Annotated in this window: 52 protein-coding genes and 1 tRNA gene (2 of these 53 running past the window's edge); 37 read left to right on the top strand and 16 right to left on the bottom strand. The window is 72.3% G+C overall.

The window, feature by feature from the left end; all coding sequences use genetic code 11:
- The 7 genes from AC07D6_RS22460 to hisF form a co-directional block, all read left to right on the top strand.
- Window positions 1–705, top strand: partial view of a histidinol-phosphate transaminase gene (locus AC07D6_RS22460; RefSeq protein ID WP_315876527.1) — the 3' portion only. Its footprint begins 408 nt before the window's first position; 705 of the gene's 1113 nt are visible here — the last part of the coding sequence; its start codon lies off the left edge, out of view; it ends in the stop codon at window positions 703–705.
- Entirely contained in the window at window positions 702–1295 is a 594-nt protein-coding gene (gene hisB / locus AC07D6_RS22455) for an imidazoleglycerol-phosphate dehydratase HisB (RefSeq protein WP_479046908.1), read from the top strand. Before AC07D6_RS22460 ends, hisB begins: the two co-directional genes overlap by 4 nt.
- Window positions 1296–1383: 88 nt before the next feature.
- Window positions 1384–1551 carry a hypothetical protein gene (locus AC07D6_RS22450; protein ID WP_315876525.1) on the top strand — a complete coding sequence of 56 codons (168 nt, stop codon included), beginning with the start codon at window positions 1384–1386 and terminating at the stop codon, window positions 1549–1551.
- Between the two features lie 5 nt (window positions 1552–1556).
- On the top strand, window positions 1557–2201 hold the full coding sequence (gene hisH, locus AC07D6_RS22445; RefSeq protein ID WP_479046951.1) for an imidazole glycerol phosphate synthase subunit HisH: 645 nt from the start codon (window positions 1557–1559) through the stop codon (window positions 2199–2201).
- A gap of 41 nt (window positions 2202–2242) precedes the next feature.
- On the top strand, window positions 2243–2968 hold the full coding sequence (priA, locus tag AC07D6_RS22440; RefSeq protein ID WP_315876524.1) for a bifunctional 1-(5-phosphoribosyl)-5-((5-phosphoribosylamino)methylideneamino)imidazole-4-carboxamide isomerase/phosphoribosylanthranilate isomerase PriA: 726 nt from the start codon (window positions 2243–2245) through the stop codon (window positions 2966–2968).
- Entirely contained in the window at window positions 2965–3372 is a 408-nt protein-coding gene (locus tag AC07D6_RS22435; RefSeq protein WP_315876523.1) for a RidA family protein, read from the top strand. Before priA ends, AC07D6_RS22435 begins: the two co-directional genes overlap by 4 nt.
- The gene (gene hisF, locus AC07D6_RS22430; RefSeq protein ID WP_479046904.1) at window positions 3369–4139 is read left to right on the top strand and encodes an imidazole glycerol phosphate synthase subunit HisF; all 771 of its coding nucleotides are present in this window, start codon (window positions 3369–3371) and stop codon (window positions 4137–4139) included. Before AC07D6_RS22435 ends, hisF begins: the two co-directional genes overlap by 4 nt.
- 438 nt (window positions 4140–4577) lie before the next feature.
- On the opposite strand, the gene AC07D6_RS22425 is transcribed toward hisF, so the two are convergent.
- A complete protein-coding gene (locus AC07D6_RS22425) occupies window positions 4578–5210 on the bottom strand; it encodes a TIGR03085 family metal-binding protein (protein ID WP_315876521.1) in 633 nt (210 codons plus the stop codon).
- An 83-nt stretch (window positions 5211–5293) separates the two neighbouring features.
- On the opposite strand from AC07D6_RS22425, the gene hisI reads away from it, so the two are divergent.
- The 11 genes from hisI (at window position 5294) to lgt (ending at window position 14265) form a co-directional block, all read left to right on the top strand.
- Window positions 5294–5641, top strand: coding sequence for a phosphoribosyl-AMP cyclohydrolase (hisI, locus tag AC07D6_RS22420; protein ID WP_479046902.1), 348 nt, complete (start codon window positions 5294–5296; stop codon window positions 5639–5641).
- A 14-nt stretch (window positions 5642–5655) separates the two neighbouring features.
- Window positions 5656–7158, top strand: a complete 1503-nt coding sequence (locus AC07D6_RS22415) for an anthranilate synthase component I (protein ID WP_315876519.1) — start codon at window positions 5656–5658, stop codon at window positions 7156–7158.
- Complete coding sequence (locus tag AC07D6_RS22410; RefSeq protein ID WP_315876518.1) at window positions 7158–7817, top strand: TIGR02234 family membrane protein; 660 nt, start codon at window positions 7158–7160, stop codon at window positions 7815–7817. Before AC07D6_RS22415 ends, AC07D6_RS22410 begins: the two co-directional genes overlap by 1 nt.
- Before the next feature lie 126 nt (window positions 7818–7943).
- Complete coding sequence (locus tag AC07D6_RS22405; protein ID WP_479046898.1) at window positions 7944–8195, top strand: HGxxPAAW family protein; 252 nt, start codon at window positions 7944–7946, stop codon at window positions 8193–8195.
- Between the two features lie 90 nt (window positions 8196–8285).
- Window positions 8286–8786, top strand: a complete 501-nt coding sequence (locus AC07D6_RS22400; RefSeq protein ID WP_479046895.1) for a DUF2752 domain-containing protein — start codon at window positions 8286–8288, stop codon at window positions 8784–8786.
- Between the two features lie 115 nt (window positions 8787–8901).
- Complete coding sequence (gene trpC / locus AC07D6_RS22395) at window positions 8902–9711, top strand: indole-3-glycerol phosphate synthase TrpC (protein WP_479046893.1); 810 nt, start codon at window positions 8902–8904, stop codon at window positions 9709–9711.
- Window positions 9712–9720: 9 nt separating this feature from the next.
- Window positions 9721–9975, top strand: a complete 255-nt coding sequence (gene trpM / locus AC07D6_RS22390; protein ID WP_479046890.1) for a tryptophan biosynthesis modulator TrpM — start codon at window positions 9721–9723, stop codon at window positions 9973–9975.
- A 55-nt stretch (window positions 9976–10030) separates the two neighbouring features.
- Complete coding sequence (gene trpB, locus AC07D6_RS22385) at window positions 10031–11317, top strand: tryptophan synthase subunit beta (RefSeq protein WP_479046888.1); 1287 nt, start codon at window positions 10031–10033, stop codon at window positions 11315–11317.
- A complete protein-coding gene (trpA, locus tag AC07D6_RS22380; RefSeq protein ID WP_315876513.1) occupies window positions 11314–12129 on the top strand; it encodes a tryptophan synthase subunit alpha in 816 nt (271 codons plus the stop codon). The genes trpB and trpA overlap by 4 nt, the downstream gene beginning before the upstream one ends.
- Before the next feature lie 63 nt (window positions 12130–12192).
- A complete protein-coding gene (locus AC07D6_RS22375) occupies window positions 12193–13122 on the top strand; it encodes a DsbA family protein (RefSeq protein ID WP_479046886.1) in 930 nt (309 codons plus the stop codon).
- 177 nt (window positions 13123–13299) lie between these two features.
- Window positions 13300–14265, top strand: a complete 966-nt coding sequence (gene lgt, locus AC07D6_RS22370; protein ID WP_479046884.1) for a prolipoprotein diacylglyceryl transferase — start codon at window positions 13300–13302, stop codon at window positions 14263–14265.
- Between the two features lie 64 nt (window positions 14266–14329).
- Here lgt and rbsK read toward each other — a convergent pair whose 3' ends face one another.
- The gene (gene rbsK, locus AC07D6_RS22365) at window positions 14330–15232 is read right to left on the bottom strand and encodes a ribokinase (RefSeq protein ID WP_479046883.1); all 903 of its coding nucleotides are present in this window, start codon (window positions 15230–15232) and stop codon (window positions 14330–14332) included.
- 174 nt (window positions 15233–15406) lie between these two features.
- Here rbsK and AC07D6_RS22360 point away from each other — a divergent pair, with 174 nt between their 5' ends.
- The 5 genes from AC07D6_RS22360 to AC07D6_RS22340 all read left to right on the top strand — a co-directional run bounded on the left by AC07D6_RS22360 (window position 15407) and on the right by AC07D6_RS22340 (window position 24080).
- Window positions 15407–16135, top strand: a complete 729-nt coding sequence (locus tag AC07D6_RS22360; RefSeq protein ID WP_315876509.1) for a VIT1/CCC1 transporter family protein — start codon at window positions 15407–15409, stop codon at window positions 16133–16135.
- Between the two features lie 432 nt (window positions 16136–16567).
- Entirely contained in the window at window positions 16568–21130 is a 4563-nt protein-coding gene (gltB, locus tag AC07D6_RS22355) for a glutamate synthase large subunit (RefSeq protein WP_479046881.1), read from the top strand.
- On the top strand, window positions 21123–22583 hold the full coding sequence (locus AC07D6_RS22350; protein ID WP_315876507.1) for a glutamate synthase subunit beta: 1461 nt from the start codon (window positions 21123–21125) through the stop codon (window positions 22581–22583). The genes gltB and AC07D6_RS22350 overlap by 8 nt, the downstream gene beginning before the upstream one ends.
- A 373-nt stretch (window positions 22584–22956) precedes the next feature.
- Window positions 22957–23709: a VWA domain-containing protein gene (locus AC07D6_RS22345; RefSeq protein WP_479046879.1), complete on the top strand. Its 753-nt coding sequence runs from the start codon at window positions 22957–22959 to the stop codon at window positions 23707–23709.
- Window positions 23706–24080, top strand: a complete 375-nt coding sequence (locus AC07D6_RS22340; RefSeq protein WP_479046877.1) for a VOC family protein — start codon at window positions 23706–23708, stop codon at window positions 24078–24080. The genes AC07D6_RS22345 and AC07D6_RS22340 overlap by 4 nt, the downstream gene beginning before the upstream one ends.
- Before the next feature lie 206 nt (window positions 24081–24286).
- Here AC07D6_RS22340 and AC07D6_RS22335 read toward each other — a convergent pair whose 3' ends face one another.
- Both AC07D6_RS22335 and AC07D6_RS22330 read right to left on the bottom strand, forming a co-directional pair.
- A complete protein-coding gene (locus AC07D6_RS22335) occupies window positions 24287–24703 on the bottom strand; it encodes a hypothetical protein (protein WP_479046875.1) in 417 nt (138 codons plus the stop codon).
- A gap of 64 nt (window positions 24704–24767) precedes the next feature.
- Window positions 24768–24920, bottom strand: a complete 153-nt coding sequence (locus tag AC07D6_RS22330; protein ID WP_479046956.1) for a hypothetical protein — start codon at window positions 24918–24920, stop codon at window positions 24768–24770.
- Between the two features lie 462 nt (window positions 24921–25382).
- On the opposite strand from AC07D6_RS22330, the gene AC07D6_RS22325 reads away from it, so the two are divergent.
- Window positions 25383–26042: a DUF4328 domain-containing protein gene (locus tag AC07D6_RS22325; RefSeq protein ID WP_479046872.1), complete on the top strand. Its 660-nt coding sequence runs from the start codon at window positions 25383–25385 to the stop codon at window positions 26040–26042.
- Between the two features lie 455 nt (window positions 26043–26497).
- Entirely contained in the window at window positions 26498–26827 is a 330-nt protein-coding gene (cutA, locus tag AC07D6_RS22320; protein WP_479046869.1) for a divalent-cation tolerance protein CutA, read from the top strand.
- Here cutA and AC07D6_RS22315 read toward each other — a convergent pair.
- Together AC07D6_RS22315 and AC07D6_RS22310 are read right to left on the bottom strand one after the other, a co-directional pair.
- Complete coding sequence (locus AC07D6_RS22315) at window positions 26824–27168, bottom strand: hypothetical protein (RefSeq protein ID WP_479046866.1); 345 nt, start codon at window positions 27166–27168, stop codon at window positions 26824–26826. The genes cutA and AC07D6_RS22315 overlap by 4 nt on opposite strands.
- Window positions 27169–27826: 658 nt before the next feature.
- The gene (locus AC07D6_RS22310; protein ID WP_479046863.1) at window positions 27827–28333 is read right to left on the bottom strand and encodes a hypothetical protein; all 507 of its coding nucleotides are present in this window, start codon (window positions 28331–28333) and stop codon (window positions 27827–27829) included.
- A gap of 674 nt (window positions 28334–29007) precedes the next feature.
- On the opposite strand from AC07D6_RS22310, the gene AC07D6_RS22305 reads away from it, so the two are divergent.
- The 3 genes from AC07D6_RS22305 to AC07D6_RS22295 all read left to right on the top strand — a co-directional run bounded on the left by AC07D6_RS22305 (window position 29008) and on the right by AC07D6_RS22295 (window position 30559).
- A complete protein-coding gene (locus AC07D6_RS22305; RefSeq protein ID WP_479046861.1) occupies window positions 29008–29835 on the top strand; it encodes a helix-turn-helix domain-containing protein in 828 nt (275 codons plus the stop codon).
- Window positions 29832–30041 carry a DUF397 domain-containing protein gene (locus AC07D6_RS22300; protein ID WP_479046859.1) on the top strand — a complete coding sequence of 70 codons (210 nt, stop codon included), beginning with the start codon at window positions 29832–29834 and terminating at the stop codon, window positions 30039–30041. Before AC07D6_RS22305 ends, AC07D6_RS22300 begins: the two co-directional genes overlap by 4 nt.
- Window positions 30042–30349: 308 nt before the next feature.
- Window positions 30350–30559 (top strand): DUF397 domain-containing protein, encoded by a 210-nt coding sequence (locus AC07D6_RS22295; RefSeq protein WP_479046857.1) that lies wholly within the window; start codon window positions 30350–30352, stop codon window positions 30557–30559.
- Window positions 30560–30787: 228 nt separating this feature from the next.
- Here AC07D6_RS22295 and AC07D6_RS22290 read toward each other — a convergent pair whose 3' ends face one another.
- Window positions 30788–32299, bottom strand: a complete 1512-nt coding sequence (locus tag AC07D6_RS22290; protein ID WP_479046854.1) for an ankyrin repeat domain-containing protein — start codon at window positions 32297–32299, stop codon at window positions 30788–30790.
- A 60-nt stretch (window positions 32300–32359) separates the two neighbouring features.
- Window positions 32360–33277 (bottom strand): hypothetical protein, encoded by a 918-nt coding sequence (locus tag AC07D6_RS22285; protein WP_479046852.1) that lies wholly within the window; start codon window positions 33275–33277, stop codon window positions 32360–32362.
- A 221-nt stretch (window positions 33278–33498) separates the two neighbouring features.
- Between AC07D6_RS22285 and AC07D6_RS22280 the strand changes: the two genes are divergently transcribed.
- The 5 genes from AC07D6_RS22280 (at window position 33499) to pyk (ending at window position 40166) form a co-directional block, all read left to right on the top strand.
- Window positions 33499–34272: a S1 family peptidase gene (locus AC07D6_RS22280; protein WP_479046849.1), complete on the top strand. Its 774-nt coding sequence runs from the start codon at window positions 33499–33501 to the stop codon at window positions 34270–34272.
- 399 nt (window positions 34273–34671) lie between these two features.
- Window positions 34672–35073: a chorismate mutase gene (locus AC07D6_RS22275; protein ID WP_315876482.1), complete on the top strand. Its 402-nt coding sequence runs from the start codon at window positions 34672–34674 to the stop codon at window positions 35071–35073.
- Window positions 35074–35143: 70 nt separating this feature from the next.
- Window positions 35144–37636: an aminopeptidase N gene (pepN, locus tag AC07D6_RS22270; protein ID WP_479046846.1), complete on the top strand. Its 2493-nt coding sequence runs from the start codon at window positions 35144–35146 to the stop codon at window positions 37634–37636.
- A gap of 287 nt (window positions 37637–37923) precedes the next feature.
- Window positions 37924–38583, top strand: a complete 660-nt coding sequence (locus AC07D6_RS22265; protein ID WP_479046844.1) for an SIMPL domain-containing protein — start codon at window positions 37924–37926, stop codon at window positions 38581–38583.
- Window positions 38584–38738: 155 nt separating this feature from the next.
- Entirely contained in the window at window positions 38739–40166 is a 1428-nt protein-coding gene (gene pyk, locus AC07D6_RS22260) for a pyruvate kinase (RefSeq protein WP_479046842.1), read from the top strand.
- 4 nt (window positions 40167–40170) lie between these two features.
- Here the strand turns inward: pyk and AC07D6_RS22255 are convergent, their stop codons facing one another.
- Complete coding sequence (locus tag AC07D6_RS22255; protein ID WP_479046840.1) at window positions 40171–40947, bottom strand: helix-turn-helix domain-containing protein; 777 nt, start codon at window positions 40945–40947, stop codon at window positions 40171–40173.
- 111 nt (window positions 40948–41058) lie between these two features.
- Window positions 41059–41133, bottom strand: a tRNA-Leu gene (locus AC07D6_RS22250).
- Window positions 41134–41230: 97 nt separating this feature from the next.
- On the opposite strand from AC07D6_RS22250, the gene AC07D6_RS22245 reads away from it, so the two are divergent.
- Window positions 41231–41884 (top strand): ANTAR domain-containing response regulator, encoded by a 654-nt coding sequence (locus AC07D6_RS22245; RefSeq protein WP_479046838.1) that lies wholly within the window; start codon window positions 41231–41233, stop codon window positions 41882–41884.
- Between the two features lie 152 nt (window positions 41885–42036).
- On the opposite strand, the gene AC07D6_RS22240 is transcribed toward AC07D6_RS22245, so the two are convergent.
- Both AC07D6_RS22240 and AC07D6_RS22235 read right to left on the bottom strand, forming a co-directional pair.
- Complete coding sequence (locus AC07D6_RS22240; protein WP_315876477.1) at window positions 42037–42525, bottom strand: PaaI family thioesterase; 489 nt, start codon at window positions 42523–42525, stop codon at window positions 42037–42039.
- Window positions 42526–42584: 59 nt separating this feature from the next.
- A complete protein-coding gene (locus AC07D6_RS22235) occupies window positions 42585–44867 on the bottom strand; it encodes an FdhF/YdeP family oxidoreductase (protein WP_479046834.1) in 2283 nt (760 codons plus the stop codon).
- A 123-nt stretch (window positions 44868–44990) separates the two neighbouring features.
- On the opposite strand from AC07D6_RS22235, the gene polA reads away from it, so the two are divergent.
- Window positions 44991–47702 (top strand): DNA polymerase I, encoded by a 2712-nt coding sequence (gene polA / locus AC07D6_RS22230; RefSeq protein ID WP_479046831.1) that lies wholly within the window; start codon window positions 44991–44993, stop codon window positions 47700–47702.
- 64 nt (window positions 47703–47766) lie between these two features.
- Here the strand turns inward: polA and AC07D6_RS22225 are convergent, their stop codons facing one another.
- Window positions 47767–48588, bottom strand: a complete 822-nt coding sequence (locus tag AC07D6_RS22225; RefSeq protein ID WP_315876473.1) for a DUF4184 family protein — start codon at window positions 48586–48588, stop codon at window positions 47767–47769.
- A 245-nt stretch (window positions 48589–48833) separates the two neighbouring features.
- Between AC07D6_RS22225 and AC07D6_RS22220 the strand changes: the two genes are divergently transcribed.
- Window positions 48834–50597, top strand: coding sequence for a lytic transglycosylase domain-containing protein (locus AC07D6_RS22220; protein WP_479046829.1), 1764 nt, complete (start codon window positions 48834–48836; stop codon window positions 50595–50597).
- Window positions 50598–50651: 54 nt separating this feature from the next.
- Here the strand turns inward: AC07D6_RS22220 and AC07D6_RS22215 are convergent, their stop codons facing one another.
- Both AC07D6_RS22215 and AC07D6_RS22210 read right to left on the bottom strand, forming a co-directional pair.
- Window positions 50652–53399: an ATP-dependent RNA helicase gene (locus tag AC07D6_RS22215; RefSeq protein WP_479046827.1), complete on the bottom strand. Its 2748-nt coding sequence runs from the start codon at window positions 53397–53399 to the stop codon at window positions 50652–50654.
- A 4-nt stretch (window positions 53400–53403) separates the two neighbouring features.
- Window positions 53404–54222 (bottom strand): class I SAM-dependent methyltransferase, encoded by an 819-nt coding sequence (locus tag AC07D6_RS22210; RefSeq protein ID WP_479046825.1) that lies wholly within the window; start codon window positions 54220–54222, stop codon window positions 53404–53406.
- 407 nt (window positions 54223–54629) lie between these two features.
- Between AC07D6_RS22210 and rpsA the strand changes: the two genes are divergently transcribed.
- A complete protein-coding gene (gene rpsA / locus AC07D6_RS22205) occupies window positions 54630–56129 on the top strand; it encodes a 30S ribosomal protein S1 (protein ID WP_315876469.1) in 1500 nt (499 codons plus the stop codon).
- Between the two features lie 132 nt (window positions 56130–56261).
- Here the strand turns inward: rpsA and AC07D6_RS22200 are convergent, their stop codons facing one another.
- A protein-coding gene (locus tag AC07D6_RS22200) for a right-handed parallel beta-helix repeat-containing protein (RefSeq protein ID WP_479046823.1) crosses the window boundary here: on the bottom strand, window positions 56262–56925 show its 3' portion. Its footprint extends 338 nt past the window's final position; 664 of the gene's 1002 nt are visible here — the last part of the coding sequence; its start codon lies beyond the right edge, outside the window; its stop codon occupies window positions 56262–56264.

The raw sequence follows: 56925 nt of genomic DNA, 5'->3' as shown, positions 1-56925 counted from the left end.
TGGATCTCCGGCCCCCGCCGCGACGACTTCGGCATCGACGTGGCGGCCGCCTCGGCGGCCATCGCCGAGCACCGCCCCGACGTGGTGTTCATCACCTCCCCCAACAACCCCACCGGCACCGCCGTCGACGCCGACACGGTGCTGGCCCTCCACGACGCCGCCCAGGCCGCCAAGCCGTCCCTGGTCGTCGTCGACGAGGCGTACGTCGAGTTCAGCCACCGCCCGTCGCTGCTGCCGCTCATCGAGGGCCGCCCGCACCTGGTGGTCTCCCGCACCATGTCGAAGGCGTTCGGCGCCGCCGGGCTCCGCCTCGGCTACCTCGCCGCCCACCCGGCCGTCGTCGACGCCGTCCAGCTGGTCCGCCTGCCGTACCACCTGTCCGCCGTCACCCAGGCCACCGCGCTCGCCGCGCTCGAACACACCGATACGCTGCTGGGGTACGTCGAACACCTCAAGGCCGAACGGGACCGGCTCGTCACCGAGCTGCGCGCCCTCGGGTACGAGGTCACCGACTCCGACGCCAACTTCGTCCAGTTCGGCCGCTTCGAGGACGCCCACGCCGCGTGGCGCGGGATCCTCGACCGCGGCGTCCTGGTCCGCGACAACGGCGTACCGGGTTGGCTTCGGGTCACGGCCGGCACGCCGCAGGAGAACGACGCGTTCCTGGATGCGGTTCGCGCACTGAGGAAGGAGCAGAGCTCATGAGCCGCGTAGGACGGGTCGAGCGCACCACCAAGGAAACCTCCGTCGTCGTCGAGATCGACCTCGACGGCACCGGGAAGGTCGACGTCGCCACCGGCGTCGGCTTCTACGACCACATGCTCGACCAGCTCGGCCGCCACGGGCTGTTCGACCTCACGGTCAAGACCGAGGGCGACCTGCACATCGACTCGCACCACACGATCGAGGACACCGCCCTCGCCCTCGGCGCCGCCTTCAAGCAGGCCCTCGGCGACAAGGTCGGCATCTACCGCTTCGGCAACTGCACGGTCCCGCTGGACGAGTCCCTCGCCCAGGTCACCGTCGACCTCTCCGGCCGCCCGTACCTCGTGCACACCGAGCCCGAGAACATGGCGCCGATGATCGGCGCGTACGACACGACGATGACCCGGCACATCCTGGAGTCGTTCGTCGCCCAGGCCCAGATCGCCCTGCACGTCCACGTCCCGTACGGGCGCAACGCCCACCACATCGTGGAGTGCCAGTTCAAGGCCCTCGCCCGCGCCCTGCGGTACGCCTCCGAGCGCGACCCGCGCGCCGCCGGCATCCTGCCGTCGACGAAGGGCGCCCTGTGAGCGGCGCCCGCGCGACCGCCGGGCCGCGGACGCGCACGACGGCGGCGCCTTCGCGCCGCGCGGGCGGAGAAGGGAACGAGGGCACGCGGTGACCGGACTGTCGACCGTCCTGATCGTCGTCGGCCTGTTCCTGGCCGGCGGCGTCTACTCCTTCGCCCGGCAGAAGATGCCCAAGGGCGTCGTCGTCCTGCTCGCCGTCGCCTCCGGCATGTGCCTCCTCGCCGGCGTCCTGAGGATCCAGGGAATCTGGGAATGACCCGAATGAACAGCACCGCGAAGAAAGTCGTCGTCTTCGACTACGGGTTCGGCAACGTCCGCTCCGCCGAACGCGCCCTCGCGCGCGTGGGCGCCGACGTCGAGATCACCCGCGACTACGACAAGGCCATGAACGCCGACGGGCTCCTCGTCCCCGGCGTCGGCGCCTTCTCCGCCTGCATGGCCGGGCTGAAGGAAGCCCGCGGGGACTGGATCGTCGGCCGCCGGCTGTCCGGCGGGCGGCCCGTCATGGGCATCTGCGTCGGCATGCAGATCCTGTTCGCGCGCGGCGTCGAGCACGGCGTCGAGACCGAGGGCCTCGACGAGTGGCCCGGGACGGTCGGCCCGCTCAAGGCGCCCGTCATCCCGCACATGGGGTGGAACACCGTCGAGGCGCCGGAGGACAGCGAGCTGTTCGCCGGGATCGACCCCGACGAGCGGTTCTACTTCGTGCACTCGTACGCCGTGACCGACTGGTCCCTGGAGACCGCCAACCCCGCCCTGCGCCCCCCCAGGGTCACCTGGTCCGCGCACGGCGAGAGGTTCGTCGCCGCCGTCGAGAACGGCGCCCTGTGGGCGACCCAGTTCCACCCGGAGAAGTCCGGCGACGCCGGGGCCCAGTTGCTCACCAACTGGCTCAAGACCTTCTGATCCGACCTTCCCGACCCCGCTTAGAGGCTAGGACCCCTGAGATGACCAAGCTCGAACTCCTCCCCGCCGTCGACGTCCGGGACGGCCAGGCCGTACGGCTCGTCCACGGCGAGTCCGGCACGGAGACGTCCTACGGCTCCCCGCTGGAGGCGGCCCTGGCCTGGCAGCGCGCGGGCGCCGAGTGGCTCCACCTCGTCGACCTCGACGCCGCCTTCGGCACCGGTGACAACCGCGACCTGATCGCCGAGGTCACCGGGGCCATGGACATCAAGGTCGAGCTGTCCGGCGGCATCCGCGACGACGCCTCCCTCGCCGCGGCCCTCGCCACCGGCTGCACCCGCGTCAACCTGGGCACGGCCGCCCTGGAGAGCCCCGAGTGGGTCGCCAAGGTGATCGCCGAGCACGGCGACAGGATCGCCGTCGGCCTCGACGTGCGCGGCACCACCCTGCGCGGCCGCGGCTGGACCCGCGACGGCGGCGACCTGTACGAGACGCTGGCGCGCCTCGACTCCGAGGGCTGCGCCCGGTACGTCGTCACCGACATCGCCAAGGACGGCACGCTCCAGGGCCCCAACCTGGAGCTGCTGCGCGACGTCTGCGCCGCCACCGACCGGCCCGTCGTCGCCTCCGGCGGCGTCTCCTCCCTCGACGACCTGCGCGCCATCGCCGAGCTGGTCCCGCTGGGCGTCGAGGGCGCCATCGTCGGCAAGGCGCTGTACGCCAAGTCCTTCACCCTCGAGGAAGCCCTCGCGGCGGTGTCCGCGTGACCGGGTCCGTGCGCAAGGTCGTCACCGGCGCGCCCTGGGAGGAGCAGTTCGGCTACTCCCGCGCGGTGGAGCTGCCCCACGGCCTCGTCCTGGTCTCCGGGTGCACGTCCGTCGTCGACGGCGCCATCGCCGAGGGCGGCCCGTACGAGCAGGCCGTCAACGCCTTCAACGTGGCGTTCGACGCGCTGGGGCAGCTCGGCCTCGGCCCGGCGGACGTGGTCCGCACCCGGATGTACATCACCCACGCGCGGGACGTGGAGGAGGTCGGACGCGCCCACAAGGAGCTGTTCGACGCCGTCCGCCCCGCCGCGTCGATGCTCATCGTCTCCGGCTTCGTCGACCCCCGGCTCGTCGTCGAGGTCGAGGTCGAGGCGTACCGCGCGAACGGAGGTGCCGCGTCATGAGCCTCGCGGTCCGGGTCATCCCCTGCCTCGACGTGGACAACGGCCGCGTCGTCAAGGGCGTCAACTTCCAGAACCTCCGCGACGCGGGCGACCCCGTCGAGATGGCGAAGCTGTACGACGCCGAGGGCGCCGACGAGCTGACGTTCCTCGACATCACCGCGTCGTCCGGCAACCGGGAGACCACCTACGACGTGGTGCGGCGCACCGCCGAGCAGGTGTTCATCCCGCTCACCGTGGGCGGCGGCGTGCGCAGCGCCGACGACGTGGACCGGCTGCTGCGCGCCGGCGCGGACAAGGTCGGCGTCAACACGGCCGCCATCGCCCGCCCCGAGCTGATCCGGGAGGTCTCCGAGCGGTTCGGCAGCCAGGTGCTCGTGCTGTCCGTGGACGCCCGGCGCTGCCCGGAGGGCACCGGCACGCCGTCCAGGTTCGAGGTCACCACGCACGGCGGGCGCCGGGGGACCGGCATCGACGCCGTGGAGTGGGCCCACCGGGCCGCGGAGCTGGGCGCGGGGGAGATCCTGCTGAACTCCATGGACGCGGACGGCACGAAGGACGGCTACGACACCGCGATGATCTCGGCGGTCCGCGCGCACGTCTCCGTACCGGTGATCGCTTCCGGCGGCGCCGGGGCGCTCGGCCACTTCCCGCCCGCGATCGAGGCCGGCGCGGACGCCGTCCTGGCGGCGTCCGTGTTCCACTTCGGCGACCTGCGGATCGGCGAGGTGAAGGCCACCCTCCGGGAAGCGGGCCACCCCGTCCGCTGAGGCGGGCCCCGCGCGCGGCGGCCGGGCCGGCCCTCGGCCCGGGTCGCCCACCGCGGCGGCGGGCCCGGCCGTCAGGACGGGGCCCCGCCGCGGTGGGCCCCGGGGGAAGACCCGGACCCCGGGCCGCCCGCAGGCCGTCCACGGCGGGGAGGGCGCACGGCGGCCCCGCCTCCGCGGGCCCTTCGCGCACCGGCGGGGCTGCGGCCCGGCTCCGGCAGGAGCCCCACGCCCCGGCCGGGCGCGCCGGCCGCGACGGACAGCGCCCCGCGCGGGTCGACGCGGGCCCCGAAGCCGGGGACGTCCGTGCGGGGAAGGCGCGCCTTCCCCGCCGTCCGCGTACACGCCGTGCCCGCCGGCCGCGGGGCGCGGCGGAAAGCGGCCGGTGGCCGACGACGGCCTACGCCGTACCCGCCGGTCCTCGCGGCCCTGAGCGCGGCCTCAGACCCCCAGCCTCGCTTCGAGGACGCGCGCGACCGCTTCCTTGTCGCCGTCCAACTCCACCCTGGCGGCTTCCTGCCGCCCGTACAGGAACAGCGTCAGCTCGCCCGGCTCACCGGTCACCGTCACCACGGGCGTACCGCGGTGCGCGACGGCCGTCCGGCCGTCGGGGCGGCGCACGACGAGGCCCACGGGGGAGCGCCGCCCCATCAGCCGGGCCATCCTCTCCAGCCGGGACCACAGCGCGTCCGCGAACACCGGGTCGACCTCGCGCGGCGTCCAGTCCGCCCGCGCCCGCCGCACGTCCTCGGCGTGGACGTAGAACTCCATCGTGTTCGCGCCCTCGTCGACCTGCTTGATCGAGAACGGCGACATCCGCGGCGGGCCCGTCCGGATCAGCCCGAGCAGCTCCTCGTACGGCTTCGCGGCGAACTCCGCCTGCACCCGCTCCAGCCGGTCCCGCAGCGGCCCCAGCAGGACGCCCGCCGCCGCGTCCGGGCGGCGCTCGCGCACCACCAGGTGGGCGGCCAGGTCACGGGCGGTCCAGCCGTCGCAGAGGGTCGGCGCGTCGGGACCCGCCGTCTCCAACAGATCGGCCAGGAGCAGTCGTTCACGCTTGGCATGGGTGGACATGACCGCCAGCGTACGGGGGCGCACCCCGGTCCGCCCAGTGGACACGGCCCGGTCCGCCCCGCGCCGCGCGGCACAATGGCGGCATGACCAGCAACCTTGACCCGGCCATCGCCGCCCGCCTCAAGCGCAGCCCCGACGGGCTGGTCCCGGCCATCGCCCAGCAGTACGACACCGGTGAGGTGCTGATGCTCGGCTGGATGGACGACGAGGCCCTGCACCGCACCCTCACCACCGGCCGCTGCACCTACTGGTCGCGCAGCCGCCAGGAGTACTGGGTCAAGGGCGACACGTCCGGTCACGTCCAGCACGTCAAGTCCGTCGCCCTCGACTGCGACGCCGACACGGTCCTCGTCAAGGTCGACCAGGTGGGCGCCGCCTGTCACACCGGCGCCAGGACGTGCTTCGACGCCGACGTGCTCCGGTTGGGCTAGTAGGGTCGGGCGGCATGGACCTCGAGACCTTCCGCAAGCTGGCGGCCGACCGCCGAGTGATCCCCGTCAGCCGCCGCCTCCTCGCGGACGGCGACACCCCGGTCGGCCTTTACCGCAAGCTGGCCGCAGAACGCCCCGGAACGTTCCTCCTGGAGTCCGCCGAGAACGGCCGCTCCTGGTCCCGCTACTCCTTCGTCGGCGTCCGCAGCGCCGCCACCCTGACCGTACGCGACGGGCAGGCGCACTGGCTGGGCACGCCGCCCGTCGGCGTCCCCGTCGACGGCGACCCGCTGGAGGCCCTGCGCGCCACCGTGGAGGCCCTGCACACCCCGCGCGACCTCGCCTCCGGGATGCCGCCCTTCACCGGCGGCATGGTGGGCTACCTCGGCTACGACATCGTGCGGCGCCTGGAGCGCATCGGCGACCACGGCGCGGACGAGCTGGGCCTGCCCGAGCTGACCATGCTGCTCACCTCCGACCTGGCCGTCCTCGACCACTGGGACGGCACGGTCCTGCTGATCGCCAACGCGATCAACCACAACGACCTCGACACCGGCGTCGACGAGGCCCACGCGGACGCCGTCGCCCGGCTCGACGCCATGGAGGCGGACCTCACCAGGCCCGTCGACTCCGGGCCCGCGGTCCTGCCGCCGTCCGAGCTGCCCGAGTACACCGCCCGCTGGGGCGGCGAGGCGTACCAGGAGGCCGTCGAGGACATCAAGGAGCGCATCCGCGCCGGCGAGGCCTTCCAGGTCGTCCCGTCGCAGCGCTTCCGGACGCCCTGCACGGCGAGCGCCCTGGACGTCTACCGGGTCCTGCGGGCCACCAACCCGTCCCCGTACATGTACCTGCTCCGCTTCGACGGGTTCGACGTCGTCGGCTCCAGCCCTGAGGCGCTGGTCAAGGTCGAGGCCGGGCACGCGATGCTCCACCCGATCGCCGGCACCCGGCCGCGCGGCGCCACCCCGCAGGAGGACCAGGCCCTCGCCGACGAGCTGATCGCCGACCCCAAGGAGCGCGCCGAGCACCTCATGCTCGTCGACCTCGGCCGCAACGACCTGGGCCGGGTCTGCGCGCCGGGCTCCGTCGAGGTCGTCGACTTCATGTCGATCGAGCGCTACTCCCACGTCATGCACATCGTCTCCACGGTGACCGGCCGCGTCGCGGAGGGCCGCACGGCCTTCGACGTGCTGACCGCCTGCTTCCCCGCCGGGACGCTCTCCGGAGCGCCCAAGCCGCGCGCCATGCAGATCATCGAGGAACTGGAGCCCAGCCGCCGCGGCCTGTACGGCGGCGCCGTCGGCTACCTGGACTTCGCGGGCGACTCGGACACGGCCATCGCCATCCGCACGGCCCTGCTGCGCGACGGCACGGCGTACGTCCAGGCGGGTGCCGGGGTGGTCGCGGACTCCGACCCGGTCGCCGAGGACACCGAGTGCCGCAACAAGGCGGCCGCGGTGCTCCGCGCCGTCCACACGGCCAACCGGATGAACCGCGTCCGGGCGCATGGGGGATAGTGGAACACGTGAGTGCCGCATCCGTACCCCAGCCCCGTGCCACCGGCCAGGGCGAGGCGGTGACCGCCGGAGGCGGCCGTCGCAGCCTCGCCGTGGCCCTGCTCCTCGGCGCCCTCGGCGCCGCCGTCGTCCTCCTCGCCTCCGGCCGCACCTGGACCGAGGGGCGCGTCACCGGCGTCGGCGGCAGCGTCGCCCTGGAGGCCGCCGGGGGTGACATCACCGGCGCGCCCACGGCCCTGGCCGTGGTGGGGCTCGCCGCCCTCGTCGCCGTCCTCGCCGCGCGCGGCGCCGGCCGCCGCGTCGTCGCGCTGTTCCTCGCGCTGAGCGGCGCCGGGGCGGCCACGGCCGCCCTCCTCGGCGCGAACGACAGCACCGCCCTGGACGAGCAGGCCGCCCGCACCACCGGCGACACCGCCGCGCGGGCCGCCGCCCTGACGCAGACGGCCTGGCCGTACGTGACGGCCGTCGCCGCCCTGCTGATCCTCGCCGCCGGACTGATCGCCCTGCGGTACGGCCGGACCTGGCCCGCCATGTCCGGCCGGTACGAGCGCGACGGCGCCCCCCGCGCGCGCGGCGCCCGCCGCGCCGGCGACCCCGACCGGCCCGAGGACCTGTGGAAGGCCCTGGACCGCGGCGAGGACCCCACGGACGGCACCTGACCGGGGCCTACGACGCATGCGGCGCACCCCCGGATCACCCGGTACGCGCGCGTGCGGAAGAATGGCCGTGAGCGTCCGCACTCGGCGGGGCCTCACCACAGAGCAACATTCAACGAGGAGCAACTCATGGCGGGCAGCGCCCACGGACACACCCCGGCCGCCTGGACCGGTGTCACCATCTCCTTCATCGGCTTCTGCATCGCCGGTGTCTTCATGGTGGCGGCCAACCCGCTCGGCTTCTGGGCCGGAATCGCCGTCGTCCTGCTCGGCGGTGTCGTCGGCGCCGCGATGAAGGCCGCCGGACTCGGCCAGCCGAAGGAGTCGCGGGAGCAGGCCGAGGCCCGGGCCGCCGCCAGCCGCGCGGAGGCCACCTCCTGACCCCCGCACGCCCCTGACCCCCGGTCAGGGGCGGGGCACGGTCCGGCCCGCCGGGCTGCGCCTTCCCGCGCGGGCGGCGACAATCAGCGGGTGGACGCCACGACACCGCCCCCCGCCGGGCCGCACCCCCCGCCTCCCGCCGGGCCGCACCCCGGCCCGGCCCGCGCCCCGTACGCGCCGCCCCCGGCCCCCCGCCCGCCGCACCGGCGGCTCCTGCCGCCGCTGGGCACCCTCGCGGGCGCCGCGGCGGCCTTCGCGTACGTCGGCGCCGTCGACCCGAACGAGCCCGGCCACTACCCCGTCTGCCCCCTGCTGCGCTACACGGGCCTGTACTGCCCCGGCTGCGGCGGGCTGCGCAGCGCCCACGCCTTCGTCCACGGCGACCTCGCCGCCGCCCTCGGCGCCAACGCCATGGCGGTCGCCGGATACGCCGCCTTCGCGGTGTTCATGGTGTTCTGGCTGGTCAAGGCGGCCCGAGGGCTCCCCGTACGGCTCGATCCGAGCCCGCTCGCGCTCTGGCTGCTCGGTGGGGCCTGGGCCGTCTTCACCGTCGTGCGGAACCTGCCCTTCGGTTCCGCGCTCGCCCCGTGAAGGCCCAGGTCACCGACGAGACGTCAACCGGATGCGGACGATGGCCCCACCTCCGGATACCATCGAGGGTGTCTGGCTTGATCAATCATCACCCTCCCGGAAGGGGGCCTCTCGCGTGAGTGTGCTCGACGAGATCATCGAAGGCGTGCGCGCCGACCTCGCAGAGCGACAGGCGCGGGTCTCCCTCGACGAGCTCAAGGAGCGGGCCGCCAAGGCCCCCCAAGCCCGCGACGGCGCTGCCGCCCTGCGTGGCGAGGGCGTCAAGGTGATCTGCGAAGTCAAGCGTTCCAGCCCCTCCAAGGGCGCCCTGGCCGCCATCGCCGACCCCGCGGGACTCGCCGCGGACTACGAGGCGGGCGGCGCGGCCGTGATCTCCGTCCTCACCGAGCAGCGCCGCTTCGGCGGCTCCCTCGCCGACCTGGAGGCCGTCCGCGCGCGCGTGGACGTGCCGGTCCTGCGCAAGGACTTCATCGTCACCGCGTACCAGCTCTGGGAGGCCCGCGCGTACGGCGCGGACGTCGCCCTGCTGATCGTCGCCGCCCTGGACCAGCCCGCGCTGGTCTCGCTGATCGAGCGCGCCGAGTCCATCGGCCTCACCCCGCTCGTCGAGGTCCACGACGAGGAGGAGGTCGCCCGCGCCGTCGACGCGGGCGCCCGGATCATCGGCGTCAACGCCCGCGACCTGAAGACCCTCAAGGTGGACCGCTCCACGTTCGAGCGCGTGGCCCCCGAGATCCCGTCCCACGTCGTCAAGGTCGCCGAGTCCGGCATCCGCGGCCCGCACGACCTGATCGCGTACGCCAACGCGGGCGCCGACGCGGTGCTCGTCGGCGAGTCGCTGGTGACCGGCCGCGACCCGAAGGTCGCCGTGGCGGACCTCGTCGCCGCCGGGGCGCACCCGGCGCTGCGGCACGGGCGGGACTGAGCGCCTGCCGTGCCCGTCACCCCCGTCACCCCGGCCGCGGCCCGGCCCCGCGCGGTCCTGGCCACGCCCCCGGAGGCGTACGCCCGGCTCGCCCGGGGCTGCCGCCCCCGGGGCTGCCGCGCGCCCGCGCGGCGGGTGCACGGACGGCGCGTGCGGTACGTCATCGGCTCCGAGCCCGGCCAGGTCAACGGCATGCGATGGCGCCCCCCGCGGGGCGCGGGGAACGACTGCGCGACGCGTCGCGTCCGGCTCGCGGCCGGCTGACGACCCCCGCCCCACGGCGTTCGGTGTCCACCCACACTCACCGTGAGGTTTCCGCATGTCCAGCGAGTTCTTCATTCCCGACCCGGAGGGTCGCGTTCCGAACGTCGAGGGCTACTTCGGCGCCTTCGGCGGCAAGTTCATCCCGGAGGCGCTCGTCGCCGCCGTCGACGAGGTCGCCGTCGAGTACGACAAGGCCAAGACCGACCCGGCGTTCGCCGCCGAGCTCGACGACCTGCTCGTCCACTACACCGGCCGGCCCAGCGCCCTGACCGAGGTGTCCCGGTTCGCCGAGCACGCCGGCGGCGCCCGGATCTTCCTCAAGCGCGAGGACCTGAACCACACCGGCTCCCACAAGATCAACAATGTGCTGGGCCAGGCCCTGCTCACCAGGCGGATGGGCAAGACCCGCGTCATCGCCGAGACGGGCGCCGGCCAGCACGGCGTCGCCACCGCGACCGCGTGCGCGCTGTTCGGCCTCGACTGCACCATCTACATGGGCGAGGTCGACACCCGGCGCCAGGCCCTCAACGTCGCCCGCATGCGGATGCTCGGCGCCGAGGTCATCGCCGTGAAGTCCGGCAGCCGCACGCTGAAGGACGCCATCAACGAGGCGTTCCGCGACTGGGTCGCCAACGTCGACAGCACCCACTACCTCTTCGGGACCGTCGCCGGACCGCACCCGTTCCCGGCCATGGTCCGCGACTTCCACCGGGTCATCGGCGTCGAGGCGCGCCGCCAGATCCTGGAGCGCGCCGGGCGGCTGCCCGACGCCGCCGTCGCCTGCGTCGGCGGCGGCTCCAACGCCATCGGCCTGTTCCACGCGTTCATCCCCGACGAGGGCGTCCGCCTCGTCGGCTGCGAGCCGGCCGGCCACGGCGTGGAGACCGGCGAGCACGCGGCGACCCTGACGGCCGGCGAGCCGGGCATCCTGCACGGTTCCCGCTCGTACGTCCTCCAGGACGACGAGGGCCAGATCACCGAGCCGTACTCGATCTCCGCCGGCCTGGACTACCCGGGCATCGGCCCCGAGCACGCCTACCTCAAGGACAGTGGCCGCGGCGAGTACCGCGCCGTGACCGACGACGCGGCCATGCAGGCCCTGCGCCTGCTGTCGCGCACCGAGGGCATCATCCCGGCCATCGAGTCCGCGCACGCCCTCGCCGGCGCCCTGGAGCTCGGCCGGGAGCTGGGCCCCGACGGGCTGATCCTGGTGAACCTGTCCGGCCGCGGCGACAAGGACATGGACACCGCCGCCCGCTACTTCGGGCTGTACGACACCGACGCCGAGGTCGCCTCCGACGAGGCCGGCGCCACCGCCGAGATCGAGGGGGACGCCAAGTGAGCGGGAACATCGGGCTGTTGAGCGACACCCTGGCCGCGGCCAAGGCCGAGGACCGGGCGGCGCTCATCGCGTACCTCCCGGCCGGCTTCCCGACCGTGGACGGCGGGATCGAGGCGGTCAAGGCCGTCCTGGAGGGCGGCGCCGACATCGTCGAGGTCGGCCTGCCGCACAGCGACCCCGTCCTGGACGGCCCCGTCATCCAGACCGCCGACGACATCGCCCTGCGCGGCGGCGTCCGCATCGCCGACGTGATGCGCACGGTCCGCGAGGCGTTCGAGGCCACCGGCAAGCCGGTCCTGGTCATGACGTACTGGAACCCCGTCGACCGGTACGGCGTCGAGCGGTTCACCGCGGAGCTGGCCGAGGCCGGCGGCGCCGGGTGCATCCTGCCCGACCTGCCCGTCCAGGAGTCCGGGCTGTGGCGGGAGCACGCCGAGAAGCACGGCCTGGCCACCGTGTTCGTCGTCGCGCCCAGCAGCAGGGACGAGCGGCTCGCCACGATCACCGCCGCCGGCTCCGGGTTCGTCTACGCGGCGTCCCTCATGGGCGTCACCGGCACCCGGGAGTCGGTCGGCGAGCAGGCCGCCGGACTCGTGCGGCGCACCCGCGCCACCACGGACCTGCCGGTCTGCGTCGGGCTCGGCGTGTCCGACGCCGCGCAGGCCGCGCAGGTCGCCTCCTTCGCGGACGGCGTCATCGTCGGCTCCGCCTTCGTCAAGCGGCTCCTCGACGCCGACGGCCACGCGGCCGGAGTGGCGGCCGTACGGGAACTGGCGGGCGAACTGGCCCGGGGCGTGCGGCGGGTTTCGTAGCTCGTACGGGTGGTTGTGGAACCGGGGAGGCGCGAACGTGCCTCCCCGGTTCGTTGCTTGGGCGTGAACGAGAAGAACAGGGCAGGGAAGGGGAGCGCGCGCCAGCGCCTCCAGATCGAACGCGAGCGCGAGAAGGCTCGTGAGAAGCGCCGCCGCCTGGTGCTGGTGACGGCGGCCGTCGCCGGTGTGCTCGGCCTCGCCGCCGTCGTCGGCGTCATCGCGGCGAACACCGGCGGCAAGGGCGACACGTCCGGCAAGGGCCCGGTGACCGCGCCGTCCGGCGCCACCGGCGAGGACCAGCTCGTCATCCCGGTCGGCGCGCCGGACGCCCCCGCCACGCTGACCGTGTGGGAGGACTTCCGCTGCCCGGCCTGCGCCATGTTCGAGAACAACTTCCGGGACACGATCCACGAGCTGGAGGCCGCCGGGCAGCTGCGGACCGAGTACCGGCTCGCCACGATCATCGACGGCAACATGGGCGGCAGCGGCTCGCTCAACGCGGCGAACGCCGCGGCGTGCGCACAGGACGCCGGGAAGTTCAGCGCGTACCACGACGTGCTCTTCGCGAACCAGCCGGAGGAGGCCGACGACGCCTTCGCCAAGGACGCGAAGCTGTTCGAGCTGGCGGCGAAGGTGCCGGGCCTCGACACCCCCGCCTTCCGCTCCTGCGTCGCCGAGGGCACGCACGACGGCTGGGTGAACGCGTCGAACGAGGCGTTCCGCTCGGGGGACTTCCGGGGCACGCCGACCGTCCTGCTCAACGGCGAGCCGGTCTTCCCGGCGAAGGGGAACGAGCAGATCTCCCCGGCGAACCTGAAGAAGTGGGTCGCGCAGGCCAACAAGGGCAAGAAGCCCGGCACGGCGACCCCGTCCACCGGGGCGTCCGCGACCGTGCCGGGGACAGCGTCGCCGGCGTCGCCCGCGGCGAGCGGGGCCCGCGGCGACTCGGACACCGGCTCAGGACCGGGCTCCGGCGCGGACCCCGCGTACTGACGCCGCGCCGCGGCCCCGACCGCCGTCCGGCCGGGCGGAACGCGGGACGACCCGCGACCGAGCGGTCGCCGTGCGCCCCGGCCGCCGTCCGGCCGGGCGGAACCGGCCGGGTGTTATGCAGTCTTTGCCGGGTGGGCGGCCCGGTCGCCGGTCCGGCAAGGTAGCGTCGGTGATGCCATGGACCTTGCCTACATTCCCAGCCCGTCGACCGGTGTGATCAACCTCGGACCGGTCCCGCTGCGCGGCTATGCCTTCTGCATCATCATCGGTGTCTTCGTCGCCGTCTGGTACGGCAACAGGCGCTGGATCGCCCGGGGCGGCACTGCCGGCACCGTGGCCGACATCGCCGTCTGGGCGGTCCCCTTCGGACTGGTCGGCGGCCGGCTCTACCACGTCGTCACGGACTACCAGCTCTACTTCAGCGAGGGCCGGAACTGGGTCGACGCGTTCAAGATCTGGGAAGGCGGCCTCGGCATCTGGGGCGCGATCGCGCTCGGCGCGGTGGGCGCCTGGATCGGCTGCCGCCGCCGGGGGATCCCGCTGCCCGCGTACGCCGACGCGATCGCCCCGGGCATCGCCCTCGCCCAGGCGATCGGCCGCTGGGGCAACTGGTTCAACCAGGAGCTGTACGGCCGGCCCACGGACCTGCCGTGGGCGCTGGAGATCAGCGAGGGCGCGAACCGCGAGGCCGGGCTCTACCACCCGACGTTCCTGTACGAGTCGCTGTGGTGCGTCGGCGTCGCCCTCCTGGTGGTCTGGGCCGACCGCCGGTTCACGCTGGGCCACGGCCGGGCCTTCGCCCTGTACGTCGCCGCGTACTGCGCGGGCCGCGGCTGGATCGAGTACATGCGCGTCGACGACGCCCACCACATCCTGGGGCTGCGCCTCAACGTGTGGACGGCGATCGTGGTCTTCCTGCTGGCCGTCACGTACATCGTGCTGTCGGCGCGGAAGCGGCCGGGCCGGGAGGAGGTCGTGGAGCCCTCGGCGGCCACCGCCGCGGCCGGCGTGACGGCCCCCGGCGGGAGCGAGGCCGACGAGCCCGCCGCCGACGAGACCGCTGCCGACGGGCCCGCCGCTGAAAAGACCGCCACCGGAAAGACCGCTGCCGACGCCGGGGCGAAGACGCCGCAGAAGTCGTAACCGCGTCCGCGCGCGAGGAGCGGCCGCCGGGGCCCGAGGGGGTCCGGGCGGCCGCTTCGCCGTCTCAGAGCGCGTCGATCTCCGAGCGGTACGGCATGGAGGACGACGCCCCGGCCCGCCGCACCGACAGCGACGCCGCCGCCGACGCCCACGCGAGGGCGTCCGGTACGGGCCTGCCCTCCGCGAGGGCCACCGCGAGCGCCCCGGTGAACGTGTCTCCGGCCGCGGTGGTGTCCACGGCCCGCACCCGGCGGGCGGGCACGGCCACCGGGCGGGCGCCCCGGGCCGCGTACAGGGAGCCGGCCGCGCCGAGCGTCACGACCACCTCCGGGACGTCCCGCAGCAGCTCCTCGACGGCCGCGCGCGGGTCGGCGACGCCGGTCAGGGCGCTCGCCTCGTGCTCGTTGGGCACCAGCAGGTCGACCAGGGCCAGCAGGTCGTGCGGGAGCGGCTGGACGGGGGAGGGGGTGAGGATCGTGCGGACGCCGTGGCGGCGGGCGGCCTTTGCACCGGCGGCGACCGCGTCCAGCGGCAGCTCCAGCTGGAGCAGCAGCGCGTCCGACGCCGCGATGCGGGCCTCGTCCTTTGGCGTGAGGCCGGTGACGGAGGCGTTGGCGCCGGGGACGACGACGATGGCGTTGGCGCCGTCGTCGTCGACCACGATGTGGGCGGTGCCGGACGGGCCGTCGACCGTGCGCAGCAGCCCGGTGTCGACGCCGGACTCGGCGAGGGCGGCCCGCAGCCGGGCGCCGAAGTCGTCGGAGCCCACCGCGCCGATCATCGACACCTCGGCGCCCGCCCGGGCCGCCGCGACGGCCTGGTTGGCGCCCTTGCCGCCGGGGACCGTGCGGAACTCCCGCCCCGTCACGGTCTCCCCGCGCCCGGGGGCCCGGGGGACGTAGGCGACGAGGTCCATGTTGGTGCTGCCGAGCACCGCGATGCGGGTCCGGGGCAAGGTGCGCGTCATGCCGGAATTCTCCCCCGCGAGGCGCCGCCGACGCCCGGCGCGGACACGGGGCGGTGGTGTGGCGACCCTTACTAAGTAAAGCCTGCCTTGCTGGCGCGCCCCTTACATCGAGCGTAGTTTCGAAGTTGATCGAGGAAAGCGCGGGGCCGTCCCGCGCGGAGCAAGGGGAGAGTCGTGTCCATCATCGAGACCGCCGCCGCGCCGCACGTCGCCCACCGCGACAACCACACGCACCGCGACGTGAACGGCGGCTGGCTGCGCCCGGCGGTGTTCGGCGCGATGGACGGGCTGGTCTCCAACCTGGCGCTGATGACCGGAGTGGCGGGCGGCGCGGTCTCGCAGCAGACCGTCGTCATCACGGGCCTGGCCGGCCTCGCCGCCGGAGCGTTCTCCATGGCGGCCGGCGAGTACACGTCCGTCGCCTCGCAGCGGGAGCTGGTCGAGGCCGAGCTGGACGTCGAGCGGCGGGAGCTGCGCAAGCACCCGGTGGACGAGATGGAGGAGCTGGCCGCGCTGTACGTGGCGCGCGGCGTCGAGCCCCGGCTCGCCCGCGAGGTGGCCATGCAGCTCTCCCGCGACCCGGAGCAGGCGCTGGAGATCCACGCCCGCGAGGAACTGGGCATCGACCCGGACGACCTCCCGTCGCCGCTGGTCGCCGCCGTCTCGTCGTTCGGCTCGTTCGCGCTGGGTGCGCTGCTGCCGGTCCTGCCGTACCTGCTGGGCGCGACCGCGCTGTGGCCGGCGGTGCTGCTGGCGCTGGTCGGCCTGTTCGCCTGCGGGGCGCTGGTCGCGCGGGTGACGGCGCGCGGCTGGTGGTACAGCGGCCTGCGGCAGCTCGTCCTCGGCGGCGCGGCGGCGGCCGTGACGTACGCGCTGGGCAGCGTCTTCGGCGCGGTGCTCTGAGGCGGGCGGGCGCCCGGCCGCCGGGCGCCCGTGGTGCGCAACCGCGGGGCGGCGGGTTACCTTCGTGTTGCCGGGGCGTTGTGACGAACGTCCGGTAGCCGGATCGGCCGGCAGGTGGGACACTATGCGGGGTGCCGCATAGGTAGCCGATATCCGCCGGTTTCGACTCCCTCGCCAGAGGGGATGAGTCGTGAGCACCGCGGGCAACGAGGCCCGCTTCCCCGACAGGACGCAGGACGTCCCCGTGTACCTCCTGCTCCGTCCACCCCGACGCGAAACCACAGCGGCACCACCCCTGTGGTGTCCGCATGTTGGAATGAACTATCCGGTTTCCGAGAAGCGTTCCATCATGTAACCTGCACGAAATTTCAGCGGAGGGCCAACGTCGTCCCTTCGGCACTCGCACATGCCACGACGACGACGGGAGAGCCGATGCGTTCCGACGCCTGGTCGCCCATGGACAGTCGCCCCGCTCCGCAGGGGATGTACGACCCCCGCAACGAACACGACGCGTGCGGCGTCGGGTTGGTGGCCACCCTCACCGGTGTCCCCAGCCACGAGCTGGTCGAGCAGGCGCTGACCGTACTGCGCAACCTGGAGCATCGCGGCGCGACCGGCTCCGAACCCGACTCCGGTGACGGCGCGGGCATCCTCATCCAGGTCCCGGACGCGTTCCTGCGCGAGGTCGCCGGATTCGCGCTGCCCGAGGCCGGCACGTACGCCGTCGGCGCCGCCTTCCTCCCCGAGGGCACCGCGGACGAGGCCGTCTCGCGCGTCGAGACGCTCGCCGCCGAGGAGGGCCTCACCGTCCTCGGCTGGCGCGAGGTCCCCGTCACCCCCGGCCTCCTGGGCGCCACCGCCCGCTCCACCATGCCGGTCTTCCGCCAGCTCTTCGTCACCGACGGCGGCGCCAGCTCCGGCATCGACCTGGACCGCAAGGCGTTCGTGCTGCGCAAGCGCGCCGAGCTGGAGCTGGGCGTCTACTTCGCGTCGCTGTCCTCCCGGACCCTGGTCTACAAGGGCATGCTCACCACCGGGCAGCTGGAGCCGTTCTTCCCGGACCTGTCCGACCGCCGCATCGCCAGCGCGCTCGCCCTGGTCCACTCCCGGTTCTCCACCAACACCTTCCCGAGCTGGCCGCTCGCCCACCCGTACCGCTTCGTCGCCCACAACGGCGAGATCAACACGGTCCAGGGCAACCGCAACTGGATGCGCGCCCGCGAGTCCCAGCTCGTCTCCGACCTCTTCGGCGACAAGAACCTGGAGCGGATCTTCCCGATCTGCACCCCGGACGCGTCCGACTCCGCCTCCTTCGACGAGGTCCTGGAGCTGCTGCACCTCGGCGGACGCTCCCTGCCCCACGCGGTGCTGATGATGGTCCCCGAGGCGTGGGAGAACCACGACTCCATGGACCCGGCCCGGCGCGCCTTCTACCAGTACCACTCCACGATGATGGAGCCCTGGGACGGCCCCGCCTGCGTCACCTTCACCGACGGCACCCAGATCGGCGCCGTCCTGGACCGCAACGGCCTGCGCCCCGGCCGCTACTGGGTCACCGAGGACGGCCTCGTCGTCCTCTCCTCCGAGGTCGGCGTCCTCGACGTGGAGCCCGGCAAGGTCGTCCGCAAGGGCCGCCTCCAGCCCGGCAAGATGTTCCTCGTCGACACCGCGGAGCACCGCATCATCGAGGACGACGAGATCAAGGCGAAGCTCGCCGCCGAGCACCCGTACCAGGAGTGGCTGGAGAGCGGGATCATCGAGCTGGGCGACCTGCCCGAGCGCGAGCACATCGTCCACACCCACGCCTCGGTCACCCGCCGCCAGCAGACCTTCGGCTACACCGAGGAGGAGCTGCGCGTCATCCTCGCGCCGATGGCCCGCACCGGTGCCGAGCCGATCGGCTCCATGGGCACCGACTCGCCCATCGCCGCGCTCTCCGACCGGCCGCGCCTGCTGTTCGACTACTTCACCCAGCTGTTCGCGCAGGTCACCAACCCGCCGCTGGACGCCATCCGCGAGGAGCTCGTCACCTCGCTGCTCTCCTCGCTCGGCCCCCAGGGCAACCTGCTGGAGCCGACCGCCGCGTCCTGCCGCAGCGTCACCCTGCCGTTCCCGGTCATCGACAACGACGAGCTGGCCAAGCTCATCCACGTCAACGCCGACGGCGACATGCCCGGCATGACCGCCGTCACCCTCTCCGGCCTGTACCGGGTCTCCGGCGGCGGCGACGCCCTCGCCGCCCGGATCGAGGAGATCTGCGCCGAGGCCGACGCCGCCATCGAGGACGGCGCCCGCCTCATCGTCCTGTCCGACCGGCACTCCGACGCCGAGCACGCGCCGATCCCCTCGCTGCTGCTCACCTCGGCCGTTCACCACCACCTCATCCGCACCAAGCAGCGCACCCAGGTGGGCCTGCTGGTCGAGGCCGGCGACGTCCGCGAGGTCCACCACGTCGCGCTGCTCATCGGCTACGGCGCCGCCGCGGTCAACCCGTACCTCGCCATGGAGACCGTCGAGGACCTCGTCCGCGCCGGCACGTTCATCGAGGGCGTCGAGCCCGAGCAGGCCATCCGCAACCTGATATACGCCCTCGGCAAGGGCGTGCTGAAGGTCATGTCGAAGATGGGCATCTCGACCGTCGCCTCCTACCGCGGCGCCCAGGTCTTCGAGGCCATCGGCCTCGACCAGGACTTCGTCGACGCGTACTTCAACGGCACCTCCAGCAAGATCGGCGGCGCCGGCCTCGACGTCATCGCCAAGGAGGTCGCCGCCCGCCACGCCAAGGCGTACCCGGCCAGCGGCATCGCGCCGGCCCACCGCGCCCTGGAGATCGGCGGCGAGTACCAGTGGCGCCGCGAGGGCGAGCCGCACCTGTTCGACCCCGAGACGGTCTTCCGCCTCCAGCACGCCACGCGCACCAAGCGGTACGACATCTTCAAGAAGTACACGGACCGGGTGAACGAGCAGTCCGAGCGGCTGATGACGCTGCGCGGCCTGTTCGGCTTCAAGTCCGACCGCCCCTCGATCCCCCTGGAGGAGGTCGAGCCGGTCAGCGAGATCGTCAAGCGGTTCTCCACCGGCGCCATGTCGTACGGCTCCATCTCCAAGGAGGCGCACGAGACCCTCGCCATCGCCATGAACCAGCTGGGCGCCAAGTCCAACACCGGTGAGGGCGGCGAGGACCCGGACCGCCTCTACGACCCGGCCCGCCGGTCGGCCATCAAGCAGGTCGCCTCCGGCCGCTTCGGCGTCACCAGCGAGTACCTCGTCAACGCCGACGACATCCAGATCAAGATGGCCCAGGGCGCCAAGCCCGGCGAGGGCGGCCAGCTCCCCGGCCACAAGGTGTACCCGTGGGTGGCCAAGACCCGGCACTCCACGCCCGGCGTCGGCCTGATCTCCCCGCCGCCGCACCACGACATCTACTCCATCGAGGACCTGGCCCAGCTGATCCACGACCTCAAGAACGCCAACCCGGCCGCCCGCATCCACGTGAAGCTGGTGTCCGAGGTCGGCGTCGGCACGGTCGCGGCCGGCGTGTCCAAGGCCCACGCGGACGTGGTGCTCATCTCCGGCCACGACGGCGGCACGGGCGCCTCCCCGCTCACCTCGCTGAAGCACGCGGGCGGCCCCTGGGAGCTCGGCCTCGCCGAGACCCAGCAGACCCTGCTGCTCAACGGGCTGCGCGACCGGATCGTCGTCCAGACCGACGGCCAGCTCAAGACCGGCCGCGACGTGGTCATCGCCGCGCTCCTCGGCGCCGAGGAGTTCGGCTTCGCCACCGCACCGCTCGTCGTCTCCGGCTGCGTCATGATGCGCGTCTGCCACCTGGACACCTGCCCGGTCGGCATCGCCACGCAGAACCCGGTGCTGCGCGAGCGGTTCGCCGGCAAGCCCGAATTCGTCGTGAACTTCTTCGAGTTCATCGCCGAGGAGGTCCGCGAGCTCCTCGCCGAGCTGGGCTTCCGCACGCTGGACGAGGCGGTCGGCCACGCCGAGCTCCTCGACACCACGCGCGCCGTGGACCACTGGAAGACCCAGGGACTCGACCTGTCCCCGCTGTTCCACGTCCCCGAGCTGCCCGAGGGCGCCGTCCGCCACCAGGTCGTCGGACAGGACCACGGCCTGGAGAAGGCCCTGGACAACCAGCTCATCGAGCTGGCCGCCGACGCGCTCGGCGCGGCGAGCGCCGAGGAGGCCCGGCCGGTCCGCGCCCAGCTGCCGATCCGCAACATCAACCGGACGGCCGGCACCATGCTCGGCCACGAGGTGACCAAGCGGTTCGGCGGGGCGGGCCTGCCCGACGACACGATCGACATCACCTTCACCGGCTCCGCGGGCCAGTCGTTCGGCGCGTTCGTGCCGCGCGGCGTGACCCTCCGCCTGGAGGGCGACGCCAACGACTACGTCGGCAAGGGCCTGTCCGGCGGTCGCCTCATCGTCCGCCCGGACCGCGCCGCCGACCACCTGGCCGAGTACTCGACCATCGCCGGCAACACCATCGCGTACGGCGCGACCGGCGGCGAGATCTTCCTGCGCGGCCGCACCGGCGAGCGCTTCTGCGTCCGCAACTCCGGCGCGCTGGTGGTCTCCGAGGGCGTCGGCGACCACGGCTGCGAGTACATGACCGGCGGGTACGCCGTCGTCCTCGGCGAGACGGGACGGAACTTCGCGGCCGGCATGTCCGGCGGTGTCGCCTACGTCATCGACCTCGACCCGGACAACGTCAACTCCGGCAACCTGACGGCCGTCGAGGCCCTCGACGACGCCGACAAGGCGTGGCTGCACGACGTGGTGCGCCGCCACCACGAGGAGACCGGCTCCACCGTCGCCGAGAAGCTCCTCGCCGAGTGGTCCGTCGCCGCGGACCGCTTCAGCAAGATCATCCCGTCCACGTACAAGGCAGTGCTCGCCGCCAAGGACGCCGCCGAGCGGGCCGGCCTCTCCGAGGCCGAGACCACCGAGAAGATGATGGAGGCGGCGACCAATGGCTGACCCCAAGGGCTTCCTGACCACCGGGCGCGAAGGCGCCCAGAGCCGCCCGGTGAGCGAGCGCGTCAAGGACTGGAACGAGGTCTACGTCCCCGGCTCCCTGCTGCCGATCATCAGCAAGCAGGCGTCGCGGTGCATGGACTGCGGCATCCCGTTCTGCCACAACGGCTGTCCCCTCGGAAACCTCATCCCCGAGTGGAACGACTTCGCCTACCGCGAGGACTGGGGCGCCGCGTACGAGCGGCTGCACGCCACCAACAACTTCCCGGAGTTCACCGGGCGGCTCTGCCCCGCGCCCTGCGAGGCGGCGTGCGTGCTCGGCATCAACCAGCCGGCCGTCACCATCAAGAACGTCGAGGTCTCGATCATCGACAAGGCGTGGGAGTCCGGCAACGTGACCCCGCAGCCCCCGGAGCGGCTCTCCGGCAAGACCGTCGCCGTCATCGGCTCCGGCCCGGCCGGCCTCGCCGCCGCCCAGCAGCTGACCCGCGCCGGCCACACGGTCGCCGTGTACGAGCGCGCCGACCGCATCGGCGGCCTGCTCCGGTACGGCATCCCCGAGTTCAAGATGGAGAAGCGGCACATCAACCGCCGCATCGAGCAGATGCGCGCGGAGGGCACCCGCTTCCGCACCGGCGTCGAGATCGGCCGCGACCTCAAGGCCACGGACCTGCGCAAGCGGTACGACGCGGTCGTCATCGCGGCGGGCGCCACCACCGCCCGCGACCTGCCCGTCCCGGGCCGCGAGCTCAAGGGCGTCTACCAGGCGATGGAGTACCTGCCGCTCGCCAACAAGGTGCAGGAGGGCGACTTCGTCACCCCGCCGATCACCGCCGAGGGCAAGCACGTCGTCGTCATCGGCGGTGGCGACACCGGCGCGGACTGCGTGGGCACCGCCCACCGCCAGGGCGCGCTGTCCGTCACCCAGCTGGAGATCATGCCCAAGCCGGGGGAGGAGCGGGCGCCGCACCAGCCGTGGCCGACGTTCCCCATGCTGTACAAGGTCACCTCGGCCCACGAGGAGGGCGGCGAGCGGGTCTACTCCGTCTCCACCACCCACTTCGAGGGCGACGAGGACGGCAACGTCCAGTGGCTGCACATGGTCGAGGTGGAGTTCATCGACGGTAAGCTGACGCAGAAGCCCGGCACCGAGCGGAAGATCCCCGCCCAGCTGGTCACCCTCGCCATGGGCTTCACCGGCACCGACGTCCACAACGGCATGGTCGAGCAGTTCGGCCTGGAGCTCGACGAGCGCGGCAACATCGCCCGCGACGCCGACTTCCAGACGAACGTGCCGGGGGTCTTCGTCGCCGGCGACGCGGGCCGCGGCCAGTCGCTCATCGTGTGGGCCATCGCCGAAGGCCGCTCCGCGGCCCGCGGGGTGGACCGCTACCTGACCGGTGCCAGCGACCTGCCGGCCCCGATCCGCCCGACCGACCGCGCGCTCACGGTCTGACCGTCCGCGCCCCACAACGTCCCGTACAACGGCGTGCGGAACACAGCAGCGCCTGCCACGTCCCCGACCGGACCATGGCGGGCGCTGCGCCATGTCGCGGCGCCCTTTCGCCGCGGTGGGGGACTCCGGCTGGGCCGTGGTGCGTGGTTCCGGCCCCGCCGTGGTGCGATTCGGGCTTCGCCGTGGTGCGTGGGTCCCGGCTCCGGCGCGGTGTGTGGGCCCGGCTGGGCCGTGGTGCGTGGGCCCGGCTTCGGCGCGGTGCGTGGCCCTGGTGCCGCCGTAGTGTGATTCCGGTCTCCCGTGGTGTGATTCCGGCGCGCACGGAACACGACACGGGGGCGCCGCGCACGGCCGGCGCCCGGGGGGAGCACACATGGCCATCGACCTGCGGAAGATCGAACGGACCGCGCCCGCGCTGGTCGACCTCTACAAGCGCGCGGGCGCCTCCCTGCGCAAGCACGGGCTGGAGGGGCAGCGGGCGGCGGTCTACCTGGTCGTCGACCACTCCGGCTCCATGCGCCCCTACTACCGCGACGGCAGCGTCCAGGCCCTGGCCGACCGGGTGCTCGGGCTCGCCGCCCACCTGGACGACGACGGGCGCGTCCCGGTCGTGTTCTTCTCCACCGGCGTGGACGCCGTCACCGTCGTCGAACTCGCCGACCACCGGGGCCGGGTCGACCGGATCGCGGCCGGTCTCGGCCACATGGGGAGGACCAACTACCACCTCGCCATGGACGCCGTCATCGACCACCACCTCGACAGCGGCACCACCGACCCGGCCCTCGTCGTCTTCCAGACCGACGGCGGACCCACCAGCAGACTCCTCGCCGAGAAGTACGTGTGCAAGGCGGCCCGGCTGCCGATGTTCTGGCAGTTCGTGGGCTTCGGCGACCCCGGCAGCCACCAGTTCGACTTCCTGCGCCACCTCGGCGAACTGCCCGTACCGGCCCGGCGCCCCGTCGACAACACCGGCTTCTTCCACGCCGGGCGGGACCCGCGTCGCGTCCCCGACGACGTGCTGTACGACCGTCTGGTCGGGCGGTTCCCGTCCTGGCTCGCCGCGGCCCGCGCCCAGGGCGTTATCCGGGGGACGACACCGGCCCGAAGTGACAGTCTTGGCACATGAGTTCCCTGGTGAGACACGTGACCATCGACTGCGCCGACGCCTACGCGCTGGCCTCCTTCTGGGCCGCCGTCCTCGAAGCGCCCCTCTCCGACGACGACCGGCCCGGCGACCCGGAAGCGCTGGTGCGGGCACCGGGGGTGGGCCTCCTCTTCGTGACCGTCCCCGAGGGCAAGACCGTCAAGAACCGGCTGCACCTGGACCTCCAGCCGCAGGACCGCACCCGCGACGAGGAGGTGGAGCGCCTCCTCGCCCTCGGCGCGGTCCTCGTCGCCGACCGTCGCCGACCGGACGGCACGGGCTGGGCGGTCCTGGCCGACATCGAGGGCAACGAGTTCTGCGTCGAGCGCAGCGCCGCCGAACGCGCGGACTGACCCCGAGCGACCCGGCCCGGGCGGCCCGGGCGGCCCGGGCGGCCGGGGGCGCCGGGCTCCTCCATGAGCCGGCGGACCGCCGCGTTGATCCGCGCAGCAGCAGGGCGCAGCCGGCCGTGAGGCCTGGAGGGGAGGGCATGGACGAAGCGTACGGTCCCGCACCGACAACCCACCGCCCCTCGCACCGTTGCTCGGCCAGCGGCGGTCTACTGAACTTGGACTCGTGATGTCGGTCGGCTCATGGTGGCGGCGTCAGGGTCCGAGACCGCCGACTGTAGCCAGTGCCGCGCCGCGGAGAGATTCACCTCGACGTCATCGCTCCAAGAGCAGACCTCCAGCCATGAGAGGTAACCGCCTCGTGCAAAGATCAGGACCTCGCCGGGGCACTTGCCGGTTTCGGTGAACAGCTGGACGTCGGCGGCCACGACGGTGCCGGGGCCCGTTGGCGCGGGCTCCACCGCGTCGGCGTCGAGTTCGAAGTAGGCAGTGCCGCACCCGCACTTACAGCGGGATTGCACCCTGAGTTGGGGCACCTGCCGTCGGAGGGCGACGTGAACGGGCTCGTCTGGGCTCAGGACGAGGTCAAGCACGTCGGCTACGTCCTCGGGCAGGTTGTCAGTCATGCCGCCACCGTAGCTGACCAGCAGCTTTGGGCTTCGACCAATTTCGGGTCGGCCGCCCCGACCCTCACAGGACCAGGACCAGGCCGGTGCCTGCGAGGCAACCGTCGATGACCTCCGGCCGGTACTGCAGCATCTTCAGTTTGCGCTTCACGGCGCGGGTGATCTGACCGAGGTCGGTTGCGGCGAGGTTGCCGATGTCACGCTTGATGGCGGTCACGCAAGAGCGTCGACTCCGACGCCACGTCTTCTCGTAGGACGTCCCGGAGAGGCGGGGCGGCAGGGTTTCGGGACAGACGGCCGGTGTCGACCCTTCAGCCGGCGAGCAAGCACAGGCTGGGTATGTTTCCCTCAAAGGCTCTGTGAGCTGAGGAAACGCGTTGGACGGCAATCCATGCGGAAGCGTATCTTCCGCATGCGGTCTCCAGACGGGCCGTATCCGTGCACGGCGCTTGGGGAAACGCCGGCTTCGCCGTTCCTCGTGGGGGGTACTTTCGTGTTGATCTGTTCCATCTGCCGCAGACCGACGGCGACGGCCGATGGCGGCCGCTGCGGGGACTGCGCCTCCTCGCAGACATCGACGGGGGCCGGGTCCGCAGCGTCGTCGCCGCCCCGGCCGGTGCGCGCGTCCCTTCGCTCGCCGGTCGGACTCGGGCGGGCAGTAATGATCTTGTTGGGTCTGGTGGCCCTCACCGACATCGCCGCGATCGCCGCCACGGTGAACATACGCGCTCTGTTCTCCCCCATGAGGCAGCGCCCCTTCGCCTTTCCCCCGGAAGCCGAGGGCGAGCGCGCGGACTGGTTCATGTACATCACGACATCCCTGCAGATGATGGCCTTCATTGCCACCGGGGTGGTCTTCATCATTTGGTTCCACCGAGTGCGCAAGAACGCCGACGTCTTCGCGCCCGATCTGCTCAAGCGGGGCTCGGGCTGGGCGATCGGGTCCTGGTTCATCCCCCTCGCGTTCCTGTGGCTGCCCCGAGGGATCGCCGTGCAGGTCTGGACCGCGAGCCGGCCCCGCCCGTACGCGGGCGACGAGCACGAACCTTCCACACCCGTGAACCTGTGGTGGGGAGCCTTCCTGGCGACCTGGCTGGTCACGCGCCTGGCCAACCGGCGCTACGAGGCGGCCGAAACCCCGCAGGAGATCGTGTCCGCCACCGAACTGCTCGTCGCAGCCGATCTCGTCGACATCGTCGCCGCGCTCCTTGCGATCCGCTTCGTGCACAAACTGACCGGCATGCAGCGCACCCGAGTCGCAGAACGTACGCGCCCCGCCCCAGACTCCAGCCACCTGGTGCCGACCGCTGCCGACGGCATTGCTCCGACCGCAGGGTGACACCACACCCAGAGCCCTGACCACGGTCTTCGATACCTTCATGCGGGCCCTGCCCCACACGTTCCGGCGCACGTCAACACCGATCGGGGTGCAGGTCCAGGTGATCGCCGAGGGCTCCACCGGCGGCGCTTGGACGGCGACTGCCACTGCGGACCGATGGTCGCTGGCCGAAGCGCCGAGCGGCCGACCAACCGCAGCCGTACTGCTGGACACAGAAACCGTCTGGCGATTGTCTACGCGGAACATTGATCCTGCGGAAGCCCTGTCCCGCGCCCAGGTGCAAGGAGATCGTCGGCTCGCCGAAGCCGCGTGCCAGATCGTGTCCATCATCTACTAACGATGCCGGCCTCACCGGCTTCCACCCAGTCTGATACCAACAGCCCCAGCGACGGGCACCGACATCACGCGTTCAACTTCAGTAGTGGCCGTGCGGCCCGGTGGCTACGCTCCTGATCATGACTGATCACGTACAGGTATCGACCGCCACGCCCACCGAAGAGGACGCCGTGGCCCTGGCCGGCTCGGCGGTCAAGGCCCGGCTCGCCGCCGGGGCCCAGGTGATCGGCCCCGTCACCAGCGTGTTCTGGCACCTCGGGGAGTACGGCACCGGCCAGGAGTACAAGGTCCTCCTCACGACCACCACGGAGCGGTACGCAGAGCTGGAGGCCCACCTCCTGGCGGAGCACCCGTGGGACAACCCCGAGTTGATCGCCACGCCGATCACGGCCGGCGCCGCGCGGGCCCTGGAGTGGATTCGAGAGTCCGTGAGCCCGCAGCAGGACTAGGGCCGATCCGGTCCCCGGAACAAGTCGGGGTGCTGCCGTTCGAGCTCTTGTCGCAGTGCCTCGTGAGTGGGGTCGATGACCTCCCAGGAATGGGGGGCGGGGTGTCCGGCGAACAGCGTGCACGCGTCTCCGTACGCGCCCCCGGTGACCTCGCACCAGGGCAGCAGGACGAAACGTCCGCCGAGCGCGTCCCAGCGGAACCAGACCGCACCGCCCCACGCGTCCTCCTCCCAGCAGCACTCCGCGTGTTCTCCGTCGTGCTTCTCGCCCAGTTCGCACGAGGGGTAGCCGATCTCCCCCGTCGGAGACCGGACGGCGGTAAGAGCGGTGCATTGCAGCACGGGTGTCCTTCCTGGGGGAGAGGAGAGGGGGTGCCGCGGCGGCGGCAACCGTGTTCTTGGCCCTGCCCATGGATCTGTTCTCCCGGTGGAGTGGTGAAGGGCCCGTCGGCTGCCGACCGTCAGGCAGACAGCCGACCGGGGCTTGGGACCCGCCCCACCGCAGAGCGAGTCGCGGTCCCCGCGCTGTCCGGGAACGGGGACCCATGCGGCGGGGCGGGGGTCCTACAGTGGCCGGGCTCCAGGCCGGTGCATGGACACGGCCTCGGATTGGCTACGGCGGGGCACGCCCCAGTCATCGAACCGGTACGCCACCCACCGCCGATCGACCTGGAAAGCCCGCGCGAGGGCCGCTGCGGATTCGCCTTCTTGGTACCGCCTGATCACGTCTTCCCGAGCCCGGTCGAACCTCTCGCGCGCTTTTCGTACTTCCTCGGACGTTCGGGGAGCCACGCGCCCCCGATAGATGCGTCCACCGGCCCGGATCGCGTGTACCGCCTGGTTCTGCCGGCGGGGGACGCCCCAATCGTTGAAGCGCTCCGTCAACCACCCCTGCGTCACGTTGTAGTCCGCGGCTATCTGAGGCACGGACTCGCCGGCCCGGTACCGCTCGATGATCGTTTTTCTGTCCGCGCGGGCGGCCTCCCACGCGGCGGCCTTCTCAGCTCGGGTAAGGGACACGGCCCTGTCTCCACGGATCCTCGGCGAGTACGTACAGCGGGCGCGACACCCCGCCGGTCCGGTGGCACACCGACCCGGGCCACGGCGGACCGGGGGCGCCGGCGGGAAACCGGACCGGCCAGACCGACAAGGTGTACGCACAGTCCGTGTCCCGGACGACCACGCACAGCGGATGCCCGCCCTTGACGTACTCGCGGACGGCACGCTGGTCCTCTTCGAGACCGTCGGCCCACACCCGCAGCTCGGCGGGGCAGTCGGGGACGGCGGCGGTGGCCTGGCGCATGGTCGGCCGTACCCACGCCGAACGGTTCGGGTCGGGGTCGAGACGGTCCGCGACGCGCAGCGCTTCACCGCGGAGCCACCGGAGCGCGAGCACCGGGGAAATGGTCTGGAAGGTGCCCAGGACGTACTGCACGGTTTCCCCCGTGCCGTACACGGGACCCTCGGCACGCACCTCGCACCAGTAGCCCGCCGTCTCCGGGCTCATGACCGGCTTCCCGGTTCGCGGCACGTGTCTGGGGTCTCACCCGTTGCCGTGCCGACTTCCCGGGCCGGCGCGGACACCGTGCGCCGTACCCGCGGAAGGGCGCTTCGCCACCACTCCTCCTCCGCGGCACGCCTGGCGGCCAAGGCGCCCACCTGGTGGCGAAGCTCGCGCACGAACCGCTCGTCGAAGGCGGCTTCAGCGCACGCGGCAACTCGTCTCCGTTTGGCACCGAGCAGCAGCACGGGACGCGTGGACCGTCCTTCCGGGGACCACCACATCGCCAGTGCGGCCCACCGGTCATGGGCTCGGCTCACAGCAGTTCACCTCGGCTCCGGGCGTTCTGCCGAGCGGTTATGGCGTGCAGTCGCTCGGAGGGGGAGGCCGCACGGACGTGCTGGGGGGCGGCTTCCCACGCGGGCCCACCGCTGACGGGACGCAGCGACCAGCACGGGCCGACGACTTCCCGGAACTCCCCGACGAGATCACCACGACTGGTGTCCACCACGAGCGTGCCGGGGGCCGGAGCTTGCGGGGGTTCGTACCCGTTTGCGGGGACGACAGCAGACACCTTCGCTCCTCTCCGTAGTGATTCCACTACCAGGGCGCCTCAGCGTGTCCTAGAGTCGGAGAGTCTTCAACTTGCGGGAGTTGTTCAGAGAGTTGGGCGGTAGCCGTTGAATCGAAAAGAGCTAAACCCTGAAGAATCACCACGCGCGCGGTTCGGTGAGCGTTTGCGCAGGTTACGGGAAGAACGAGGGTGGACACAGGACGAGCTAGCCGCACGCATCGGGTGCTCGGGCACGCATATTTCTGCTGTAGAAACTGGTCGTCGCCCTCCAACTCCACGGTTCTCCGCAAGCCTTGACAAGGTATTTGGCACCGGAGATTCGTTCGAGCGCCAGTGCCACGCCGTTCGACATACCGCCCTGTTGGAAGGGTTTCCCGAGTACGTCGCCCACGAGATCCGCGCGATAGAGCTACGGCTGTTCGAGCTTGGGATTGTTCCGGGCTTGCTCCAGACTCCCGAGTACGCGGCAGCTATCGCCACGGGTGCCGTGCGGCGGGGAGCGATCACGGAACAGCAGGCAGAGGAACGGCTCACCCTCCTTGCCGAGCGGCAAGCATCCCTAGAGCGGACTCCCCCGCCACTGGTCTATGCAGTGCTAGACGAAAGCTGTATCCGGCGACCCGTTGGGGGGCCTGGCGTGATGGCAGCGCAGCTTGATCGTCTCGTCGCGTTCGCCGAGCTGCCGACCACGGTGTTGCAAGTGGCTCCATACGCTCTCGGGGAGCGGAGAACCTTTGATCTGCCAGTGCGGCTGGTCACCCTCCCAGATCGGTCAGTGATCGTCTACGCGGAGTCGGCCACGCAGGGACGCCTAGACAGGGATAGCAGGGTCGTCCTGTCCATGCTGACCGCCTACCATCGACTACAGGCTGAGGCGCTCTCTCCAGCGCTATCCGTGGCCATGATCAATGAGGTACGAAAGGGCACCCCGTGACGACCGACTCCCCCCGTTGGTTCAAGTCCTCCTACAGCTCCAACGGCGGCGACTGCATCGAGGTAGCCGCCAACCTCGTCGTCTCGCGCGGCGTGGTCCCCGTCCGCGACTCCAAGAACCCGGCTGGCCCGGTACTCGATTTCCCCGCAGGGGTGTTTGCCTCCTTCGTGGCGAGCGTCAAGAGCGGAGAGGTTGGCGCCGTCTGACCACCCGGCCCAACACCTACCGGTTCAGAGCCCCACCGTGCGATGCATGGTGGGGCATCCTTGTGCCCGCAGCACGTCAGAACGGCAAAGCCCCGCCGCACCCCCGATGACGGGAGTACGGCTGGAGCCCGGCACCCGTCCAGCGAAAGGATCCGGGATGCTCCGCGGAGTCTCAGATCCGTGGGTACTTGGAACGCGAAACGGCTTCGGTCATGCCCCTGTTGACGGCCTACTATCAGCTACAGGCCGAAGCCCTCCCGCAGAGTGCATCGGTTGCCATGATCCAAGAGGTACGAAAGGGCTACCCAGTGACGACCGAAACCCCGCTGTGGTTCAAGTCCTCCTACAGCAACAACGGCGGCAACTGCGTAGAGGTCGCCGCTAACCTTGCCGTCTCGCGCGGCGTGGTCCCCGTCCGTGACTCGAAGGTTCCGGCTGGTCCGGTCCTGAGCTTCCCCGTCGACGCGTTCTCCTCCTTCGTGGAGGGCGTCAAGCGCGGAGAGGTCGACGCCGCCTGAGCACCCGCCTCAGCGCACAGCGTCAGGGGATGCCCCATCACGCGATGCGTGGTGGGGCATCCTTGTGCCCGCGGTACGTCAGAACGGCAAAGCCCCGCCGCACCCCCGATGACGGGAGTACGGCGGGAGCCCGGCACCCGTCCGCTCGCCACCCGAGCCCGCCCGCCTTCCGGGGCCGCCCGACCGCCCGTCCGTGCGGCAGCGGGGGCGGTCGCCGTCGTGGTCCGCTCAGCCGCGGTGGCGCGGGAGGGTCGACTCCAGGCGGAGGCGCGTCGCCTCGTCGGGTACGTGCTCCAGGGCGGCCAGCGCGACGGCGTACGCGCGCCCGTCCGGGTCCGCCGTCGCCAGCAGCCGCTCCAGCGCGTCCGCGGCGCGGTCGTCCCGGCGGGCCGCCAGGCCGCGCGCGGCCTCCGCGGCGACGGCCGGGTCCGGCTCCTCGTCGTCCAGCCGGGCGGCCAGGGCCCCCCGTACGGTGGGGGAGTCGTCCGGGGCCACCGCCAGGGCGTGCACCGCCGCCGCGCGCACCGCCGCGTCCCCGTCGCGGGCCAGCGCCGCCAGCGCGGCCACCCCCTCCCGGTGTCCCTCCGGGACGAGGCCGGTCACGGCCACGGCGACCCCGCGCCGTACCCGCGCGTCCGGGTGGACGGCGTGCCGCAGCACGTCGGGCAGCACCGCCGCGTCGCCCTGCGCCCCGAGCGCCCGCACCACGGCGAGGACCACGTCGGCCTCCCGGGCCTCCCGGGCCAGCTCCCGCAGCACCGGCACCGCCCGCGCGGCGAACGCCCCGGCGCGCCCGCCCGAGGTGGTGAGCCGGGCCAGCACGTCCGCGCCGAACGCCTGCCGCAGCGGGTCCCCGTCCGCGCACCACGCGGCCGCCGCCGCGAACGTCTCCTCGTCCCCGCGCCGACCCAGCGCCTCCGCGGCCTCCGTCCAGTCGTCCAACGCCGGGTCGCCGCAGCGCAGCGCCCGCCCGGCCAGCTCCTCGTACGGCGGGCGCTCGCCCAGGGCGGCCTCCAGCAGCGTGGCGATCGCGGCGTGCCCGGTCTGCAGCTCGCGCCCCGCGACCGGCCGCCCGTCCCGCAGGGCCTCCACGACGACCGTCACGCCGCCGTCCTCCGGGATGCGCCGCGTCACGGTCTCGATCCCGCCCCCGTACGCCTCCACCAGCCCGTCCCGCAGGACGCGCTCCACGTCCGCGCCCAGCCACGCCCGGGCCTCCGCCAGCGCCTCCTCCCGACCCGGCGCGCCCCGCTCCAGCAGCGCCCGCACCACCGGCACCGAACCGCGCCGCGCCGCCGCCACCAGCGGAACGGCCCCGTCCGGTCCGGCGGCGCCCGGGTCGGCACCGTACTCCAGCAGCACCCGCACCGTGCCGGCGTACCCCTGGCGCACCGCCCAGGCCAGCGCCGTGTACGCGAACTCCTCGCGCTGGTCGGGCCACGCCCCCGCCGCCAGCAGCGCCCGCACCGTCTCCGTGTGACCGTGGCACGCGGCACCGCACAGCGGCAGGTCGCCGCCGTTCTCGCCGCTGCCCCGCCCCGGGTCGGCCCCGGCGGCCAGCAGCAGCCGCACGATCCCGGTGCGGCCGCCCACCGCGGCGGTGTACAGGGCGGTCCCGCCGTCCTCGTCGGTGGCCTCGGCGGGCGCGCCCGACCTGAGCAGCCGCACCACGGCGTCGTCGTCACCTCCGTGGACGGCCTCGAACAGATCTTCGTGAACAGGGGCGGGCACCATCGTCATACCCCGACCCTCACCCGCGCGCCGCCTGCCCGCAAGCAATCGCACCCCCGAACAGGCCCCTCACGTGTCGCACTCCAGTACCGTGCGGCACAGCCCGCACCGTGCCCGCACCCGCCCCCGCACCGGGATCCGCACGCGCTGCCGGCACGTCGGGCACGGGAACGACACCCGCAGCGCGCCCCCGCCCCCGCCCTCGAAGGCGTACCCGGCCCCGGCCGGCGCGGCGGCGTCCGGGTCGCCCTGTGCGTACCGCCGCCGCTCCTTCGCGTACCGGTGCCGCCCCGCCCGGCCCGCGGCCACCAGCGGGGGCCGCCGCTCGTCGAGCAGCGCCTCCCGACGGCCGCGCCCGTACGCCTCGTACGCCTGCGGGCTGGTGAACCACGGCGAGGGGTCCTCGCCGAACACCCGCGCCCGCTTGGCCAGCACGTACCCGAACTCCTCCGGGGTCAGGTAGCCGAGCTTCTGGCTCGACACCGCGTCCTCCCGGTAGGCGTCCAGCAGCAGCCATCCGGCGCCCAGGTACGTGGTGGCGGTGTCGGTGAGGATCTCGTTGTCCCGCGTGCCGGGGAAGGCCAGGCCCAGGCGGTGCAGCAGCACGTGGGTGATCTCGTGGGCGAGGGCGGCTCCGATGTCCCGGCGGTGCGTGCGGAACCGGTCGTTCAGCTCGACGAAGTACTCCGGCCCCGCCGCCAGCTCGACGCTCGCCGCGTGCTCCATCGGCCGGAAGGTCACGATCACCCGCGCCTCCGGGAGCCGTAGCTGGCGCACCAGCGCCCGGGCCGCCCGGTGCGCGCCCAGGTGCAGGTCGTCCGTGTCGGCGAAGGCGACGTCGGCGGGGGCGACGCTGCCGGCGTACGCGTGGAGGCCGTCGGGCGTGATCCGCCGGTACAGCGCGGTGATCGCCGCCCGTACCGTGCCGAGGTGCGGGAAGCCGTGGACGACGTCGCCGCCGGCCCCGCCCGCTCTGCCGTTCGTCACGTCCCGTACCCCCAAGCACGACGCCGACCCTCCTTCCACGGTACGGCGGTGGCCGCGCCGGCGGGCCGTCCGCGCCCGGCAGTCGGTGCGTGGCCGAAAAGACGGGCTTGTGTCCTTCGCGCGGCCCTCCGGATAATCCCGTCCATGTCTTGACGGGCTCATGACACCCAAACCGTGGCCCGAGGTGCGCAAGGCATCAACCCCCCACGAAGGGAAGGCAGTTGAAGACAACACTGGTACGTGCTCTGAAGAGATTCGCCGCGGTCGGCGCGGTCGTGCTCGCCGCGGTCAGCCTCCAGCCCACCTCCGCCTCCGCCGCCCCCGCGCCCGTCGTCGGCGGCACGCGCGCGGCCCAGGGGGAGTTCCCCTGGATGGTCCGGCTCTCCATGGGCTGCGGCGGCTCCCTGCTCACCCAGCAGATCGTGCTCACCGCCGCCCACTGCGTCAGCGGCTCCGGCAACAACACCAGCATCACCGCCACCGCCGGCGTGGTCGACCTCCAGAGCACCTCCGCGATCAAGGTCCGCTCCACCAAGGTCCTCCAGGCCCCCGGCTACAACGGCTCGGGCAAGGACTGGGCCCTGATCAAGCTCGCCCAGCCGATCAACCTGCCCACCCTCGACATCGCCACCACCACCACCTACAACAGCGGCACCTTCACCATCGCCGGCTGGGGCGCCAACCGCGAGGGCGGCAGCCAGCAGCGCTACCTCCTCAAGGCCGAGGTGCCGTTCGTCTCCGACACCACCTGCCGGCAGTCCTACAGCGACCTGATCCCCTCCGAGGAACTGTGCGCCGGCTACACCAGCGGCGGCGTCGACACGTGCCAGGGCGACTCCGGCGGACCCATGTTCCGCCGCGACGCCAACGGCGCCTGGATCCAGGTCGGCATCGTCAGCTGGGGCTACGGCTGCGCCCGGCCGAACTACCCGGGCGTGTACACCGAGGTCTCCACCTTCGCCTCCGCCATCAAGTCGGCGGCCGCCACCCTGTGACCCCCTGACGCGTCCGGCGACGCGCCCGACACGAGGCAGGCCCGCCACCACCGCGGGCCTGCCTCCCACCGTACCCCCCTCACCCCGCCGTACCCCCTCACCCGCCCCCGGGTCGCGCCCCCGTCCCGCACCTTCGCGCACGCCGCCCCGCACCCTCGCGCCCCCGGCCCGCGCTTCCGGCCCGCACCCCCGCACACGCCGTCCCCGACCCCCGCATCCCCGTCCCGCACCCCCGCACCCTCGCGCCCCCGGCCCGCGCTTCCGCGCACGCCGCCCCGCACCCCCCTTGCGCCCTGGCCCACACCCCCGCACACGCCGCCCCCCACCCCCACCCGCCCCGCTGACCGCATCCCGAACACCCCCGCCCCACCCCCCGGCGACCCGTCTAAGCTCGCGGGCATGAGCACGAGCGACACGAGCGACAAGAGCGACACGCGCGACATGGACGACACCGTCACCGCCGAACTGACCCGCCTCCGCGAGAGCATCGACAACATCGACGCGGCCGTCGTCCACATGCTGGCCGAGCGGTTCAAGTGCACCCAGCAGGTCGGCCTCCTCAAGGCCCGCCACCACCTGCCCCCGGCCGACCCCGCCCGCGAAGCCCGTCAGATCGCCCGCCTCCGCCAGCTCGCCGAGACCGCCCACCTCGACCCGGCCTTCGCCGAGAAACTCCTCAACTTCATCATCGCCGAGGTCATCCGCCACCACGAACGCATCGCCGTCGAACCCCACACCGCGGACCGCACGGACGACACCGACAACGCCGACAACACCACCGGGGGCGCCCCCCGCCCCTGACGCGCCCCACGACTGACGCTTACAGCAAAACCCGCCCCCTCGCCGCCGCCCCATCGGGCAGCATGGGCCCATGCCCGTACTGACGCGCGAAGAGGCGCAGACCCGAGCCCGGATCCTGGACGTCCACCGTTACACGATCGACCTCGACCTGACCACCGGCGACGACACCTTCGACTCGACCACCGTCATCGAGTTCACCGCCCGCGCCGCCGGTGACACCTTCGTCGAGCTCAAGCCCGCCACCCTGCGCGGCGCGACCCTGGACGGGCAGCCCCTCGACCCGGCCACCCTGGACGACAACCGGCTCCCCCTCACCGGCCTCACCGAAGGCCGCCACGAACTCCGCGTCGACGCCACCATGCGGTACTCCCGCACCGGCGAGGGCATGCACCGCTTCACCGACCCCACCGACGGCGAGACGTACACCTACACACAGATGTTCCTCGACGACGTGCAACGCGTCATCGCCGCCTTCGACCAACCCGACCTCAAAGCCGCCTTCGACGTCACCGTCACCGCCCCCGACCACTGGACGGTCCTCGCCAACGGCATCACCACACGACAGGACGACGGCCGCTGGAAGGCCGCCACCACCCCCCGCATCTCCACCTACCTCGTCGCCGTCGCCGCCGGCCCCTGGCACACCGTCCGCACCGAACACGCCGGACTCCCCTTCGCCATCCACTGCCGCCGCTCCCTCGCCCCCCACCTCGACGCCGACGCCGCCGAAATCCTCGACGTCACCCGCCGGTGCTTCGACCGCTACCACGAGAAGTTCGACGAGCCCTACCCCTTCGACTCCTACGACCAGGCGTTCGTCCCCGAATTCAACGCCGGCGCCATGGAGAACCCCGGCCTCGTCACCTTCCGCGACGACTTCGTCTTCCGCTCCGCCGTCACCGTCGCCGAACGACAGACCCGCGCCATGGTCATCGCCCACGAAATGGCCCACATGTGGTTCGGCGACCTCGTCACCCTCAAGTGGTGGGACGACATCTGGCTCAACGAGTCCTTCGCCGAGTACATGGGCTACCAGACCGTCAACGAAGCCACCACCCGCTACCCCGACACCTGGATCGGCTACGGCATCGCCCGCAAATCCTGGGGCTCCGACGCCGACCAACGCCCCTCCACCCACGCCGTCGCCCCCGACCCCGACGCCGTCCCCGACACCGCCTCCGCCCTCCTCAACTTCGACGGCATCTCCTACGCCAAGGGCGCCTCCGCCCTCCGCCAGCTCGTCGCCTGGATGGGCGAAAAAGAATTCCTCGCCGGCATCAACCACCACTTCACCCGCCACAAGTACGGCAACGCCACCCTCGCCGACTTCATCGACAACCTCGCCTCGGCCACCGACCGCGACGTCCACGCCTGGGCCGACGCCTGGCTCCGCACCACCGGCATCGACACCCTCACCGCCGACGTCACCCCCGGACCCGGCCGCTGGACCCTCACCCTCCACCGCGACGGCAGCCGCCCCCACCGCGCCACCATCGGCGTCTACGACCGCGACCTCGCCGACAGCCGCACCCTGGTCCTACGCGAACGGTACGAGACGGACATCCCGCAAGACACCCCCGAAACCCGCCCCGGCACCCGCCCCGCCCTCGTCCTCCCCAACGAACACGACCTCACCTACGCCAAGATCCACCTCGACGACGTCTCCCTGGAAACCACCCTGCGCGGCATCTCCGCCGTCCCCGACCCACTCGCCCGCGCCGTCCTGTGGAACACCCTGCGCGACATGGTCCGCGACGGCCACCTCGCCCCCACCGACTACCTCACCACCGCCCACACCCACCTCCCCGAAGAAACCGACGTCTCCCTCGTCGACAGCGTCCTCGGCTTCGCCATCCACCAAATCGCCGACCGCTACGTCCCCCCCACCGACCGCACCACAGCCCGCACCACCCTCACCGACCTCACCCGCGACCTCATCCGCCGCACCGAGGACGGCGAAAACCCCGGCCTCCGCCTCACCGCCGTACGCCACTTCATCGACTGCACCGACCGCACCGGCACCCTCCACGCCTGGCTCAACGACGGCGCCGTCCCCGGCGGCCCCGACCTCGACCCCGAACTGCGCTGGCGCATCCTCAAACGCCTCGCCGTCCTCGGCGCCACCGACGAAGCCGCCATCGACGCCGAACTCGACCGCGACCCCAGCGCCACCGGCCAAGAAGGCGCCGCCCGCTGCCGCGCCGCCCTCCCCACCCCCGAAGCCAAAGACACCGCCTGGCAGCGCATGTTCCACGACGACACCCTCTCCAACTACCTCTTCAACGCCACCGCCGAAGGCTTCTGGCAACCCGAACAAGCCGACCTCCTCACCCCCTACGTCCCCCGCTACTACCCCGAAGCCACCGCCCTCGCCGCCCGCCGCGGCCCCGCCATCGCCACCGCCGCCGGCCGCCAAGCCTTCCCCGCCTACACCATCACCCACGACAACCTCCGCCTCGGCGACGAACACCTCGCCACCGCCGACCCCACCCCCGCCCTCCGCCGCCAGCTCATCGACCGCCTCGACGACCTGCGCCGCGCCCTGCGCGTCCGCGAAGGCTGACCCCACCCAACCCAGTGCCCCCGGCGGACACCACCCACCGGGGGCACTCGGCTGAGCGGACACAACGACACCCCCACCCGCATCACCCACCACACCCCCGAAACGAACCCCACCGGACCCAGCACCCCCACCCACCGCACGCCCCCGTCACGGACCCCATCCACCCCCCCGCCCCCACCACGCGGCCCGCACCACCGACATGACGCGCGTAGAACCCCGGCCCCCCACACCAACCCCGAACACACCCACCAGGTTTCGAACCCACCACCCCGTGCGAAAGACACCACATGACCACCCCCGAACCCCCCCACATCACCGTCCGCGGCGAAGCCCACATCGAAACCGACCCCGACCTCGCCCGCATCGGCATCACCCTCACCGCCCGCGGCACCGACCGCCGCACCACCCTCCACGACCTCACCCGCCGCAACACCACCACCCTCGACCTCATCCACAGCTACGGACCCGCCCTCGACACCCTCGAAACCACCGCCCTCACCCTCACCCCCGAACTCACCCGACGCGGCCGCGGCGAACACATCCACACCCACCACGCCACCACCCACCTCACCGCCACCCTCAACGACTTCACCGCACTCAACGAACTCGTCACCCGCCTCGCCGACCTCGACCTCACCCGCATCGACGGCCCCTGGTGGATCCTGCGCCCCACCTCACCCACCCACACCGAAGCCCGACACCAAGCCGTCAAAGACGCCGTCCGCCGCGCCCGCGACTACGCCCACGCCCTCGGCACCGACATCCACACCCTCCTCGCACTCGACGACACCACCCCCGACCCCATCCCCTTCGGCGCCGCCACCCCCCGCATGGCCTTCACCACCGAAAGCACCACCACCCCCCCACCCCTCGACCTCCAACCCCAACGCCAAACCGCCACCGCCCACATCACCGCCCGATTCACCCTCCACCCCCCCACCCTCTGAACCACCCCCAACCCCCCCTCCCCACCCCCGGAAAACCGCTCATCAGAGCAACCCACCGCACACTTCAACACTTGTCAAAAACCATCCACCAAAAGGCGATTGACCCGTCACCCACACCCCACCCCCTACCCACCAGTAAGCCCTAGGCTCACACCATGCGCCGAGCCAAAATCGTCTGCACCCTAGGACCCGCCACCCACTCGTACGACCAGATCAAAGCCCTCATCGAAGCCGGAATGGACGTAGCCCGACTCAACCTCAGCCACGGCACCTACACCGACCACGAAGAACGCTACGCCCGCGTCCGCAAAGCCGCCGACGAAACCGGCCGCAACATCGGAATCCTCGCCGACCTTCAAGGCCCGAAGATCCGCCTCGGCCGCTTCCACGAAGGACCCGTACTCCTTGAACGCGGCGACCACTTCACCATCACCACCGAACCCGTCCAAGGCGACCGCACACAATGCGGCACCACCTACAACAACCTCCCCACCGACGTCACCCCCGGCGAACGCATCCTCATCGACGACGGCCGCGTCACCCTCCAAGTCACCACCGTCGAAGGCCCCCGCGTCCACACCCGCGTCATCGAAGGCGGCCTGGTCTCCGACCACAAAGGACTCAACCTCCCCGGCATCGCCGTCTCCGTCCCCGCCCTCTCCGAAAAAGACATCGACGACCTCCGCTGGGCCCTCCGCACCGGCGTCGACATCATCGCCCTCTCCTTCGTCCGCACCGGCCACGACGCCCAAGACGTCCACCGCATCATGAACGAAGAAGGCCGCCACATCCCCGTCATCGCCAAAATCGAAAAACCCCAAGCCGTCGACAACATCGACGACATCGTCGCCGCCTTCGACGGCATCATGGTCGCCCGCGGCGACCTCGGCGTCGAAATGCCCCTCGAACAAGTCCCCATCGTCCAGAAACGCGCCATCAAACTCGCCAAACGCAACGCCAAACCCGTCATCGTCGCCACACAAATGCTCGACTCCATGATCGACAACTCCCGCCCCACCCGCGCCGAAGCCAGCGACGTCGCCAACGCCGTCATCGACGGCACCGACGCCGTCATGCTCTCCGGCGAAACCAGCGTCGGACGCCACCCCGTCGAAACCGTCCGCACCATGAGCCGCATCGTCACCGCCGCCGAAGAAGACGTCCTCGCCAAAGGACTCCCCCCACTCACCGAACGCAACAAACCCCGCACCCAAGGCGGCGCCGTCGCCCGCGCCGCCGCCGAGATCGGCGACTTCCTCGGCGCCAAATACCTCGTCGCCTTCACCCAGTCCGGCGACACCGTCCGCCGCCTCAGCCGCTACCGCTCACCCATCCCCCTGCTCGCCTTCACCCCCGACCCGGCGACCTGCTCCCAGCTCAACCTCACCTGGGGCGTCGAGACCTTCCTCGGCCCCCACGTCGACTCCACGGACGCGATGGTGGCGCAGGTCGACGAACACCTGCTGAAGATCGGCCGCTGCCGACCCGGCGACATCGTGATCATCACCGCCGGCTCCCCGCCCGGCGTCCCCGGCACCACCAACATGGTCCGCGTCCACCACATCGGAGAAGCGGTCCGCTGACCCCCTAGAACTTCGCTCCGACATAGGCGTCCATCAACGCGACGGACGCCTTCCGAGCCACGGAGACGGTGTACGGATCACCGTTGCGCGTACAGTGCGTCCACTCCACCCCCAGCTTGTCGAGGACACCCGTGTAGAGCTCCCGGATGTCGTCGGACTTGTTGGTGAAGAAGTACCGGGGGTACTCGTAGCGCTTCCGCTCACCACCCACGAGGCGCGTGGTCCAGTTGGTGATCCGGCACCCGTCGGAGTGGACGAGCCCCCGGACGAAGTCCCACGGACAGGCGTCCACGACGGCCTGCTGCCACTCGTCCAGCACGATCCGCCGCTCGTGCTTCTTCCCGGGCCCGTGCTGCGGGAAGAGGCAGAGCCAGTGTTTGCTGTAGGACTTCACTTCGACGCAGCCGGGCTTGTCGCGCCTCCCGATGCCGGGCAGGGCCATGACCCTTCCCATGGCCTCTTCCGCTGCGGCGATCAGGCCGACCTGCGTGGCGTCGCAGTAGATCGAAAGATGATGTTGGCTGGGCTTCGAGACGATGTGCCCGTCGCCCAGGTAGAGGCCGAGCAGATAAGCGTACGCCTCTCTGTCGAGTGGCGTGCCGTCGCAATGAGGGCAGTCCGAGACGGGCCGTCGGGGGCGCTCCCCGCGCTTCGTGCGGTCGATGTGGCGCCAGTAGCCGATCGTGCCCAGAGGTATTCCGAGCTGCCGGGCCACGTCCGTGTTGCGCGCTCCGCCGCGCAGCATCGTCAGCGCTCGATTGCGCGTATGCATGTCGTACATGCGGGCGAGGATGACGCGCATCAAGCGACGGGGTAGGGCTAAGTTGCGGCTTTACCGCGATCGAGTGACCGCCGTCACCCGAATCCGTGACCATGGAATCGAAGGTAGTTGTGCCCCAGGTGGGATTCGAACCCACACTGTCGGTGGTTTGAGCACCGTCTCTCTAACCAGTTGGAGTACTGGGGCCTTCAAATGACAGGCTGGGTGTAGCCCTGTGTGTTCATACCTTACAGGAGATAGGTAGGCTCATGGGGAGCTGTATCGCCCGTACCGAGGAGCCTCCGTGACCGCCCCCGAGTCGCCCCAGCCCGTCGCCGACGACGACAAGTCGCACGTCCCGCCGCTGACGACCCGCGTCGTCATCGCCGAGGACGAGGCCCTCATCCGCCTCGACCTCAAAGAGATGCTTGAGGAGGAGGGCTACACCGTCGTCGGCGAGGCGGGCGATGGGGCCCGGGCCGTGGAGCTGGCCCGTGAGCACCGTCCCGACCTGGTGATCCTGGATGTGAAGATGCCCGTCCTCGACGGGATCTCTGCTGCTGAGAAGATCGCTGGTGAGTCGCTCGCCCCGGTGTTGATGTTGACTGCGTTCTCGCAGCGGGAGTTGGTGGAGCGGGCGCGGGACGCGGGTGCGATGGCGTATCTGGTGAAGCCGTTCAGCAAGAGCGATGTCGTTCCGGCGATCGAGATGGCGGTGTCGCGGTTCGCGGAGTTGCGGGCGCTGGAGAAGGAGGTCGCGGACCTCGCGCAGCGGTTGGAGACGCGGAAGTTGGTGGATCGGGCGAAGAGCATTCTGCAGACGCAGTATGGGTTGTCGGAGCCGGCGGCGTTCCGGTGGATCCAGAAGACGTCGATGGATCGGCGGATGTCGATGCAGCAGGTGGCGGAGGCGGTCATCGAGGACGCTGAGGAGAAGAAGGCGGCGAAGGGTCAGTAGTTGGGGCCCTGTGCGGGGTGTGTGTGGTGTGAGGTGTGGGGTGGCCCTCGGCTCGGTGTTTGTTCCCGTGTGTGGGGGTGGCTTGTTTTTCGGGTTGGGTGGGGTGGGAGCGCCGGGTGCCTTGTGGAGGGGGTTCGGCGCTCCCGTGTCGGTCAGGACATGCCGGGTATGTTCTCGGTGTCCTTCGGGGTGGCGTCGCGGAGCATGCAGGTGAGGCGTGCCGTGCAGATGCGCTTGTTCTGGTCGTCGGTGATGACGATTTCGTACGTGGCGGTGGAGCGTCCGCGGTGTACGGGGGTGGCGGTGCCGGTGATGAGTCCGGAGCGGACGCCGCGGTGGTGGGTGCAGTTCAGGTCGACGCCTACGGCGATCTTTCGGGAGCCGCCGTGGAGCATTGCGCCTACGGAGCCGAGTGTCTCGGCGAGGACGGCGGAGGCTCCGCCGTGGAGGAGGCCGTAGGGCTGGGTGTTGCCTTCGACGGGCATGGTGCCGATGACGCGGTCGGGTGCGGCTTCGATGATCTGTAGGCCCATGCGGTTGCCGAGGTGGCCGGCGGAGAAGAGGGCGGGCAGGTCGACGCCGAGTGCGGCGTATTCGTCGATGATCTCTTGTGGGAAGGTGGCTGTGGTCTGCTCGCCCATGGGGTCCGAACTCCGTTCGTCGTCGTACGGCTGTCCTGGTGGTGCTGCTGAGCGAACGCTCAGTCGGTCGGTGATTGTTCCAGACGGACGATGACGGATTTGCTGGTGGGGGTGTTGCTGATGTCCGCGGTGGCGTCCAGGGGTACGAGGACGTTCGTTTCGGGGTAGTAGGCGGCGGCGCAGCCCCGTGCGGTCGGGTAGTGGACGACGCGGAATCCGGGGGCGCGGCGTTCGGTGCCGTCGGTCCACTCGCTGATGAGGTCGGCGTACGACCCGTCGGCGAGGCCCTGTTCGTGGGCGTCGTCGGGGTGGATGAGGACGACGCGGCGGCCGCCTTTGATGCCGCGGTAGCGGTCGTCGAGGCCGTAGATGGTGGTGTTGTACTGGTCGTGCGAGCGCAGTGTTTGTAGCAGTAGTCGGCCTTCGGGGACCTTGGGGTATTCGACGGGGGCGGCGGTGAAGTTGGCCTTGCCGGTTGTGGTGGGGAAGCGTCGTTCGTCGCGTGGGGCGTGGGGGAGGGCGAATCCGCCGGGGTTGGCGGCGAGCCGGGCGTTGAAGTCTTCGAAGCCGGGTACTACGCGCGCGATGCGGTCGCGGATGGTGGCGTAGTCCTTTTCGAACTCTTCCCAGGGGGTGGTCGAGGAGGGGCCGAGGACGGCGCGGGCCATGCGGGCGACGATGGCTGGTTCGGAGAGCAGGTGGGGGCTGGCGGGCGGCAGGTTGCCTCGGGAGGGGTGGACGAGGCCCATTGAGTCCTCGACGGTGACGAATTGTCGGCCGGATGCCTGTACGTCTCGGTCGGTGCGGCCGAGGGTGGGCAGGATCAGTGCGCGTGTGCCGGTGACGGCGTGGGACCGGTTGAGCTTGGTGGAGACGTGCACGGTGAGTCGGGCGCGGCGCATTGCGGCTTCGGTGACTTGGGTGTCGGGGGTTGCGCCGACGAAGTTGCCGCCCATCGCGAAGAAGACTTTCGCGCGGCCGTCGCGGAGCGCCTGGATGGAGCGGACCACGTCGTAGCCGTGGTGGCGGGGTGAGGTGATGCCGAATTCTTTGTCGAGGGCGTCGAGGAAGGCTTCGGAGGGCCGTTCGAAGATGCCCATGGTGCGGTCGCCCTGGACGTTGGAGTGGCCGCGGACGGGGCAGACGCCGGCGCCGGGGCGGCCGATGGCGCCGCGGAGCAGGAGGAGGTTGACGATCTCCCGGATGGTGGGCACGGAGTGTTTGTGTTGGGTGAGGCCCATTGCCCAGCAGACGATCGTGCGGCGTGAGGCGAGGATCATCCGCAGGGCGCTTTCGATTGCGTGGCGGGTCAGTCCCGTCGCGGTGAGCGTTTCGTCCCAGTCGGCGGTGCGGGCGGTGGCGGCGAATTCTTCGAAGCCGTGTGTGTGGGTCCGTACGAATTCCTCGTCGACGGCGCCTTCGGTGTCGAGGATGAGCTTGTTGAGGAGGCGGAACAGGGCTTGGTCGCCGCCGATGCGGATCTGTAGGAACAGGTCGGTGAGGGCTGTGCCGGTCAGGAGGCCCTTGGCGGTCTGCGGGTTCTTGAACCGTTCCAGGCCCGCCTCGGGTAGCGGGTTCACGGAGATGATCTTCGCGCCGGTCGCCTTGGCCTTTTCCAGCGCGGTCAGCATCCGGGGGTGGTTCGTGCCCGGGTTCTGTCCGGCGACGATGATCAGGTCGGCTTGGTGGAGGTCGTCGAGGGAGACGCTGCCCTTGCCGACGCCGAGGGTCTCGGTGAGTGCGGAGCCGGACGATTCGTGGCACATGTTGGAGCAGTCCGGCAGGTTGTTCGTGCCGAATTCGCGGGCGAAGAGCTGGAGCAGGAACGCGGCTTCGTTGCTGGTCCGGCCCGAGGTGTAGAACAGTGCTTCGTCGGGGGAGTCCAGCGCGGTCAGCTCCTCCGCGATGATCGCGAACGCCCGTTCCCAGGTGACCGGCTCGTACCGGTCGCCGCCCTCCGGCAGGTATACCGGGTGTGTGATGCGGCCCTGTTGGCCCAGCCAGTAGCCGCTGCGGTCCGCCAGGTGGGGCAGCGGGTGCGCGGCGAAGAATTCCGGGGTGACCCGGCGTAGTGTGGCCTCCTCGGCGACGGCCTTGGCGCCGTTTTCGCAGAACTCCGCGACGTGCCGCTTGTCGCCCTCGGGCCAGGCGCAGCCCGGGCAGTCGAAGCCGTCCTTCTGGTTGACCTTGAGGAGCGTGCGGGCCGTGCGGCCCAGTCCCATTTGTGCCCGGGAGGCGCGCAGGCCGTGGACGACGCCGGGCAGGCCGGCGGCGGAGTGCTGGACGGCTCCCACCTGCGGAGCGTCCTGGACGGGGTCCCCTGCGGGCGGTTTGCTGACCATGGCGCGCTCCTTCGTTTCGCCGTACGTGTGTACGCGGGTGCGTCTTTCGATCCTGTCACGTGGGGGTCGGTGGTGGGTGGTGCCCGTCGGAGGTTGTCAGTGGAGCGTGGCAGGATCGTGGACGTGGCTGAGACAGCATCGAAGAAGACTGCGCAAGACCGTCCGCGCCTGCTCCTCATGGATGGGCACTCCCTGGCGTACCGGGCGTTCTTCGCGCTGCCCGCGGAGAACTTCACGACGTCGAGCGGGCAGGTGACCAATGCCGTCTACGGCTTCGCGTCGATGCTGGCGAACACGTTGCGTGACGAGGCGCCCACGCACTTCGCGGTGGCGTTCGACGTGTCCCGCAGGACCTGGCGTTCCCGGGACTTCCCGGAGTACAAGGCGAACCGCTCCGCCACGCCCGACGAGTTCAAGGGGCAGGTCGAGCTGATCGGCGAGCTGCTGGACACGATGAACGCGGTCCGGTTCGCCGTGGAGGACTACGAGGCGGACGACATCATCGCCACGCTGGCCACGCAGGCGGAGGCCGCCGGTTTCGAGGTGCTGATCGTCACCGGCGACCGCGACTCGTTCCAGCTGGTCACGGACCGTGTCACGGTGCTGTATCCGACGAAGGGCGTGTCGGAGCTGACCCGGTTCACGCCGGAGAAGGTGCAGGAGAAGTACGGGTTGTCGCCGAGCCAGTACCCGGACTTCGCGGCGCTGCGCGGCGACCCGTCGGACAACCTGCCGGGCATTCCGGGGGTCGGTGAGAAGACGGCCACGAAGTGGATCAACCAGTTCGGTTCGTTCCAGGAGCTGGTGGAGCGGGCCGACGAGGTGAAGGGCAAGGTCGGGCAGGCCCTGCGCGACCATTTGGAGTCCGTGAAGCTGAACCGGCACCTGACGGAGCTGGTGCGGGACGTGGAGCTGCCGAAGGCGGTGGCGGACCTGGAGCGCGCCCCTTATGACCGGGCGGCGCTCAAGGGCTTCCTGGAGGTCCTGGAGATCCGCAACCCGAGCTTGCGGGAGCGGTTGCTCGCCGTGGACCCCGGCTCCGAGGAGGAGGCCGGGCCCGCCCCGGCCGCCGGCGTGGAACTGGACGGTGCGGTGCTGGGCGCCGGCGAGCTGGCGCCGTGGCTGGAGCGGCACGGGGGCGGGCCGCTGGGCATGGCGACGGCGGACAGCTGGGCGCTCGGCGTGGGCAGTGTCACCGAGGTCGCCCTCGCGGCGGCGGACGGCGCGGCGGCCTGGTTCGACCCGTCGCAGTTGGACGAGGCCGACGAGCGCGCGTTCGCCGCGTGGATCGCGGACCCGGCCCGGCCGAAGGTGCTGCACAACGCCAAGGCCGTCATGCGCGTCTTCCCGGAACAGGGCTGGAGCGTCGCCGGCGTCACGATGGACACGGCGCTCGCGGCGTACCTGGTGAAGCCGGGTCGCCGTTCCTTCGCCCTGGACGCGCTCGCCGTCGAGTACCTGGGGCGGGAGCTCGCCCCGCCGTCCGCCGCCGACGGCCAGCTTGCGTTCGGCGCGGACGACACGGCGGAGGCCGACGCGCTGATGACGCAGGCGCGGGCCGTCCTCGACCTGGGCGAGGCGTTCGCCGCGCGCCTGGAGGAGGTGGGCGCGACACGGCTGCTGCACGAGGTGGAGCTGCCCACGTCCGAGCTGCTCGCCCGGATGGAGCGGCACGGCATCGCCGCCGACCGGCCGCACCTGGAGGGGATGGAGCAGCAGTTCGCCGGCGCCGTCCAGCAGGCGGTGAAGGAGGCGCACGCCTCGGTCGGCCACGAGTTCAACCTCGGGTCGCCCAAGCAGCTCCAGGAGGTCCTCTTCGGTGAGCTGAACCTGCCGAAGACCAAGAAGACCAAGACCGGCTACACGACGGACGCGGATGCGCTGGCCTGGCTCGCCGCCCGGACCGAGCACGAACTGCCCGTGATCATGCTCCGCCACCGGGAGCAGGCGAAGCTCCGCGTCACCGTGGAGGGCCTGATCAAGACGGTCGCGGCGGACGGCCGGATCCACACCACGTTCAACCAGACGGTCGCCGCGACCGGCCGGCTGTCGTCCACGGACCCGAACCTGCAGAACATCCCGGTCCGTACGGACGAGGGCCGCGCCATCCGCCGCGGCTTCGTCGTCGGCGAGGGCTTCGAGGCCCTGATGACCGCCGACTACAGCCAGATCGAGCTGCGCGTCATGGCGCACCTGTCGGAGGACGAGGGTCTCATCGAGGCGTTCACCTCCGGCGAGGACCTCCACACCACGGTCGCCTCCCAGGTCTTCGGCGTCGACAAGTCGGCCGTCGACGCCGAGATGCGCCGCAAGATCAAGGCCATGTCGTACGGGTTGGCGTACGGCCTGTCCGCGTTCGGCCTGTCGCAGCAGCTGAACATCGAGGCCGTCGAGGCGCGCGCCCTGATGGACACGTACTTCGAGCGGTTCGGCGGGGTGCGGGACTACCTGCGCCGCGTCGTCGACGAGGCCCGCGCGACGGGCTACACGGAGACGATGCTGGGCCGTCGCCGCTACCTGCCGGACCTGAACAGCGACAACCGGCAGCGGCGCGAGATGGCCGAGCGGATGGCGCTCAACGCGCCGATCCAGGGCACGGCCGCCGACATCGTGAAGGTCGCCATGCTCAACGTCGACCGGGCGCTGACCGCGGCCGGCCTGACCTCCCGGATGTTGCTCCAGGTCCACGACGAGATCGTGCTGGAGCTCGCGCCGGGGGAGCGGGAACGCGTCGAGGAGATCGTGCGCCGCGAGATGTCATCGGCGGTCGAGCTGCGGGCGCCGCTGGACGTGTCGGTGGGCGTCGGCCCCGACTGGGAGTCGGCCGCGCACTGACCGGCCCGGACCGCGGAAGAGGGACGGCGTGACCGCGCGTCGCCCCCTCCGCCCCCGGCGCGCCTCAGGGCCGGGGCGCGGCGCCGGACCGCAGCCGCATCCCCGCGCCGTACAGGACGAGCCCCACGGCCAGCCCCGCCCCGGCGCCGAAGCACGCGGTGGGGAGGATGTCGAGCGGCGTCTCGGCGCGCCCCCCGTACGCGTACCAGCGCAGGCACCGGTGCGCGGCCCCGGCTGCCGCGCACCCCGCGAGCAGCCCGATCGCCAGCCACCGCCCCCGCCGCGTCGGCACCGGCCGCAGCGCCCCCGCCGTTTCGGCCCGATCGGCGGGGACGCGGCGCAGTGCGCCGTGCCCGAACCACGCGAGGACGGCCAGCGCCGCGGCCGACCCGCCGTACTGGGCGTACAGGTACAGGGGGAGGCCCGCCACGGACTCGCCGAGCACGGGCAGCACGCGCGTGCCCCACCGGCCGGGGTGGGTGAACAGGTCCCACACGACATGGGTCGTCGCCCCGAGGACCGCCGAGACGTAGAACCACGCCGCGAGCGCCACCGGGCGGCGCCCGCGCCACGGCCGGCCGCGCAGCACCGCGTACGCCCGGCCCCGCCACCGTCCCGGCAGCAGTGCCACCAGCGGCTCACGGACCATCAGCCACACGCCCGTCAGCAGCGCTGCCGTCAGGACGTCGACGGTCAGCACCCCCCACCCGCTGTGCGTGACCTCCCCGAACGCCATGGCGCCGGGCACGGCACTGTCCGCGAAGTACGTCATGTCGGGTGAGAACGACCCCGTGACGAGGGCCGAGGCGACCAGCGGGCCCCGCGCGGCGCCGGACCTTCGCATCGCCGGGAGGACGGCGGCGGCGTGGCTGAGTGTGAACGGCATGAGCGACGGCCCCCGGTTATCAGTCCTCCAACCCCAACCTGATCAGTATCAATCATTTCGTGATCAACATGTGATGACGTCAGGTCCGAGAGGGCTGCAAGGATGACTGATGGCGAAAGCGTGAAAAGCGGTCACCCCTCGGTGTGATGAAGCCCCGAGGTGTCGTAGGGTCACCTGAGCCGCGCATCGGGGCGCGCGGCAGAGGTCTTCGGCGCCGACGGGCGCCACCGGGGAGGGACAGACGCATGGCAGTGCACATCCGCCGTCGGCTGCGCAAGAGCGCCACCACCACCGCGGTCGCCGCCGCGGCCGTGGCCGCGCTCTCGGCCTCACAGGCACCGGGCGCCACCCCCGCCACCACCGGCGGTCAGCCGGCCGGCGACACGACACCACCGGCCTCGTCCGGCTCCACCGCCACGGGCGACTCGCCCTACTACACCGACCTGCCGCCGCTGAACAGCCCCAACCCCGTGGGGCCCGCCGACGGCGGCCCCGTGGGGACCGGCCCGGCCGAAGCGGGCATACCGGCCACCGTGCTCGCCGCGTACAAGCAGGCCGAGCAGTACCTGAAGACCGCCCGGCCCGGCTGCAACCTGCCCTGGCAACTCCTCGCGGGCATCGGCAAGGTGGAGTCCGGCCAGGCCCGCGGCGGTCGCGTCAACGCCGCCGGAACCACCTTCTCGCCGATCCTGGGTCCCGTCCTCAACGGCAACGGCTTCGCCGACATCAGCGACACCGACGACGGCGCCTACGACGGCGACACCCGCCACGACCGCGCGGTCGGCCCCATGCAGTTCATCCCGTCCACCTGGGCCTCCTGGGGCCAGGACGCCAACGGCGACGGCCGCAAGGACCCCAACAACATCTACGACGCCGCCCAGGCCGCCGGCATGTACCTGTGCGCCAACAACCGCGACCTCGCGGTCAAGGCGGACCTCGACCGGGCCATCCTCAGCTACAACCAGTCCCGCGAGTACCTGCGCACGGTCCTGTCCTGGTTCGAGTTCTACAAGCGCGGCACGCACCAGGTCCCCGACGGCACCGGCGTGCAGCCCGTCGAGCGCAGCGACTCCCGCACCCCCGGCGGATCCACGTACACCCCGACCCCGACCCCCGCCCCGGCGAAGACGCCGTCGCCCTCGGCCACCACGCCGACGCCCGGCGCCACACCCGGCACCCAGGCCCCCAAGCCCGGCACGACCACCCCGCCCGCCAAGCCGGCCCCCGTGGAGACGGTCCCCACCCGGCCCAGCCCCTCGCCGACGCCGCCCAAGCCCGTCCCGACCCCGACCCCGACTCCGACCCCGGCCCCCGCCGACCGGGTGAGCCGCCTCGACGACGCCGGCACCGGCGCGCTCACCGCCCCCGCCGGCACCGAGTTCGCCGAGCGCCCCTCCGTCGTCGCCCGCGACGCCCGGGGCGGCCTCCTCGCCCTCGTCCCGGTCCGGTTCGAGATCGCCGGCGACACCGACGCGCGCTTCGCGAACGGCGCCACCGCCGTCACCGTCACCACCGGAAGCGACGGCACCGCCACCGCGCCCGCCCTCCGGGCCGGCGAGAAGACCGGACGGTTCACCGTCCGCGCCACCGTCCCGAAGCGCCCGGCCGTCACCCCCGTCGCCTTCGCGGCGACCGTCACCGCCGGCCGGGCCGACACCCTCACCCTGACCGGCGGGGCCCCGCTCACCGCGGCCCCCGAAGGGGAGTTCGCCCAGCGGCTCACCGTGCGGGCCACCCGCGGGGGCGCCGCCGTCCCCGGCACCGAGCTGACCGCCGCGATGGTCACGGAAGGCCCCGGCGGCACGCACACGCCCAGCGACGGGGGCCCCTACTTCAAGGACGCCCAGGGCGCCCCGATCCGTACGCTCACCGGTCTCACGACCGACGCGGACGGCGTCCTCCAGCTCCCGCCGATGTACGCGGACGGCCGGACCGGCACGTTCCTGCTGCGCCTCACCGCCCAGGGCGGCGCATCGCTGACGGTGGAGCTGACGGTCACCGCCGCCTGACCCGCCCCGCGCCCGACGGCCCGCCCCCTCACCGGTACGAGGGCGGCGGGCCGTCTAGCGCCGCGGGTTCGTACGCCGCGTCGGCGGCGCCGCCGAAGGGTCCTCCGGCCACGGGTGCTTCGGGTACCGCCCGCGCAGCTCCGCCCGCACCGCCCGGTAGCCGTCCCGCCAGAACGACTCCAGGTCGGCCGTCACCGCCGCCGGCCGCCCCGCGGGCGACAGCAGGTGCACCAGTACGGGCACCCCGGCCACCCGCGGCGTCCGGGCCAGCCCGAACATCTCTTGCAGCTTCACCGCGAGGACCGGCTGCCCGTCCCCGTACTCCACCCGGACCCGCGAGCCGCTCGGGACCTCGATCCGCTCCGGCGCCAGCTCGTCCAGCCGCGCCGCGTCACCGCTCGCCCAGGGCAGCAGCCGCCGCAGCGCCTCCCCGGCGTCGATCCGCGCCAGACCCGCCCGCCGGCGCGCCGCCGACAGCTCCGGCTCCAGCCACTCCCCGGCCCGCGCCACCAGCGCCCCGTCCGACACGTCCGGCCAGGGCGCCCCCACCACCCGGTGCAGGAACGCCAGCCGCTCCCGCAGCCGGACCGCCTCCCGCGACCAGCGCAACAGCCCGGGCCCCTCCCGCCGCAGCCCCTCCAGCAGCGCCTCCCGCACGAGCCCGGGCGCGGCGTCCCCGAGCGGCCGTACGGCCAGGTCGACCGCGCCCAGCCGCTCCACCGCACGCGCCACGACGTCACCGTCCTGCCACCGCACCTCGTCACCCGCCACCAGCAGGTGCCCGGCGGCGAGCCGCGCCGTGTCCTCGTCGCACACGGCGGCGAGCCGCACCCGGGCCGACGCGGAGTGCGCGGGCCGGTCGGCCACGGCCACCGCCAGCCAGTCCGCCGACCGCAGGCCCGACCCGCCGCCCACCTCGGCACCGGTCCCGGCCACCATCAGGAAGGAACCGCCGCCCCGGGCCCGCGCCACCCGCTCCGGAAACGCCAGCGCGACCACGATCCCGGCGGCCACGTCGTCCGACACCCCGCCACCGGAGCCCTCACGCGCCCCGCCGGAGCCCGCCGCTCCACCGGGCCCCGCCGGGCTGTCGGACTTCGCCGCTCCACCGGGCCCCGCCGGGCTGCCGGACGCCGCCGTCCCCCCGGACCTCGCCGTCCCGCCCGTGCCCGCCGCTCCACCGGGCCCCACCGGACTGCCGGACCCTGCCACTCCGCCGGACCTCACCGCTCCACCGGGCCCCACCGGGCCGCCGGATCCTGCCGCTCCGCCAGAGCCCACCGCCTGGCCGGACTCCGCCCCGCCCGCGCCCGCCGCGGCGAGCTGCCGGGCCAGCCGGCCGGCCTCCCGGCGCCACCGCGCCCCGTACGCGTCGCCGCCCCGGCGGGCCGCGCGCCACGCGGCGGCCACGTCGTCGCCGTACGCGCGCGGCGGCTCCTCGCCCAGTAGGGCCACCAACTCCGCCGCCCGGCGCGCGCCCACCAGCGGCGCGCCGTCCAGCAGCGCCCGCGCGAGCCGGGGGTGGAGGCCCAGACGCGCCATCCGGGCGCCCCGCTCCGTCGCCCGGCCGCGCGCGTCGACCGCGCCGACCGCCTCCAGCACCGACCGCGCCGCCGCCATCGCCCCGGCCGGAGGAGCATCCAGCAGCGCCAGGCCCGACGCGTCCGGATCGCCCCACGCCGCCGCCTGCAACGCGAACCCCGTCAGGTCCGCCACCCGGATCTCCGGCGAGGGGAAGGCCGGCAGCCGGCCGTCCTCCGCCTCCGACCAGCACCGGTACACCGCACCCGGCGCCTCGCGCCCCGCACGGCCCGCGCGCTGCCGGGCCGACGCCCGCGACGCCCGCAGCGTCACCAGGGAGCCCAGCCCCCGCGCGTGGTCCACCCGGGGCTCCCGCGCCAGCCCCGAATCGACCACCACCCGCACGCCCGGCACCGTCAGCGACGACTCCGCCACCGCCGTCGCCAGCACCACCCGCCGTCCGCGGCCCGGCGACAACACCGCCTCCTGCACCGCGGCGGGCGCCCGGCCGTGCACCTGGAGCACCTCGACCCCGCGCAGATCCGACAGCAGCCCCGCCACCCGGGCGATCTCACCCACCCCCGGCAGGAAGCACAGCACGTCGCCCTCGCGCTCCGCCAGCGCCCGCCGCACCACCCCCGCCACGTGCGCCAGCAGCGCGGGGTCCACGAACGTCCCGTGCGCCGGCCGCACCGCCCCGCCCGGCGGCGCCCACACGACCTCCACGGGGTGCGCCGCACCCGCCGCCTCCACGACCGGCGCGCCGCCCAGCAGCCGCGCCCACCCCTCGGCGTCCGTCGTCGCCGACGCGGCCACCAGCCGCAGCTCCGGCCGCAGCGCCTCCCGTACGTCCAGCAGGAACGCGGCGACCGTGTCCGCGTCCAGGTGCCGCTCGTGGCACTCGTCGAGGACCACCACGTCCACCCCGGCCAGCTCCTGGTCCCGCTGGAGCCGCTGGAGCAGCACCCCGGTCGTCACCACCTCGACGACCGTCTCCCGCGACACGGCCCGCTCGCCGCGCACCGTGAAGCCGACCCGGCCGCCGACCTCCTCGCCCAGCAGCCACGCCATCCGCCGGGCCGCGCCCCGCGCCGCGATCCGCCGCGGCTCGGCGACCACCACCCGGGCGCCCCGCTCCGCCAGCTCCAGTGGCACGAGCGTCGTCTTGCCGGTTCCCGGCGGCGCGCACAGCACCGCGGCCCCGTGCCCGTCCAACGCCCGCCGGAGCGCCGGCAGGGCGTGCCGTACCGGGAGCCGCTCCCGCTCCTCCTCGCGGATCACGCGATCACGCGCCCCGCTCGTCCCGCTCGCACACGAAGATCGCCGTGCCGGGGATGAGGTTCCCGCGCAGCGGGGACCAGCCGCCCCACTCCTGGCCGTTCCAGGCGGGCCACTCCGGCTCCACCAGGTCCACCAGCCGGAAGCCGCCCGCGACCACGTCCCGCACCCGGTCGCCGATGGTCCGGTGGTGCTCCACGTACACCGCCCGGCCCCGCTCGTCCTGCTCCACGTACGGCGTGCGGTCGAAGTACGACGCCGCGACCGTCAGCCCCTCGGGCCCCGGCTCGTCCGGGAACGCCCAGCGGATCGGGTGCGTCACGGAGAACACCCACCGGCCGCCCGGCCGCAACACCCGCCGCACCTCCCGGAAGACCCGCACCGGGTCGGCGACGAACGGCACCGCCCCGTACGCCGAGCAGGCCAGGTCGAAGGAGCCGTCCCGGAACGGCAGCGCCCCCGCGTCCGCCTGCACCGGGGACAGCCCGTCCGCGCCGATGCGCAGCGCGTGCTGGAGCTGCCGGTGGGAGAGGTCCAGCGCCACCGGCCTGGCCCCCTGCGCCGCCAGCCAGCGCGAGCACTGCGCCGCGCCCGCGCCGATCTCCAGGACGTCCAGGCCCCGCAGCGACCCGGCCGGGCCCAGCAGCCCGGCCTCCGCCTCGTCCAGCCCCTCGGGGCCCCACACGAACCGGTCGTCCCCGAGGAAGCCGCCGTGCTCGCTCTGGTACTCGTCGGCGTTCCGGTCCCACCAGCCGCGGCTCGCCCTGCTGCTCTCCGCGTCGCCCGCGTCACGGCGCGTCGCCTCGGGCTCGTAGTCTTGGATCATCTCGTCCGTCGTTGTAGTTTGCGCTCCGCGCGCGGTGCGCACGGGCGCCGGCGTGCCGATGGCCGCGACCGCGCCGTGCGCCCCGGCGTGTCACCGGCGCGTCCCGGCCAGGACGGCCTCCGCCCAGCTTAGTTGTGCCGGATATGGGGGGCTCCGCCCCGGGTGGGCGCCTTCGCGCATTGACCCCGTACGGCACCGCCCGTATGCTAAAGGTTGCGCTGCGGGCCTGCGCGCCTCAGACGGAGCAGGCCGCGCTCGCATCTGTTGTATGTCCCCTCGGTTGTCGAGGCGCCACCCGGTCGCTGGGCCCGGCGCTTCCTTGGCTGTCCGGCTTCTGCAGCTGCGATACGGGCTCTCGGCGTAGCAGTACCTACGACTTCAATGTCCGTACCGGAGCCCTTTCCCACATGACGAGCAGCACCGAGACCACCGCCACCACCCCGCAGGTTGCGGTCAACGACATCGGTAACGAGGAAGCCTTCCTCGCAGCGATCGACGAGACGATCAAGTACTTCAACGACGGCGACATCGTCGACGGCGTCATCGTGAAGGTCGACCGGGACGAGGTCCTGCTCGACATCGGTTACAAGACCGAAGGTGTCATCCCGAGCCGCGAGCTCTCGATCAAGCACGACGTCGACCCGAACGAGGTCGTCAAGGTCGGCGACGAGATCGAGGCCCTCGTCCTCCAGAAGGAGGACAAGGAAGGCCGCCTGATCCTCTCGAAGAAGCGCGCCCAGTACGAGCGCGCCTGGGGCACGATCGAGAAGATCAAGGAAGAGGACGGCATCGTCACCGGCACCGTCATCGAGGTCGTCAAGGGTGGTCTCATCCTCGACATCGGCCTCCGTGGCTTCCTGCCGGCCTCCCTCGTCGAGATGCGCCGTGTCCGCGACCTCCAGCCGTACGTCGGCAAGGAGCTCGAGGCCAAGATCATCGAGCTGGACAAGAACCGCAACAACGTGGTCCTGTCCCGCCGTGCCTGGCTGGAGCAGACCCAGTCCGAGGTCCGCCAGACGTTCCTCACGACCCTCCAGAAGGGTCAGGTCCGCTCCGGCGTCGTGTCCTCGATCGTCAACTTCGGTGCCTTCGTGGACCTGGGTGGCGTCGACGGTCTGGTCCACGTCTCCGAGCTGTCCTGGAAGCACATCGACCACCCGTCCGAGGTCGTCGAGGTCGGCCAGGAGGTCACGGTCGAGGTCCTCGACGTCGACATGGACCGCGAGCGCGTCTCCCTGTCGCTGAAGGCGACGCAGGAGGACCCGTGGCAGCAGTTCGCCCGGACCCACCAGATCGGCCAGGTCGTCCCGGGTAAGGTCACGAAGCTGGTTCCGTTCGGTGCGTTCGTCCGCGTGGACGAGGGCATCGAGGGCCTGGTCCACATCTCCGAGCTGGCCGAGCGCCACGTGGAGATCCCGGAGCAGGTCGTCCAGGTCAACGACGAGATCTTCGTCAAGGTCATCGACATCGACCTCGAGCGCCGCCGCATCAGCCTCTCGCTGAAGCAGGCCAACGAGTCCTTCGGTGCCGACCCGGCCTCGGTCGAGTTCGACCCGACCCTGTACGGCATGGCCGCGTCCTACGACGACCAGGGCAACTACATCTACCCCGAGGGCTTCGACCCGGAGACCAACGACTGGCTGCCGGGCTACGAGGCGCAGCGCGAGGCCTGGGAGACCCAGTACGCCGAGGCGCAGCAGCGCTTCGAGCAGCACCAGGCCCAGGTCATCAAGTCCCGCGAGGCCGACGCTGCCGCCGCTGCCGAGGGTGGCTCCGCCGCTCCCTCCGGCGCCGGTGCGCCGACCGGTGGCTCCTACTCCTCGGAGTCGGACGACAACTCCGGCGCCCTGGCGTCGGACGAGGCGCTCGCCGCCCTCCGCGAGAAGCTGGCCGGCGGCCAGAGCTGAACGGCTCGGCACCGACCTGCTAGCTCCTAGCCGGTAACACCGAGGCCCGCCCCCCACGGGGGCGGGCCTCGGTGCTTTCCGCGTGCCGGGCCGGGCCCGCCGTGCCCGACGCGCCTCCCCGCGTCCGGGACGTCAGCTCACGACGGGGACGCCCGGAGTGGCCAGGCCGCGTCCGCCGGTGCGGGTGTTGTCCGCGTACACCGTCGTCCGGCAGGAGGCGGAGTGGTGCGGGGCGTGGATCGCGTACCGGTCCGCGCCGGTCGCGCCCACCAGGTCGGCGTGGTTGCCGCGGAAGACCGCGCCGCAGCCCCAGCCGGGCTGCTGGGAGTGCACCTCGAAGCCGTTGTTGAGCGTGTTCCGGCCGGTGTTGCCGGAGACGAGGACGTCGTTGCCCTTCACGTCCACCCACGAGTCGTCGTAGTGGACTCCCGTCATCCCGCGCCCGTCGAAGGTGTTCCCGATGATCCGGGCGCCGGTGGTGCCCTCCTTGATGTCGACGCCCTCGCCGCCCACACCGGGGCCGATGGTGTTGTGGAGTATCTGGACGCCGTCGCTCCGGTCCGACAGCGTGTTCGCCGTCCCCACGTAGACGCCCTCGCCCATCCCGCGGCCGTCGCGGCCCGTGTCGTAGATGCGGGAGTTGCTGATGACGCCGTCGCTGCTGGAGTTCCGGAAGTGGACGCCCTCCATGTCCAGGCCGTGCACGGTGACCGAGTCGATGACGACGCCGTTCGCGCCGTCCATCATGATCCCCTTCTGGCCACCGGTGACCGTCACGCCGCGTACGGTCCAGTAC

It is taken from the genome of Streptomyces sp. NPDC045287, from assembly GCF_056432325.1.
The sequence above is the reverse complement of the archived record's forward strand: the minus strand, read 5'-3'. Positions and strand labels throughout refer to the sequence as shown.

Excerpts from the sequence above, each read along its gene's own strand:
- trpB (WP_479046888.1), top strand. The coding sequence starts at position 10,031 with ATGTCCAGCGAGTTCTTCATTCCCGACCCGGAGGGTCGCGTTCCGAAC.
- AC07D6_RS22345 (WP_479046879.1), top strand. The coding sequence starts at position 22,957 with ATGGCCATCGACCTGCGGAAGATCGAACGGACCGCGCCCGCGCTGGTC.
- hisI (WP_479046902.1), top strand. The coding sequence starts at position 5,294 with ATGACCAGCAACCTTGACCCGGCCATCGCCGCCCGCCTCAAGCGCAGC.
- AC07D6_RS22350 (WP_315876507.1), top strand. The coding sequence starts at position 21,123 with ATGGCTGACCCCAAGGGCTTCCTGACCACCGGGCGCGAAGGCGCCCAG.
- pyk (WP_479046842.1), top strand. The coding sequence starts at position 38,739 with ATGCGCCGAGCCAAAATCGTCTGCACCCTAGGACCCGCCACCCACTCG.
- AC07D6_RS22290 (WP_479046854.1), bottom strand. The coding sequence starts at position 32,299 with ATGACGATGGTGCCCGCCCCTGTTCACGAAGATCTGTTCGAGGCCGTC.
- AC07D6_RS22220 (WP_479046829.1), top strand. The coding sequence starts at position 48,834 with ATGGCAGTGCACATCCGCCGTCGGCTGCGCAAGAGCGCCACCACCACC.
- AC07D6_RS22265 (WP_479046844.1), top strand. The coding sequence starts at position 37,924 with ATGACCACCCCCGAACCCCCCCACATCACCGTCCGCGGCGAAGCCCAC.
- AC07D6_RS22225 (WP_315876473.1), bottom strand. The coding sequence starts at position 48,588 with ATGCCGTTCACACTCAGCCACGCCGCCGCCGTCCTCCCGGCGATGCGA.
- lgt (WP_479046884.1), top strand. The coding sequence starts at position 13,300 with ATGGACCTTGCCTACATTCCCAGCCCGTCGACCGGTGTGATCAACCTC.
- pepN (WP_479046846.1), top strand. The coding sequence starts at position 35,144 with ATGCCCGTACTGACGCGCGAAGAGGCGCAGACCCGAGCCCGGATCCTG.
- rbsK (WP_479046883.1), bottom strand. The coding sequence starts at position 15,232 with ATGACGCGCACCTTGCCCCGGACCCGCATCGCGGTGCTCGGCAGCACC.
- AC07D6_RS22310 (WP_479046863.1), bottom strand. The coding sequence starts at position 28,333 with ATGAGCCCGGAGACGGCGGGCTACTGGTGCGAGGTGCGTGCCGAGGGT.
- cutA (WP_479046869.1), top strand. The coding sequence starts at position 26,498 with ATGACTGATCACGTACAGGTATCGACCGCCACGCCCACCGAAGAGGAC.
- AC07D6_RS22340 (WP_479046877.1), top strand. The coding sequence starts at position 23,706 with ATGAGTTCCCTGGTGAGACACGTGACCATCGACTGCGCCGACGCCTAC.
- AC07D6_RS22235 (WP_479046834.1), bottom strand. The coding sequence starts at position 44,867 with ATGGTCAGCAAACCGCCCGCAGGGGACCCCGTCCAGGACGCTCCGCAG.
- hisF (WP_479046904.1), top strand. The coding sequence starts at position 3,369 with ATGAGCCTCGCGGTCCGGGTCATCCCCTGCCTCGACGTGGACAACGGC.
- AC07D6_RS22425 (WP_315876521.1), bottom strand. The coding sequence starts at position 5,210 with ATGTCCACCCATGCCAAGCGTGAACGACTGCTCCTGGCCGATCTGTTG.
- AC07D6_RS22415 (WP_315876519.1), top strand. The coding sequence starts at position 5,656 with ATGGACCTCGAGACCTTCCGCAAGCTGGCGGCCGACCGCCGAGTGATC.
- AC07D6_RS22275 (WP_315876482.1), top strand. The coding sequence starts at position 34,672 with ATGAGCACGAGCGACACGAGCGACAAGAGCGACACGCGCGACATGGAC.
- AC07D6_RS22210 (WP_479046825.1), bottom strand. The coding sequence starts at position 54,222 with ATGATCCAAGACTACGAGCCCGAGGCGACGCGCCGTGACGCGGGCGAC.
- hisB (WP_479046908.1), top strand. The coding sequence starts at position 702 with ATGAGCCGCGTAGGACGGGTCGAGCGCACCACCAAGGAAACCTCCGTC.
- rpsA (WP_315876469.1), top strand. The coding sequence starts at position 54,630 with ATGACGAGCAGCACCGAGACCACCGCCACCACCCCGCAGGTTGCGGTC.
- priA (WP_315876524.1), top strand. The coding sequence starts at position 2,243 with ATGACCAAGCTCGAACTCCTCCCCGCCGTCGACGTCCGGGACGGCCAG.
- gltB (WP_479046881.1), top strand. The coding sequence starts at position 16,568 with ATGCGTTCCGACGCCTGGTCGCCCATGGACAGTCGCCCCGCTCCGCAG.
- AC07D6_RS22405 (WP_479046898.1), top strand. The coding sequence starts at position 7,944 with ATGGCGGGCAGCGCCCACGGACACACCCCGGCCGCCTGGACCGGTGTC.
- AC07D6_RS22240 (WP_315876477.1), bottom strand. The coding sequence starts at position 42,525 with ATGGGCGAGCAGACCACAGCCACCTTCCCACAAGAGATCATCGACGAA.
- AC07D6_RS22255 (WP_479046840.1), bottom strand. The coding sequence starts at position 40,947 with ATGTACGACATGCATACGCGCAATCGAGCGCTGACGATGCTGCGCGGC.
- hisH (WP_479046951.1), top strand. The coding sequence starts at position 1,557 with ATGAACAGCACCGCGAAGAAAGTCGTCGTCTTCGACTACGGGTTCGGC.
- AC07D6_RS22335 (WP_479046875.1), bottom strand. The coding sequence starts at position 24,703 with ATGACTGACAACCTGCCCGAGGACGTAGCCGACGTGCTTGACCTCGTC.